Consider the following 56,482-nt stretch of genomic DNA (forward strand, 5'->3'; position numbering starts at 1 on the left):
TAACTTCAGGAGATACTCGTGGCCCTTCAGATCGTGATCCTCGCCGCAGGGATGGGCTCCCGCCTGGGCCGCTCTCTCCCCAAGCCGCTCACCGAGCTGAACGACGGCCGCAGCATCATGCAGCAGCAGCACGACAACATCCGCGCGGCGTTCGGCGACGATGCCCGGATCACCACCGTGGTCGGCTACCGCGCCGAGACGATCGTCGACGCTTTCCCGGATGTCGACTACGTCTACAACGCCCGCTATGACGAGACGAACACGTCGCAGAGCCTGCTGCGCGCGCTCAAGGCGTCGGGGCGCGGGGGCGTCCTGTGGATGAACGGCGACGTCGTCTTCGACCCGCGTGTCCTCGGCCGTGCCGTCGCGCTCATCGAGCGCGACCAGTCGTTCGTGACGGTCAACACCGCGAAGGTCAGCGACGAGGAAGTGAAGTACACCGTCGGTGCCGACGGCTTCATCGCCGAGCTCTCCAAGACCGTCCGCGGCGGCATCGGCGAGGCGGTCGGCATCAACTACATCTCCTCGCGCGACAAGAAGGCGCTCATCGCGCAGCTCGGCCGCGTCGACGACCAGGACTACTTCGAGCGCGGTCTCGAGCTCGCCGTCGCCGAGAACGGCCTCCGGCTCGAGCCGATGGACATCTCCGACCTGTACGCCGTCGAGGTCGACTTCGCCGAGGACCTCGAGCGCGCGAACCTGTACGTCTGACGGCGCCGCCGCGCCGCAGGCGCGAGAGGATGGGTGCCATGGCCCGTAAGGTGCACCGCATCGACTCCCTTCCCGACGACGCTCCGCGCCGCGACGCGGGCGAGGCCGGCGCCGGGCAGCATCCGCTGAGCGTCCGGACACTCGACCGGCTCCTCGCAGTCCAGCGTCCGGTCGTCCTGGCGCACCTGCGGGGCATCCGCCACCGGCATCCCGAGGCGACGACCGCACAGGTCGTGCAGATGCTCGAGCGCCGCTATCTGACCGCCGTCACCACGGGCGGCGCAGCAGTCGGCGCGACGGCCGTGATCCCGGGCATCGGCACGGCGACGACCCTCGCGCTCAGCGGCGTGGAGACGGCGGGGTTCCTCGAGGCGACGGCGTTGTTCGCCCAGTCGCTCGCGGAACTGCACGGCATCCCCGTCGACAACCCCGACCGCGCGCGGGCGCTCGTGCTCGCGCTCATGCTCGGCCGTGAGGGCGCCGACCTGGTGGGGCAGTTCGCCAAGCAGGCGAGCGGAAAAGGCGGCCCCCGCAGTTCCTATTGGGGTGAACTCGTCACGTCCTCGCTCCCCCGTACCGCCGTCGGCCCGGTCCTCGACCGGCTGAAGCACGCGTTCGTGCGCCGATTCGCCGCCGCCGGCGGGGCGTCCGTCGTGGGCAAGGCACTCCCGTTCGGCATCGGTGCCGCGATCGGCGGAACCGGCAACCACATTCTCGGCCGCCGTGTGATCTCCGGCGCCCGCCGCGCGTTCGGGGTGGTTCCCGCGAGCTTCCCTGCGGCGCTCGAATCACGCGACGAAGATCAACCGATCGGACGAGGCGCCGGGCTCGTGGCGCGGCGGATCAGCGGCGTCTTCGCCGAGGGAGGCCGTCAGATCGGCACGCTCGCCTCTCGTCCGTTCCGGCGTGGCGAACGCAGCGGCGCGATCGCAGACGACCGCGGCACTGATGAACCCGCCGCCGTCGCCGAGCACGATCTCGACGGCGGGAAGGAATCATGACCGCTTTCCTGATGTCGATCCTCATCGTCGGGGCGCTGTTCAACGTCGTCACCTGGCCGACGTTCCTGCGGCGGGTAGCGCGCGATCCGCGCGCGACGGATGCCGCGGGCCGGCGCACCCGGTTCTTCACCGTGCACCTCGTTCTCGTCGTCATCGCCCTCGTGCTGGCGGCGCTGTTCGTGGTGGGCGCGGTGATGATCGGCGCCGCCGCGCTCTGAGCCTCGGGCGGGGCCGCGGGTCAGGCGTCGTCGAGCTCGGCCTCGTCGCGTTCGTCTGCGACCGTCACCGTGCGCGCGTCCCACTCCGCCCACCGCTGCATGAGCAGCTCGATGGCAGCGTGGAATCGTGCCGTCGCCGCGCCGGGCGATGTGTCGCCGAAGTAGTGGTGCGACCACACGCGGAGCTGCTGCGTGGCCTCCGGGTCGTCGGCGACGCGGTCGGCGATCTCGACGATCGACGCGGCGGAGTCCGCATCGAGCCACGCGGCGTCGGCGAGGTAGCCGCCCCTGTCGACGAGCGCCGCAGGGTCGACCGGACGGGTCACCAGCAGGGGCTTCGCCACCGCCAGCCGGTCGTAGATCATGGCCGAGATGTCGACGACGGCGAGGTCGGCGGCGGCCAGCTGCCAGCCCAGCTCCGGCCCGTCGTCATAGACGTGATGCGCGAGCGGGTCGGCGGCGTTGGCCGCGGCGATGGCGGCGACGATGCGTCGGTGCGCGTCGCCGTACGCCGCATCCACGACGCCGGAGCGAGGGTGCGGGCGATAGATCAGCCGATGCCGCGGTGAGGCGAGGACGGCCGAGACGAGCGATTCGCCGTGCGAGGCGATCGAGCCGTAGTGCGCGGCGGGCCGGTCGCCCTCCCACGTCGGGGCGTAGAGGATGACGCGGCGTCCGTCGTCGGGGTACGGCAGCGCACCCGAGAAGTGATCCGCTTGCGGCCGTCCGATCGCTATCGTGCGCGCGTCGAGGTCGTAGTCCCACAGGACGCGACCGAGCCGTTCGCGGGCCGCGTCACCGGCGATCAGGGCGTAGTCGTACGCCTTGAACTGGTTGGTGGTCATGTACATCTTGTCGGACTCGCCGTGGTTGATGAAGACGTGCCACCGGTGCCCGTACCGGAACATCTGGAAGTTGCGGGTGTTCTGGTTGACGTAGAGGACGATGCGGATGTCCTGGGCCGCGACCACCGATTCGAGCGCCCGGACGGTCGGAGCGAAGACGACGGGCAGCGCGCCGTCGGAGAGAAGCGCCTGCGCACCCGTCGCGCTGCGGCTGATGACGACGACCGGCCAGGTCTCGGCGAGGAGCTGCAGCGGCTTGTACCACTGCCGCATCTGGTACATGTTCACCTCGCCGTCGGCGAAGTAGACGGCGATGCGGAAGTGGTCGGTCGCCGGCTTCGGCAGTAGCGCGAGGGAGCGCCGCACGTCGACGTACGCCGCTCGGTTCGATACCGCCCGCCGCACGAGGGCTACGGCTTTGCGCGCGTCAGCGATGATTCCCACCCCTCCAGGGTACCGAGGGTGCGAGCCAGGACCGGGACGCGTGACATGATCGACGGATGCATGACGACGCGCACCGCTGGCGTCCCGCGCCTGTCCCGGCCCCGGACGCGGGCGTGTCCTTCGTCATGCCCGTCCTCAACGAGCGCGCCTACCTCGAACGTGCGGTGCGCAGCGTGCTCGCCCAAGAGCTCGACGCCCCGATCGAGGTCATCCTCGCCCTCGGCCCATCGTCCGACGGCACGGAGTCCGTCGCCCGCCGACTGGCCGACGAAGACGCGCGGATCCGCCTGGTGCGCAACCCCGCCGCCCATATCCCCGTCGGCCTGAACATCGCGATCCGCAGCTCCCGCTATCCGACGATCGTCCGGGTCGATGCCCACTCCGAGCTCGAGCCCGGCTACACCAGAGCGGCGCTGGAGACGCTCGCCCGGGTGCAGGCGGCGAACGTCGGCGGAGTCATGCGCGCCGAGGGGCGGAGCCCGTTCCAGCGAGCCGTCGCCCGGGCATACAACTCGCGCATCGGACTCGGCGGCGGCGCCTACCACGGCGGAACCGACGAAGGCCCGGCGGAATCGGCCTACCTGGGCGTGATGCGGCGCAGCGTGCTCGACGAGGTCGGGCTGTTCGACGAAGGCATCCGCCGCGGCGAGGACTGGGAGCTCAATCTCCGCATCCGACGCGCCGGGTACCGCGTATGGTTCGACCCCGACCTCCACGTCACCTACTGGCCTCGCGAGAGCTGGGCTCGCCTGGTGCGGCAGTTCCGGGCCACCGGCTCCTGGCGAGGAGAGCTCGTGCGGCGTTTCGGCCGGCGGAACGGCCTGCGCTTCTTCGCTCCCCCGCTGCTGGTCATCGCCGCCGCGGCGTCGCTCGTCGTGGGTGCGGTCCAGCTGTCGGGAGCGTTGTCGGGGCGCACCGGCATCCTGCTGTCCGTGTTGCACCTTCCGATCGCGGCCTACGCCGCGCTCGTCGCCGTCGTCGCGGCGGGGCGCGGTGGGGGCCGGAGTCTGCGCGACCGGCTGTGGACGCTCGCGGTCCTGCCGTCGATGCATCTCTCCTGGGGCGTCGGCTTCCTGCAGGGCGCCGCGCGCGGTGCCCGGGGCACTGTCGACACATCGCGCCTGGCGCGCAACACGCCGCTGCCCTGACTCCGCTTTGCCCGCTCTCGCTCGGTCCTGCTCAGTCGCGCGAGACGAGCCCCTGGTCGAGGATGCGCGCAACGACGCGTTCCGCAGCACTCCCGTCGTCGCGAGGGTTGAAACGCGCACGCCAGCGTGCGTAGCGCTCGGGGTCACCGGCCTCGTCCGCTGCGATTGCTCGGACCAGATCATCCTGCGTGCGCACGATCGGGCCTGGTGCCCACTCGGCGAGATCGAAGTAGAAGCCGCGCAGCTTGCCGCGGTAGTGCTCGAGGTCGGGCACGAAGAAGTAGATGGGACGGCCGGTGACCGAGTAGTCGAACATCACCGAGGAGTAATCGGTGATGAGGGCGTCCGAGGCGAGCTGCAGGGCGGCGAGATCGGGGTGCGACGTCACGTCGATGACGCGCGCGCCGCGCTCGTCGGTTCCCGGGGCGAGTGTGCGCGAGTGTCCGCGCACGAGCACGACCGCGCCCGTCGACGCGGCGAGGGCAGGCAGGTCGAGGAAATCGACGATCGTCTGTCGGTCATCCCGCCAGGTCGGCGCGTAGAGCAGGACCATCTCGTTCGCCTCGATGCCGAGTGCCGCGCGCGCGGCATCCCGGTCGCCGGAGTGGAGGTCGTCGGTGCGCGGATACCCTTCCACCCACACGGGCTTGCGACGGAAGGCGTAGGCGGCACGGAGCACGCGTGCGCTGTACGGGTTCTGTGCCAGCAGGATGTCCCAGCGCCGGCTCTCGCGGAACACCGCCAGCGCCCGGCGAGGGTCGAAGCCGGGTCGATGCAGGGCCAGTCGCTTCAGCGGTGTGCCGTGCCAGGTCTGCAGCACAGCCTGCCCCGGCTTGCGGACGAACGGTCGGCGCAGCCAGTCATTGACCACGAGCAGGCGTGCCACCGCGCGGGCTCGCCACCACTCGGGGCTGCCGTCGACGACGGCGATCGCCCCCTCGGGCACGGCGACCGAGAGGTCGACGACGCTCCAATAGCGGGTGACCCCTGGGGCTGCCCGCGCCAGCTCGCGGTCGATGGCACGCGGGTTGTCGCTCGCGCTCCGGCCGTAGAAGCTCTCGAAGAACACGGCGTTCTCGAGGGGGCCGCGGTGTGCGGCGTAGCGCTGTTCGAGAGCGCGGCGCCCCTCGCCCGAATCCAGTGCCGGGTCGACGGGAGGGGCGATCGCGAGCCGTGCTCCGTCCCAACTCGCGCGGAGCAGGGGCGTTCTCAGTTCCGCGCCCGCGCCGTCGGCCCGATCCTCGCCCTGTGCCGGGACGCCGTCGACGACGAGGGCGTAGCTGCCGGACGGCAGCGGGAGCTCGGGGCCTCCCCAGCGCGCGGCGTGCAGGGGAAGGCGCGCGGTCCAGCCGCCGTCGCCGGCGGTCACCTCGCCGCGCGCTCCGGCGCGCGGACCGACGATCTCGATCCGGGCGGGAACATCCCCGGTACCGGTCACCGTCATCACCGGCAGCTCCTCGCCGCCGAAACCGATGCGCATCACGACCGCTCCCCCGCTGATTCCGGCACCGCCGCGACGATGGCTTCGTGCACGCGCCGCGCGTTCCGTCCGTCTCGCCACGCATGCATCCGGCGGCTCAGTCGGTCCGCACGGGACCGCCGACGGTCCGCCTCGGATTCATCCCCCAGCACAGCGTCCAGCTGTGCGCACAAGACCGCCCACGACCGTGCCGCGTCGTCGCCGGCGACCTCGGCATAGGTCCCGTAGAAGCCGCGGGTGCGCGCGTAACGCTCGACGTCCGGCGCGAGGAAGAGCGTCGGCAGGGGCACGAGCCCCGCGTCGTATGCGAGAGACGAGTAGTCGGTGACGAGCACGTCCACGGCGGCCAGCAACGGCGTGACATCAGGAACGAGGTCGCTTCCCAGCATGCGCACGCGACGCGTCGCCGCGGGAGGTGTGTAGTCCCCGCCACCCAACGGGTGCGATCGCACGAGGAGAACGGCGTCATGGGTCTCCAAGACGCTCAGGATCCCCTGCCAGTCCGCCGAGTCGGGCGTCGCCGGGTCGGGCTCGCCGTCGCGCCACGTCGGCGCGTAGAGGACGACACGCGCGTCCGACAGCCCCGGGAGGACGTCATCGAGCAGCCGCCGAGCCTCGCGCCGCGCGGCGGGCGGGTCGGGCGGCGAGAGGACGTCCACACGGGGCTCGCCCAGGACGGGAACACGCGCGTCGTCGAGTCCGAAGGCGCTCTCCAGCCGGCCGCGGACACGATGGGATGCTGCGGGCAGCAGGTCGATCTGCGCCTGCGCCCGCCGGTACGCCAGCGCGAGGAGCCACCGGATGCCGGGAACGGCGGCCAGCCGCCCGGGTTCCGTCGTCACCGGAGAATCCAGGCCGATCCGCTTGAGCGGGATGCCGTGCCAGAGCTGCACGAGGAACGCACCGCCGACGCCGTATCGGTTGACATCGCCGAGGCCGTGGGTGACGACTACGACACCCGCGCGGGCAGTGCGCCAGAAACCGGCGAACGAGTCGCGCTGCACGGTCGGGATGCCTCGTCGTCTCGCCTCCTCTTCCTGGCGCGGCGAAGACACCACCCAGACGGCCCGACGGCGGGGCGCGGCCTGCCAGAGAGCGAGCGCTCCGTCCGCGATCCCCACGGCGCACCCGAAGACCCACGCGGATCGGTCCCGCGGGATGACGAAGGTGGCGAGGCGTCCCGCGAGATACACGGGGATGCGCAGGACCTTGCGTACGTTGCCCGCGCCGAACGAGAAGGACGCCACCCCGCGAGCCTATCGCGGGGTGGCGTCCGGGCCGGTACGGCGTTTACTGCTGCAACTGGCCGAGGGTGACGGTCGCCGTCTGCTCGCGGCCGTCGCGGACGTACGTCAGCTTCGCCTCGCTGCCGGCGGCCAGCGCCCGCACCTGAGCGGTCAGGTCGACCTGGTCGGTGATGGCGATGCCGTTGAACTGCGTGACGATGTCGCCGTTGCGCAGACCCGCGGATGCCGCGGCGCCCCCGGCGGTGACCTCGTTGATGAGGGCGCCGGCACGGGTCGCTCCCGGGGCGGAGGCGGCATCACCGACGGTCGCGCCGAGCAGGCCGTGGGTGGCCGAGCCGTTGTCGATGATCTCGTTGGCGACGCGCTCGGCGACCGTCGAGGGGATCGCGAATCCGACGCCGATGGAGCCGGCCTCCGTGGATGCACCGCCGGCGCTCGCGATGGCGACGTTGATGCCGATCAGGCGGCCCTTGCCATCGACGAGGGCGCCACCGGAGTTGCCCGGGTTGATGGCGGCGTCCGTCTGGATGACCGAGATCGCGATCGAGGACTTCGGCTGCGAGGGGGTCTGCTGCCCCTGGCCGAAGTCGAACTCGAACGGCGTCCGACCGCCGGGAGTCTCCTCCTGCTGCGTCCCGCCCTCGGACTCGGGCGCTGCGGACGACGCGATCTGGATGGAGCGGTTCAGCGCGCTGACGATACCCGTCGTCACCGTGTTCGACAGCCCCAGGGGGGCACCCACGGCGACCGTCTGGTCGCCGACGTTGAGCTTGCTCGAGTCGGCGAACTCGATCGGGGTCAGCCCGGAGGCATCGGTCAGCTTGATGACCGCGAGGTCGTAGGTCGGGTCGGTTCCCACGATGGTGGCGGCGTACACCCGGCCGTCCGACGTGGTGACCGACAGCTTCGGGTCTCCCGTGGCACCGTCGAGGGTGACGACGTGGGTGTTCGTGAGCACGTAGCCGTCGTCGCTCAGGATGACGCCGGAACCGGTGCCGCCGGAGGTGCCCGCCGAGGCGGAGATGGTCACGACGCTCGGCAGCACCTTGGTCGCGATGGCCGTGGTGGCGTTGACCGAGTCGGGGTTGTTGACGGTGATCGACGACGGGCCCGAGCTCTGCGACGCGGGCGCGGACACGAAGGACGAGCCCACCGCCGCGGCTCCTCCGACCCCGGCCGCTCCGCCGACGAGCGCGGCGGCCACGAGGATGGCCGCGATCTTGCCGCCGCCGACCCTGGTGCGGTCATGCGGTTCGGGGGCGGTGGCGGTGGCGGGCTGACCGAAAGCCGCACCGGCGTGCGGCGCGGGCTGGCCGTAGGGCTGTGTCGGCTGCGTGTGGAACGTCGACCCGCTGTCTGCCGGGGCACCGGGCAGGGGCGGGCGGGGCGGGATGGTCGCATCTGTGCGCGGCGCCGCTGCCGCATCAGGTGCCGACACGGGCGATGTACGGGCGTGGTCGGCAGGCTGCTCGGCGTCGCTTCGCGCGTCGGGAGTGCGGTCGTCGGGGAAGTTCTGGTCGCTCATCGAGGTTGCTCCTTTGTCCAAGCAAGAACAGGTTGCCGCGCGATGCTGTGGTTTGCCTATGCCGAGGTTGGGACACGCCTATGCGTGTAGCGTGAACCGGATGCACGAGGTTCCCGGCGCCTGGCGCCGCGCCGCACGCGGCGCCGGCCTGCTCACCGATGAAGGCTCCCCCGTTCCCACCATCTTCGCGGAGATGACAGCGCTCGCGGCTCGGACGGGCGCGATCAACCTGGGCCAGGGCTTCCCCGACGAGGACGGTCCCATGGAGGTGCTCGAAGCCGCTCGGGCGGCTATCTCCGACGGACGCAACCAATACCCGCCCGGTCGCGGCGAGCCGGAGCTGCTGGCTGCCATCGCCGATCACCAGTCGCACTGGTACGGCATCGAGCTCGACGCCGACACGCAGGTGCTGGTGACCGCCGGTGCTACCGAGGCGCTCGCCGCCACGGTGCTCGCACTGGTCGACGGCCCGGACGACGAGATCGTCGTCTTCGAGCCTTACTACGACGCGTACGCGGCCCTGGTCGCCCTATCCGGTGCCCGGCTCGTGGGCGTGCCGCTGCGGTGGCCCGACTTCCAACCCGATCTCGACGAGCTCGCGGCAGCCGTCACCGATCGCACCCGCCTCATCCTGGTGAACGATCCGCATAATCCGACGGGTACGGTCTTCTCGCCCGAGACGATCGAGGAGATCGTGCGCCTGGCGCATCGCCACGACGCCGTGATCGTCACCGACGAGGTGTACGAGCATCTGACCTTCGACGCGCCGCACGTTCCGATCGCGACCGTGCCCGGTGCCGCAGAGCGGACACTGTCGATCTCGTCCGCGGGCAAGACGTTCTCGGTGACCGGCTGGAAGGTCGGGTGGGTCACGGGTCCCGCCGACCTCGTCCGCGCCGTTCTCGCCGTCAAGCAGTGGCTCACGTATGTCAACGCCGGCCCGTTCCAGCCTGCCGTCGCCGCCGGACTGCGGCTTCCCGACGCCGTCTTCTCGGGCATCGCCGACCGCCTGCGCGCGGGTCGCGACCTCCTGGGCGCCGGTCTGCGCGAGGCCGGCTTCGCGGTGTCGACCCCCGCGGGTTCGTACTTCACCGTCGCGGACACCGCACCCCTCGGGGCATCCGACGCCGATGCGTTCTGCCGGGAGCTGCCGGACAGTGCGGGGGTCGTGGCGATCCCGTTGACGGCTTTCGCCTCGCCGGCGCACCGGGGCGAGTACGCGACGCTGGTGCGGTTCGCTGCCTGCAAGCGCCCGGACGTCCTTGCCGAGGCGTCAGCTCGACTCGCGCGGGCCTTCTGAGCGCGGGACGACCTCGAAGCGACGCAGCCGGAGCGCGGGGTTGACGCGTCGCACGCGCTCGACCGCATGGACGTCGACGTGCGCGACGGCGACGTCGCTCGATGTTCCCACCGCGGCGATCTCCACGCCCTGCGGATCGAACACGCCGGAGTTGCCGACCCCCAGCGGCGGCGGATGGTCCGCTGCCGCGACGAAGAGGGTGTTCTCGATCGCGCGAGCCCGCAGAAGCGTGTTCCACTGCAGTTCCTTGAGCGGACCGCGCACCCACTGCGCCGGAACGAGGACGACGTGCGCGCCGGTGTCGGCCAGGACGCGGCCGATCTCGGGGAACCGCAGGTCGTAACAGGTCATCAGAGCGAAGCGCACACCGTCGATCTCGAAGGTCTCCGGGGGCGCGATCTCACCGGCCTCGACCCAGTCGGACTCGCGTTGCCCGAAGGCGTCGTAGAGGTGCAGTTTGCGATACGACGCGACGAGCCCGTCGGGGCCGACGGCCACGACCGTGTTGCGCACGCGTTCGGCGTCCGACGCCCGCTCCAGAAGGCCTGCGACGATGTGCACGCCGTGGAGACGTGCGAGCTTGTGCAGCCCCTCGACGAACGGGCCCTGGAGGTCCTGGGCGTTCTCGCGGAGCGTCTGGTCGAACGGGTCGACGAAATAGCTCGAGTACTCCGGGAAGAGCACGACCCGGGCTCCGCGCGACCGAGCCCGTTCGACGAACCCGGCGATCGCGCGGAGGTTGTCGTCGACATCGGCGGCGGGTGCGAACTGGGCGACGGCGAGAGCTGTCATCGGTCCTCCGAACGGCGGTGGCGGTAGATGAGCGGCGAGACCACCCACAGCGCGGCGATGAGGAACGCCAGCGCGCCCCCCACTATCCAGGATGCCGCAGTACTGACGACGACGTCGAAGACGAAGACGACCACGCCCACCAGCAGGACCGACACCGTCACCAGCGCGAACAGCAGAGCCGTGTGGCCGAAGGCGACCACGGCAGGCTTGGCCCGGCGTCGGAACAGGCCGCGGTGAAGTGCGACCGGGGAGAGGGCGACGATCGCGCTGAGGGCCGCCAGCACGATGAGGGTCAGATAGAACACCCGCTGCGGTCCATTCAGGTCGCGGAACGCGGGTTGGAAGGCGAGGGCCAGGAGGAACCCCGTCAATATCTGGGTGCCCGTCTGCAGCACGCGCAGCTCCTGCAGCAGTTCGTTCCAGTTGCGGTCGGCACGCTCATCCGCCGACTCGGCACGACCGTCGTCTGCGACGTCATCGCCTCGGTCGGCGACCGGGGTCGCGGGGCTCATGTCGGTATCCTCCTCGCCCCGGGTCGCGGACGCCAATACCCGGATGCCGTTTGCGATGCGACACGCCCGAGTGCGCTTCGGATGGCGCCCCGATTGGACGACCCGCGGAGCCCGTGCTAGTGTTATCTCTTGTGCCGCGGGGTGGAGCAGCTCGGTAGCTCGCTGGGCTCATAACCCAGAGGTCGCAGGTTCAAATCCTGTCCCCGCAACAGAAAACACGAAGGCCCCGTCGAAAGACGGGGCCTTCGTCGTGTGCGCTCCTCGCGCGGCGCAAGCCCGCCGAACGCGGAACATCAGCCCGAGCGGAGCTCGGCGGCACCGGAATCAGTCGGCCAGCATCGCCTCGCTCATGCCGTCGAGGAATCGCGTGACCGCCCCGAGCTCTTCGGTGCTGAAGGGCCCCATCGCCTCCCGCATGCGCAGCAGCCGGGCAGCGAAGTGGCGACCGAAGTCCCGACGTGACGACTCCGTGAGCGTGATGATCAGCGCGCGCCGGTCGTTCGGATGCGGCGCGCGCTCGATGAACCCTTCCTTCGCCAGGCGGTCGAGCATCTTCGTCGTGGACGCGCTCGATATGCCGAGATGACGAGCGAGGTCGTGCGGCTTCACCAGCTCGCCGCGCTGCTCCCGGATGCTGAGCATGCGCAGCGCCGAGAGGTCGGTGGCGTTCATATCCATGTCGGAGCGCAACCCCGTGTGCATGCGATCCATGGCGTCGCTGAAGGCTCTGACGGCCTCCAGAGCCGATCGCTCTACACGATTTCTCGCGACCTCGGCATTCGGGTCAGCCATGTGGACACCACCTCTCGAGCCTGGTTATCATCGGCTCAAACGCTAGTTAAGCTAGCAAAAACGCCTTGCAAACGGCATATCCAGGACGGTGAACGTGATCTCCTTGCCCGATGACAGCCGAGCCGCTGTCGATCGCGCGCTCGACGAGGTCCTCACCCGGCTCACGGAGCGGGCCATCCCCCGGGGCTCGTCGGCGCTCGCCCTCATCCGCGCCGCGGCCGCGGCGACAGCCGGCGGCAAGCGGTTCCGCCCGGCGCTGGTCGTCGCGGCGTTCGACGCGTTCAGCGGCGACCGCGGGAGCGCGCCCGGGCTCTGGGATGTCGCGGCAGCGTTCGAACTGCTCCACAGCGCGTTCGTCATCCACGACGATCTGATCGACCGCGACATCGAGCGTCGCGGTGTTCCCAACGTCGGCGGGACCTTCCGGTCGCACGCGCGGTCACTGGGCGTCAGCGCTGACGACGCCGAGCGGGTAGGCGATGCAGCGGCCGTCCTCGCCGGCGACATCCTTCTCTACGAGGCGGCGCGTCTCGTCGCCACCGCCGACGTCGCGTCGGCTCAGCGGGTACCCCTGTTCGACCTGCTCGACGACGCCGTGCTCGTGTCAGCGATCGGCGAGCTCGCCGATGTGGAGCAGGCGGTCGTGCCCACCGAGCCCGAGACCGCACAGCTGCTCAGCACGGCGCACGACAAGACCGCGGTCTACTCGTTCTGCGCTCCCCTCGCTGCGGGCGCCGTGCTTGCCGATGCCGACGACGGCGATCGCGCCGTGCTGATGTCGGTCGGAGCAGACCTGGGCCTGGCTTTCCAGCTGGTGGACGACCTGATCGGCACCTTCGGCGACGAAGCTCAGGCCGGCCGCGGCGCGGGCGCGGACCTTCGCGAGGCCAAGCGGACACCGCTGATCTCGTTCGCGCGCGAGTCGGCGTCGTGGCCTCAGGTGTCGTCGGCGCTCGCGATGGCGCCGACCGGACCCATCGCGGTGCAGGCGGCACAGCGCGAGCTCGACGCGAGCGGTGCCCGAGAGCAACTCGTGACGCTCATCGGCCAGACGCTCGCCTCGGTACGGCGTCGGGCGACCGAGCTGCCGCCCGCCCCGCGCGCCCTCATCGAGCAGCTTGCAGACGGCATCGAAGGACGGATCCCGTGAACCCCGACCACTCGGCCATCGCGCTGTACGACCGCACGGCGCGCGACGCGGCCGCCGTGGTCATCTCGGCCTATTCGACCTCGTTCGGCCTCGCAGCCCGCCTGCTGGGGCCGCGCGTGCGCCCGCACGTCCGCAACATCTACGCCCTCGTCCGTATCGCCGACGAGATCGTCGACGGCTCCGCCGAACAGGCAGGCATGCCCCTATCGGCTCAACGCCGCGTCCTCGACGCCCTCGAGACGGAGACGCTGGTCGCCGTCGATGAAGGGTTCAGCGCGAACCTCATCGTCCACGCATTCGCGTCGACGGCCCGGGAGTGCGGGATCGGCGCCGATCTCGTCCGCCCGTTCTTCGCGTCCATGCGCACCGATCTCGAGGTGACGTCCCACGACGCGGGCTCGCACGACTCCTACGTCTACGGCTCGGCGGAGGTCGTCGGGCTGATGTGCCTCCAGACCTTCGTCAACGCCGGCGGTTCGCACCCGCGTCCCGCCGACCCCGCCCTCGTCGACGGCGCACGCCGCCTCGGCGCAGCCTTTCAGGACGTGAACTTCTTGCGCGATCTCCCCCACGACGTCGGATCCCTCGGACGCGACTACCTCGGCGTCGACGGCGCCGGCGGCACCTCGTCACGCGTCGACGTCCTCGACCGCATCGACGCCGACCTCGACGCGGCGGGCGCCATCATCCCCCTCCTGCCGGCCGACTGTCGCCGAGCGGTGACCGCGGCCCATGATCTCTTCACCGCGCTTTCGCGTCGCCTGAGGCGTGCCGGTGACACCGACCAGCGGGTGCGCGTACCCAACACCGTCAAGCTCGGGCTCGCGGCCCGCGCGACGGTGGGCGCCGCTCCCCTGCGGGCCGGCGCATGAGCCGGGCACGTGCCGGCGAGGCGGCCCCGGGATCGCGCGCCGTCGTGATCGGCGGCGGCATCGCCGGGCTCTCCACGGCCGCCCTGCTGGCCCACGAGGGATACGCCGTGACCGTCGTCGAGGCGCGAGACGAGACGGGAGGGCGCGCGGGCTCGTGGGAGCGCGACGGCTTCCGGTTCGACACCGGCCCGAGCTGGTACCTCATGCCCGAGGTCTTCGACCACTTCTTCGCGCTCCTCGGGACGAGCGCTGCGGCCGAACTCGACCTGGTGCCTCTCGTGCCGGCATACCGCGTGTACGCCGAGCCGGAGGGCGATGGCGCCGGCGAGCACATCGACGTCGTGTCGGGACGTGCCGAGGCGACCGCACTGTTCGAGAGCCGCGAGCCGGGGGCGGGCGCTCGGCTCGACGAGTACCTCGATTCCGCCGCCGACGCCTACGACCTGGCCGTGTCGAAATTCCTGTACGACACCTACGCCACGTCGGAGGGACTCCGCGACCCCGACATCCTCAAGCGGGTGCCGATGCTCGCGCCGCTGCTCACCCGATCGCTCAACCGCCTCGTCGAGAGCCGATTCGACGACCCGATGCTCCGCCAGGTGCTGGGTTACCCGGCGGTCTTCCTCGGCTCGTCACCGTATGACGTGCCGAGCCTGTACCACCTGATGAGCCACCTCGATCTCGATGACGCGGTGCTCTACCCGCGCGGCGGCTTCACCGAGATCATCGCGGCGATCGAACGTCTCGCCCGCGAGCGCGGCGTGGACGTGCGCACGGGTACCCCGGTGGCCCAGATCCTCACCGCCGACGATGGGTCGGCGACTGGCGTCCGTCTCGCCGATACGACGGAGATCCCGGCCGACATCGTCGTCTCGACCGCCGACCTGCACCACACCGAGACCGTGCTGCTGCCGCCCGACCGGCAGTCCTACCCGGAGCGCTGGTGGCGCAAGCGCACCCCGAGCTTCGGTGCGCTCCTGATCCTCCTCGGGGTCGAGGGCGAGATCCCGGAGCTGTCGCACCATACGCTGCTGTTCACACGCGGCTGGCGCGAGAACTTCGACGCGATCTCGGGCCGTGACACCCACATCCCCGATCCCGCGTCGCTGTACGTGTGCCGGCCGAGCGCGACGGACGACACAGTCGCACCCGACGGCTCGGAGAATCTGTTCGTCCTCGTCCCGATCCCCGCAGACCCGGAGCTCGGGCACGGGGGCGTGGACGGCGGCGGCGATCCCGCGATCGAGGCCGCTGCCGACCGCGCGATCGCCCAGATCGCGCAGTGGACGGGCGCGACCGACCTCGCGTCGCGAGTGACGGTCCGACGCACGATCGCTCCCGCCGACTTCGCCCGCGATCTCGGGGCGTGGCGCGGCAACTCCCTGGGTCTCGCGCACACGCTCGGGCAGAGTGCGCTCTTCCGTCCAGGCAACGCCTCGAAGAAAGTGCCCGGTCTGTACTACGCCGGCAGTTCCGTGCTGCCGGGGATCGGACTGCCGATGTGCCTCATCTCGGCGGAGCTGGTGGTCAAGCGCCTCCGCGGCGACACGACCGCCGGACCGCTTCCCGAGCCCGCGACGCCCGCCGGTTGAGCGGTGCCGGGGTCGTACCTGATCGCCCTGCTCGTGTCGCTCTGCGGCGTCGGGCTGCTCGACCGGCGGTTCCGGCTCGCGTTCTGGCGAGACCGACGACGGACGGTGATCGCCGCGTTGCTGGGGACGGTGTTCTTCCTGCTGTGGGATGCCGTGGGCATCGCCACGGGCGTCTTCGTGAAGGGCACCAGTGCCGCGCTGCTCGGCATCGACCTCGCCCCGCATCTTCCGCTCGAGGAGCCGGTGTTCCTGCTGTTCCTCAGCTACCTCGCTCTCGTCGCCTACGGCGGAGCGCGGCGGTGGCGGGAGCGGACGGGCCGCGAGAGACGCCGAACGGATGCCGCGCCGTGACCTATCCCCTCATCGTCATCCCGTTCGTCGTCGCGACCGTCGTCGTGACCGCGCTATCGGCCCGGCGGCCGCGCTTCCGCGCGCGCATGGTCTGGTCCACAGCCGCCGCCGTCGTGCTCATCCTGCTGACGGCCGTCTTCGATAACGTGATGATCGCCGCCGGCTTGTTCACCTACCCGGAGGAGCACCTCAGCGGCATCCGGATCGGTCTCGCACCGCTCGAGGACTTCGCATACCCGCTGTGCGCAGCCTTCCTGGTGCCGGCCGTCGCGACCCTCTTGGAGAAGCCGAACCGATGACCGCCACCGCGCTCGCACGTCAGCTCCTCGTCGCCTCACGTCCCGTGAGCTGGATCAACACGGCCTATCCGTTCGCCGCGGCCTACCTCCTCACGACTCGCCAGATCGACGCGACGCTCGTCATCGGCACGCTCTTCTTCCTCGTTCCGTACAACCTTGCGATGTACGGCATCAACGACGTCTTCGACTACGAGTCCGACCTGCGGAACCCGCGCAAGGGCGGGGCGCACGGCGCGATCCTCGATCGCAGCGTGCACCGGGCGACGCTGTGGACAGCAGGTTTGTCGTGCCTGCCCTTCGTCGCCTACCTCGTCGCTGTGGGCTCGCCGCTGTCGTGGCTCGTCCTGGCTGCGAGCCTCTTCTTCGTCGTCTTCTACAGCGCTCCGCCGCTGCGACTGAAGGAGAGGCCGTTCGCCGACTCGATCACCAGCAGCATCCACTTCTTCTCCCCGGCGGCGTACGGGCTCGTGCTGTCGGGCGCCACCTGGACCTGGCAGCTCGCCGTCATCCTGCTGGCCTTCGCCGCATGGGGCATCGCCTCGCACGCCTTCGGCGCGGTCCAGGACGTCGGCGCCGACCGCGAGGCGGGCATCGCCTCCATCGCGACCGTGCGCGGAGCCCGGTGGACCGTGCGGTTCGCCCTGGCCTGCTACGCCCTGGCCGGCGCGCTCATGCTCGCGACGACGTGGCCGGGGCCGCTCGCGGCGCTCGTCGCCGTCCCATACCTCATCACGCTGTGGCCGTTCCGGAACATCACCGACGAGACGTGCGAGCGTGCGACCGCGGGCTGGGACCGTTTCCTCTGGCTCAACCAGCTCGGCGGCTTCCTCGTGACGCTGCTGCTCGTGTGGTGGTGGCTGATCACGACGTGATCGGCCACCACCCGTTGCGCATCGACGAGATCAGGCGGCGGAGTCGGTCGCGCTCGCGGTCTCGATGATGCGACTCGCGCGAATCGGGTGCCCCTGTGTGGTCAGGCAGCGCCCGGTCGCGAGATCCCACTTCCAGTCGTGCAGCGAGCAGGTGAGCACACCGTCCTCGATCTTGCCCGTCTTCGTGAGGTCTGCCCGCAGATGCGGGCAGCGCCGCTGCACCGTCCAGTCGCCCAGTTCGGCATCCTCGGTCTGATCCGACTGCTCGGCGTACCAGTTCTCGACGTACTCGATGCGATCGCGCGAAAGGCACTTGAGGAAGGTCGTCAGGAACTCGTTGAACTTGCCGCTGCGACCGACCTCGAACTGCATCGAGAGGAAGATCGAGTTCGACCAATCGATCTCATGGTCGCGGATGTTCGTCGAGACGAGGTCAGCGGGGATGGTGTACCAGTAGATGCACTCCTCCCCCGCGTACTCGCGCACCTTCGCCTTCGGGAAATCGACCACCATGTCCAGCTCGCCGATGCGGAAGCGAACCATGCCGCCGACCCCGTTGCGGATGGTCCGGGCGCGCCGCAGGAGCGGCTCCCACCACTGCTTGATCGCGGCCAGCATCTCCTCCGGCGGCAGGATCGGGGCGCGGCGCTCGACCTCGGCACGGACCTCCTCCTGGCGGCTGTCGCGCTGCTCGGCGAGGTAGCTCCACTTGTCCGAGAAGATGCGCTCGATCTCGGCATCCGTGTAGAGCGTCTGCGTCACCTCGAGGGCGCCGTCGTTCAGGTCGACCTGCGTCCCGGGAACGAACAGATATCCCTTCTGGTCGGGTCGCTCTTCGGCCATGTGCGCCAGGAACTGCGCCTGGTCGGTGAAGATCGAGTCGTTCTGCTCGCCCCAGCCGTTGTACCGGAAGAGCTCCTCGCGCAGGAACATCGGCGGCCCGGCCATGGGGAAGACGTGAGGCGCGTCGACCTTGTCGATGTAGTACATGGCGCGCTTGTTCTGCGCATCGCGCTTGAGCTGTGCGAAGTTCTGCTTGGCGTCCTGCGGCAGGTCGTAGACCATCGGCCACCAGATGGCCCCCGACACCTGCGTGAAGTAGGCGTCGGGCTTTCCGAACGACATCAGCTTCTCGAGGTCGAGCGGGTGCGAGTCGTTCTGGTTCAGCACCGACCCCGTGCCGTCGTCGACCGAGAGCGACGAGTCGCCGATCGGTCCGTCGCTCGGCGCCCGCAGCGGCGTGACCATGACCTTCAGGTCGCCGAACTCGAGAGGCACGCCCGCCTGCGTGTAGATGATGTTGTCGTACCCCAGCTCACGCAGATCCCGTTCGAGATCGTCGGTCGGGTAATCCGGCAGCAGTACGCGGATGTCGGTGGGAACGTGCGCGCGCAGCAGTGCCGGGTCGAAGTGATCGCGGTGCCGGTGCGAGATGTACAGGAAGTCGGCGCGGCCGAAGCGTTCCCAGTCGAGTCCCCGGTTGTCGGGGAACGGGAACCACGAGCCGAAGAAGCTCGGTCCGACGACCGGGTCGCAGAGGATGCTGCCCCCTGCCGTCTCGATGAACATTCCGGCGTGTCCCAGGCCTGTGATGCGCATGACGATGACCTCCTGTTGCGACTGGTCGAGTCTACGTGAGGCCCCGGCGGAGGCCGGCCGCGGGGAACCGTGTCATTGCCGGGACGGATGCCGCCGGATCAGGCGAGCAGGTGCCGGATGTCGTCCGCGGTCAGCGCGTTCGAGAAGGCACCGTCCGCGTCGAGGACAGCGCTGATGAGGCGCGCTTTGCGTCGCTGGAGCTCGACGACCTTCTCCTCGATCGTGCCTGCGGCGATGAGGCGGTACACGCTCACAGGTCGTTCCTGCCCGATGCGGTGGGTTCGGTCGATCGCCTGCTGCTCCGCCGCCGGGTTCCACCAGGGATCGAGGAGGAAGACGTAGTCGGCCTCGGTGAGCGTGAGACCGACACCGCCGGCCTTGAGGCTGATGAGGAAGACCGGGTCGTCACCCTTCCGGAACGCGTCGACGACCGCCGCCCGCCGGGTGGTGGAGCCGTCGAGACGGACGACCCCGATGCCGTGCGCGCGCAGATCGGCCTCGACGATGTCGAGGAAGGACGTGAACTGGCTGAATACGAGAGCGCGGTGCCCCTCCGCGATGAGCTCGTCGAGACGGCCGCGCAACGCGTCGAGTTTGCTGGGAACGAGCCCCGGGCCGCCCGCATCCACGAGCGCGGGAGCGAGCGCGAGCATCCGCAGGAGCGTCAGCGAGCGGAAGACGATGAATCGCTGACTGTCGAGATCGTCGAGCAGCCCCAGCACCTTGCGTCGCTCCCGCTGGAGCACGCGCTCGTAGACCGCACGGTGTCCGCTGGACAGCTCCACACGCACGTCCTGCTCCTGCCGCGGCGGAAGGTCGGCCGCCACGACGTCCTTGGTGCGCCGCAGCAGGAAGGGCTGGACACGCCGGCGCAGGCGCGCGAGCCGTCGCTCTCGCGCGGCACCGCCCTCGGCGTTCTCCTCGACGCGTGCGCGCTCGATCGGTGTGACGTACTCCTCGCGGAAGCGCCGGGCGGAGGGGAACAATCCCGGACTCGTCAGCGAGAGGATCGCCCAGAGGTCGGTCAGGCTGTTCTCCAGCGGCGTCCCGGTGGCCGCGAGGACGACGTCGGCGCGCAGGCCGAGCGCGGCGCGATGCACGCGCGTCCGAGGATTCTTGACGTACTGCGCCTCGTCGAGGACGACCGTCGACCACTCCTGCTCGGCATACGCGCGCGCGTCGAGACGCAGGAGCGCGTACGAGGTCACGACGACGTCCACCTCGGGCCGATCGAGCCGGACTCCCGCGCCGTCCACCACCGCGATGCGCAGCCCGGGCGCGTGACGGGCCGCTTCGTCGCGCCAGGCCGATACGACCGACGTCGGAGCCACGACGAGCGCTGAACGGCTCTCGCCGCGCTCACGCTCGCGCTGGAGCAGCGCCAGCAGCTGCAGGGTCTTCCCGAGACCCATGTCGTCGGCGAGGATGCCGCCCAGCCGAGCATCGCGGAGCGCCGCGAGCCACGCGAAGCCCTCGTGCTGATACGGCCGCAGGGTCGTCGCGATCCCCTCGGGGACCTCGGGGAGGGCGCGCCGCGGGCCCGCTGATACCGATTCGCGCAGACGATCGACCGCATCCCGCCAGCGCGACGCGGGCTCGGCTTCGTCGGCGAGATCCTCGAAGTCGGTCCACAGCTGCAGCTGATAGCGGTTGAGCCGGGCACCGCCGGTCTCCCACTCCACCAGGTCGCGCGAGTCCTCGATGAGCTCACGGAGGCGGTCGAGCGCCGGGTGCGAGAGCGAGAAGTAGGCGCCGTCCGAGAGCAGCATCTTCTTGCGGCGCTGGGCGAGCGCGATGAACAGCGGCCGGAACGGCACGCGGCGCCCCTCGACCTCGACGTGCACGCCGAGCTCGAACCAATCGGCATCCGCCGTCTCGACCGTTCGCACCCGGATGCGAGGATCGCCCGACAGCTCGCGGTAGGACCGCGTCACGCCCGAGATCTCGACCCGGACCCCGTCCACGGCCTGCAGCGCGGGCAGGAGCTCGTTCGCGAACTCGGCCGCGTCGACGCCGGTCCGGGTTCCGCTGGGCGAGAACGGTCGCTCGGTAGCGCTCGCCCACGCTGCCTCCAGCGAGGTGCGAAGCTCGGGGTCGACCGATGACGAACCAGCGGCGCTCTCCCACGGCACCTGACCGACTCCGGGCACCTGCCACGCCATCGCATACGCCAGCTCGTCGCGCGGGCGCTGGTTCACCGTGACGACGATCGTCGTCCGCTCCGGTGCCGGCAGCCGCACACCGTGGCCCCCGATGACGGCCGTCTCGCGGGCCAGCTGCGGATAGGCCTCGCGCAGGAAGTCGGCGCGCTCCGCTTCCGGCACGGTGACCGGTGCGCCCGCAGCCAGCAGCGAACGCACGCCCGGACCGACGCCGGCCGGCGCGAAGACGATCTGGAGCGAACCGCCTGCCTGGTCGATTCCGTAGACCCCGACGTGGCCGATGGGACGCGCGTGCGCGGCGGCGTCCCCTCCGTCGAAGCGCACGACGGGGCTGAGGCGCAGGCCGCCGTCGACGCCGTCGACGCGCACCTCCACCGACGCCGCATCGCCGAGTCGTACGTCCTGGTCTGGCCGGGTCGACACGATCGGGATCCCGAGAGCGGACGCCGCGCGAAGATGCGGCCAGAGCAGCTCGGAGTCGGCGCCGTCGAGGGTCAGCCACTCCGAATCGCCGTAGCCGCCCAGCAGCCGGGCGTCGTGCGCGATGCCGTACAGCGTCGAGAACCAGCGGGCGCGCGCCGGATCGACCCGCCAGGCGCCGCGGCGAAGCGACTCCCAGGTCTCGTCGCCCTGCACCCATCGCCCGCTCGTCGCGCTCCGCGAGAGCGGGCGCGCCGCCAGTCGGAGTTCGCCGTCGGACGTGGCGACGCTGCGTGCGGTGGCCGGGAGCACCCGCCGCGGGCCCCAGTGCGCCGTGCCCGCGCTCTCTCGCTGTCGCAGCTGCACGCCGAGGGCGACCGGGTTCTCCCCCGTCGTCGCGGGCGCGAGGACGGTACGCCACGACGGCGTCGTCCTCCCGATCACGGGTCAGGCCTCATAGGAGGATCCTCGCGCGTGCCTCCGACGTCGGTCAGCCCAGGCGCGCGACCCGGCCGAGCACGCCGTGCACGAAGGCACTCGACCCGTCGGTCGAGAACTCCTTCGCGAGCTCGACGGCCTCGTCGATCGCAACGGCCGCGGGGACGGCGTCGTTGTACACGATCTCCCAGACCCCGAGCCGCAGGATGGCCCGGTCGACCGCAGGCATCCGCGCGAGCGACCAGTCCTTCGCGAAGGTGGTGATCTGCTCGTCGATGTCGTCGCGGTTGTCGATGATCCCGTCGATGATCTCGCGCGCGTACAGCCACGACGCCTCGCGTGCGGGCTCGAGCGCCGCGCGCTTGGCCTCGGCGGCGAGGGTCACCCCGAGGTCGTCGCCGCGGATGTCGGACTGATAGAGGATGTCGAGGGCGCGCTTGCGCGCCTTGGAGCGAGCGCTCATCGGACGAAGGCCGGCGTCAGTTCACGCGGCCGAGGTAGTCACCCGTGCGGGTGTCGACCTTGACCTTCGTGCCCTGCTCGACGAACAGCGGGACCTGGATCTCGTAGCCGGTCTCGACCGTCGCCGACTTCGTGCCGGCCGACGAGCGGTCGCCCTGGAGGCCGGGCTCGGTGTACGTGATCTCGAGGACGACCGAGGCGGGGAGCTCGATGTAGAGCGGGTTGCCGTTGTTGAGCGCGATCTGCACCTGCTGGTTCTCGAGCAGGTAGTTCTTGGCGTCGCCGACGGTGACGGCGGGGACGGTGATCTGGTCGTAGTCGTCGACGTCCATGAAGACGAAGTTGTCGCCGTCGTTGTAGAGGTAGGTGAAGTCGCGGCGGTCGACGTTCTCGATCTCGATCTTCGCGCCCGCGTTGTAGGTGCGGTCGACGGTCTTGCCCGACACGACGTTCTTCAGCTTGGTGCGCACGAAGGCGCCACCCTTGCCGGGCTTGACGTGCTGGAACTCGATGACGTTCCAGAGCTGACCGTCGATGCTGAGGACGACGCCGTTCTTGATGTCTGCGGTCGATGCCATGAGTGTGGAGTTCCGTTCGTGTGGTCGGGCGGCCGACGGGCCGAGGATCGATTCTACGCGAGGATGTCGAGCAGCTGTCGCGTCGCGCGCGCGTAACCGCCGACGCCCTCACCGATGACGTGCACCGAGGCGACGTCGGCGACGTAGGAGTGGTGGCGGAAGCTCTCGCGGTCGTAGACGTTGGAGATGTGGACTTCGGCCACCGGCAGGGAGACTCCCGCGAGGGCGTCTCGGAGGACGACGGAGGTGTGCGTCAGTCCGCCGGGGTTGATCACGATGCCGGCGCAGTCCGCGCGGGCCGCGTGGATGGCGTCGATGAGGACGCCTTCGTGATTGCTCTGCACGCAGCGCACGTCGACGCCGCGTTCCGCCGCCGTCGCGATGACGAGCGCCTCGACGTCGGCGAGGGTCTCGCGTCCGTAGATCTCGGGCTCGCGGGTGCCGAGAAGGTTGAGGTTCGGCCCGTTGACCAGCAGCAGGCGGCGGGGGGTGTTCACGCGCCCACCCTATCGACGACGTCCGGGCTCAGGCGCCGACCTCCTGGTAAGCGGCGAAGAGCAGCGACTCGTCGGGCGCCTGCAGCACGGTCGGCTTCGCGATGTCGTCGAGCACGATGAACCGCAGCATCGAACCCCGCGTCTTCTTGTCGCGCTGCATCGTCGCGAGCAGCTGACGCCAGGCACCCGCCCGGTACGACGTCGGCAGCCCGAGGGTCTCGAGGATGTCGCGGTGACGCTGGGCCGCGGCATCCGGAAGCCGCCCCGCCAGCCGCGACAGCTCGGCCGCGAACATCATCCCCACGGAGATCGCGGCCCCGTGACGCCACTGGTAGCGCTCCGCGTGCTCGATGGCATGCCCGAGCGTGTGCCCGTAGTTGAGGACTTCGCGCAGCCCCGCTTCGCGCAGGTCCTCCCCCACGACTTTCGCCTTCATGTCGATCGCGAGCTCGATGCTGCGCCGGAACGCGTCGCTGTGAGGGTCGACGGCCGACTCGGGATCCGCCTCGATCAGGTCGAGGATCTCGGGGTGCCAGATGAAACCGGCCTTGACGACCTCCGCGAAGCCGGCGACGCGCTCGTTGCGCGAGAGCCCGTCGAGCAGGTCGAGGTCGCAGACCACGGCGACGGGGGGCCAGAAGGCACCCACGAGGTTCTTGCCCTCCGCGGTGTTGATCCCCGTCTTCCCGCCGACGGCCGCGTCGACCATGCCGAGCACCGTCGTGGGCACCTGGACGACCGCGATGCCGCGCAGCCACGTCGCGGCCACGAAGCCGGCGAGGTCGGTCACCGCCCCGCCGCCGAATCCGACGACGGCATCCGTCCGCGTGAAGTCCGCCTGGCCCATGACCTGCCAGCAGAAGGCGGCGACCTCGACGCGCTTGCCCTGCTCGGCGTCGGGGATCTCCGCCAGCAGCACCTGACGGTCGCCGCCGAGGGTCTCGCGGAGGCGCTCGGCCTGCGCCGACAGGGTCGGGGGGTGCACGATGAGGACCTTGCGCGCGGCCTCGGGCAACACCGAGCCGACGAGCGGGAGGATGCCGCGCCCGATGGTGACGTCGTAGGGCGCGGCGCCCCCGACGGTGATGACGGTGGTGTCTGTCATGACGTCCCCTCCTGCGCCCACGCCGCGATGGCGTCGACGATGTCCTGAATCCGGCCGGTGGATGTGTCGAAGCGTGCGTCGGCGAGCTGCTCGTAGAGTTCGCGCCGGCCCTCGGCGACCTCCCGCCAGCGCTTCACCGGGTCTTCGCCCTGGAGCAGCGGGCGCGTGGTGCCGGCCAGGCGGGAGGCGATCGTCTGCTCCGAGACGGTGAGCAGCACGACGCGGTGCGAAGCGACGTCGCTCCGTGTGTCGGGGTGCAGCACCGCTCCGCCGCCGAGGGCGACGACGCCACCACGCGCGAGCGCCTCGGCGACCGCGAGACGCTCCAGCTCGCGGAAGCGCTCTTCGCCGTGCTCCGCGAACAGCCGCTCGATAGGGCCGTGGTCGCGGACGACGAGAGCGTCGCTGTCGGTGAACGTCGTGCCGAGGACGCGCGCCAGCTTCTTGCCGATGCTCGACTTGCCCGCGCCCATCGGCCCGATCAGGACGATCGCCGGGGCGGTCATCCGATCGCGTCGTCGCTCAGCGCCGCCGAGCGCAGCGTCTCGGGGATCGCCGCGAGGTACCCCTCGAGATTGCGGCGGGTCTCCGCGACGTTGTCGCCCCCGAACTTCTCGAGCACGGACTCGGCGAGCACGATCGCCACCATGGCCTCGGCGACGACGCCCGCCGCCGGCACGGCGCACACGTCGGACCGCTGGTGGTGGGCCGTGGCCGCATCGCCCGAGGCGACGTCGACGGTGCGCAGCGCCTTCGGCACGGTCGCGATCGGCTTCATGCCCGCACGGACGCGGAGGACGGTGCCCGTCGACATCCCGCCCTCGGTGCCGCCTGCCTTGTCACTGGAACGCGCGATGCCCGCGTCGGTCGCGAACAGCTCGTCGTGCGCCGCCGAGCCACGACGACGCGTGGTCTCGAAGCCGTCGCCGACCTCGACGCCCTTGATCGCCTGGATGCCCATGAGCGCCTGCGCGAGCTTCGCGTCGAGACGGCGGTCCCACTGCACGTGCGAGCCGAGCCCCGGCGGCAGCCCGTAGGCGAGGACCTCGACGATCCCGCCCAGCGTGTCGCCGTCCTTCTTCGCAGCGTCGACCTCGGCGACCATCGCGGCAGAGGTCTCGGCGTGGAAGCAACGCAGCGGGTCCGTGTCCAGCGCGTCGACGTCGTCGGGCGTCGGCAGCGCCGAGCCGTCGGGAACCCGCACGGGACCGATCGAGAGCGTGTGGCTGACGAGCCGGATGCCGAGCTCGTTTAGGAACGACCGGGCCACCGCCCCCAGAGCCACGCGCGCGGCCGTCTCGCGCGCGCTCGCACGCTCGAGGATCGGGCGGGCTTCGTCGAACCCGTACTTCTGCATCCCGACGAGGTCGGCGTGGCCGGGGCGGGGGCGCGTCAGGGCGGCGCCCCGTCCGCGTGAGCGTTCCGTGAGCTCGATCGGCTCGGGGCTCATCACCTCGACCCACTTCGGCCACTCGGTGTTGCCGATGCGCAGGGCGATCGGGCTGCCGAGGCTGAAGCCGTGTCGGACGCCCGTCGAGATGGTGAGTTCGTCCTCCTCGAACTTCATGCGCGAGCCACGGCCATAGCCGAGCTTGCGCCGAGCGAGGTCGGCCTGGATCGCGGCGCGCGAGACGGGCACGCCGGCGGGGAGGCCCTCCATGAGGGCGACGAGTTCGGGGCCGTGCGATTCGCCGGCCGTGAGCACGCGGAGCATTCGTCTATCCTCCCATGAGCGACCGGCGCATGACGGCGACGACGTCCTCCTCGCCGGTCAGCGGGTCGTCGGGCGAGCCCGAGGCGAAGATGCGGATCTGGAGCACCGCCTGATGGAGCAGCATGGTCGCGCCCGGATGGGCCGGCTGTCCCGCCGCGAGCCAGGCGTGTCCGAGTGCGGTGGGCCACGTGCCGTAAACGACGTCGTAGAGCGTTCCGCCGGTCGCGGCGAGCCGCTCGGCGTCGGGGTCGGAGACCGGAGCATCGCCCGGCAGGGTCGATACGGTCAGCTCGACCTCCCCCGCGGGAGCATCGAGCGGCGACACGGTCGTCGGAATGCCCCGGCTCGCCGCGAGCGCGAGCAACGGGTCGGCCGCGGCGGGGCGTCGTGCCGCGATGTCGATCCGGCCGATGCCGATGCGCTCGAGGGCGAGGAGCGCCGACGTCGCCGTCGCGCCGGCACCGACGATGCGGGCACGGGGCGCAGCGGCGGACCCGATCTCCGTCAGTGCGGCCGCCAACCCGCCCACGTCGGTGTTGAACGCCGCCCAGCCGTCGCCGGAGCGGACGAGCGTGTTCGCCGCGCCGGTCGCGGTCGCCGCGGCATCCCGCGTCCGAGCCGCGTCGTGCGCGAGCGTCTTCAACGGCATCGTCAGCGACAGTCCCCGCCACTCCGGCCCGAGCGCCGCCAGCTCCCGAGCGAACGACGACTCGTCGACGCGCCGCCGCCCGTACCGCCATGGCAGACCGAGCCGGTCGTACGCCGCGGTGTGGAGAGCCGGCGACAGGCTGTGACCGATCGGCGAGCCCCACACCTCGAAGCGGCGCGGCTCTCCCGCAGACGGCTCAGCAGCCGCGGTTGTCATTCGCGTCGCACCATGCGTGCCACTGCTCGATGCCGGCCTGGTGCTCCTCGTAGGTCGCCGAGAAGATCGTCTCGCCGGTGTCCATGTTCCAGGTGACGAAGTAGAGCCACGGCCCGTCCGCGGGATGCATGGCGGCGTCGATCGCCTCGTCGCCGGGATTGGCGATCGGCCCGGCCGGCAGCCCGGCGCGGACGTAGGTGTTCCACGGGTTGTCGTCCTCTAGCGCCTCCGCCGACGAACTGACCGTGCCGTCGTGCATCTCGTTGTAGCCGTACTGCGCCGTCGAGTCCATCTGCAGGGGCATGCCGTCCGCAAGACGGTTGGCGATGACGCGCGAGACCTTGTAGAAGTCGTCAGACAGACGCGCCTCGCGCTGGATGATGGACGCCGTCGTGAGGATCTCCTCGCGGCGCTCCTGCGGCACTCCCGCAGCGTCGAGCGACTCGATCGTCCGGTCCACCATCGTCCGCACGATGTCGGTGGCCGACAGGCCCGGATCGAACTGATAGGTCGCCGGGAAGAGCCAGCCCTCTAGCGAGGCGGCGGCGACACCGTAGGCAGAGGGGTCGTCGACCGCGGCGGTGAAGTCCGCCGCCGGCATCCCCGTCCCCTGGGCGAGCACCTCGACGGTCTGGTCCAGCGTCAGCCCCTCCCGCAGCTGCGCCGCGTTCTGGCGCTTGCTGGTCGGGTCGAGGATGAGGGCGAGGGCCGCCTCCGAGGTCATCCGCTGCTGCAGCGCGTACACGCCGGGCTGGAAGGTCGGGTTCTGGGCGGTCGCGATGAGGTGGTCGTAGAACGCCGTCGGCGTCTTGGTGACGCCCTGGTCGAAGAGCGTCTGAGAGATCGTGGATCCGGTGTCACCGTCGACCACGGTGACCAGCACCTCGCCCGTCGCCTCGCCGGGCTCGAAGTCCTTCGGCTCTTCCCAGCCCATCACGGAGCGGATCTGCGTCTCGTAGGTGCTCCAGACCCACGCGGCGCCGGCACCGATACCTCCGATGATCGCGAGGATCACGATCAGCACGACCCACTTCGCGATGCGGCTCTTCTTCCGGTCGCGGTCGTGGCGGCTGGGAACAGCCCCCACCTCGTGCGTGCTCACTTCTCCCGTGAACAGGGCGTCGAGCGTGCCGACCGCAGGCGCAGCGGCCCTCGGCGCCTGCGCATACGACGGCTGCTCGCCCTGAGCCCGATCGCGGGACGCCGTCGCGTGCACCGATCCGCGGTGCTCGGCAGCGGAGGTCGGGACGTGCTCCGGGCGCGGAGCCTCCCCGGTGCGCGGGGATTGCTCGGGACGCGCTGGACCACCCGGCGAGGATGCCGGACTCTGGGCGGCCGCACGCGCGGCGCGTCGGCTCGTCGGGACGGCGTTGTCGTGCGGCGGGCGATCAGTCATGTCAGGGGTGCTCCTGCGAGGATGCGACGGAAGCGCCGGGCGGGTTACCGGTGCTCTTCTCGACGTCGAGTGCCTGCTGGAGGAGCACTACGGCGGCGACCTGGTCAACAATGCTACGAGACGATCGCTGCGATCGGCCCGAACCGCGCAATGCGCTGTGCGCGCTGACTGTGCTCAGCCGCTCGTCGACGAGACGGACGGGGTGCCCCGCAGCGGCCAGAGCCTCGGCGAATCCGCGAGCGTCGGCCGTCGAAGCCGTCTCCCGTCCGCTGAGGGCGACCGGCAGGCCGACGACGAGCTCCACCGCGTCGTACTCCGCCGCGAGCGCGCTGATGCGCGCCACGTCGCCCTCACCGCGCGGCACCGTCTCGACCGGTACCGCGAGCAGTCCGTCTCGGTCGCACCGTGCGACGCCGATGCGGGCGGTGCCCACGTCGACGCCGAGGCGCACGCCCGGGCGGAATCCGCTCACAGGCCGCTCGCCGCGTCGCGGACGGCGCGGAGGGCCGCGGGCAGCGCCGCGGCGTCCGTTCCGCCGCCCTGCGCCACATCGTCACGTCCGCCACCGCCGCCACCGAGAGCGGATGCCGCGGCCTTGGCGAGCACGCCGGCTTTGGCACCGGCAGCGCGTGCGACGTCATTGGTCGCGACGACCACCACCGGCCGCTCCCCCACGACCGCGCCGAGCGCGACGATCGCCGCCGCGTCGGCCCCGAGCCGATCGCGTACCTGCAGCGCGAGGGTGCGCACGTCGTCCGCCGACCCCGCTGACCCCAGCGACTCGGCGACGATCTGGAACGGCCCCGCGGCAGCGGCCGCCGACACGAGCTGCGGCAGCCGGTCGGCGAGGGCGCGGGCCTCGAACTGTGCGATCCGCTTCTCGGCGGCCTTCAGGCTCGCGGCCAGCTCGGCCACGCGCGCGGCGAGCTGGTCGCGCGGCGTCTTCAGCGAGCTCGTGAGCTGCGAGACGATGGCACGTTCGGCGGCGAGCTCGCGGAAGGCATCCTGGCCGACGAGGGCCTCGACGCGCCGGTTCGACGCACCCACCGACGACTCGCCGATGAGGTTGATGAGACCGACCTCGGCGCTCGACGACACATGCGTCCCCGCGCAGAGCTCGCGAGACCACGGGCCACCGATGTCGACCATGCGGACGGTCTCGCCGTACTTCTCGCCGAACAGCGCCATCGCGCCCGCGGCCTTCGCCTCGTCGAGCGACATGATCCGGGTCGTGACCTCGAGGTTGTCGCGGACGGCGTTGTTGGCGATCTCCTCGATCTCGGTGCGCGTCTCGGGCGAGAGGGCCTGACCCCACGAGAAGTCGAAGCGCAGATAGCCGGCGCGGTTGAGCGAGCCGGCCTGTGTCGCGCTCTTGCCGAGCGTGTCACGCAGTGCCGCGTGCACGAGGTGCGTCGCGGAGTGGGCCTGCTGCGCAGCGCGGCGGTTCGCGGCATCCACCACCGTCGTGGCGGCTTCACCCACGGCCACTTCGCCGGTCGTGACCTCGACGGTGTGGCTGACGAGACCGGGCACCGGCTTCTGCACGTCGAGGACCTCGAGCTCGTAGCCCGGGCCCACGATGACGCCCTTGTCGGCGACCTGGCCGCCGGATTCGGCGTACAGGGCCGTCTCGGCCAGGATGACCTCCGCGATCTGGCCCTGACTCGCGCGGTCGACGGAGACACCGCCGACCAGGATGCCGAGCACCCGGCTGCCGGTCTCGAGCTCGGTGTAGCCCGTGAACACCGTCTCACCCTGAGCGCGGAAGTCGCGGTAGACGCTCGTGTCGGCGAGCTGTCCCTTGCGGGACCGCGCGTCGGCCTTGGCACGCTCGCGCTGCTCCTGCATGAGCGAGTCGAAGGCCCCCCGGTCGACGCTGAGACCCGCCTCCTCGACGATCTCGAGCGTCAGGTCGATGGGGAACCCGTAGGTGTCGTGCAGCAGGAACGCCTGTGCACCGCTCAGCTCGCCCGCGCCGGCCTGCTTGGCCTGTGCGACGGACTCGTCGAGCAGCTCGGACCCCGCGGCCAGCGTGCGCAGGAAGGTCGCCTCCTCGGCGAGGGCGTACTGCGAGAGCCGCGCGTAGTCGGTCTCGACGATCGGGTAGGCCTCTTTCATCGCGTCGCGGGACGCGGCGAAGAGCTCGGCGAAGCTCGGTCCCTCGACGCCCAGCAGGCGCATCGATCGGATGGCCCGACGCATCAGACGACGCAGGATGTAGCCCCGGCCGTCGTTCGACGGGGTGACGCCGTCGGAGAGCAGCATGAGCGACGACCGCACGTGATCCGCGATGACACGGAAGCGCACGTCGTCCTCGTGGTCGGCGCCGTACGTCTTGCCCGACAGCTCGACCGCCTTGTCGAGCACGGGACGCACCTGATCGGTCTCGTACATGTTGTCGACGCCCTGCTTGATGAAGGCGACCCGCTCGAGTCCCATGCCGGTGTCGATGTTCTTGTTCGGCAGCTCGCCGACGATCGTGAAGTCGTACTTCGAGCGCACGTCGGCGATCTCGTACTGCATGAACACGAGGTTCCAGATCTCGATGTACCGGTCGTCGTCGGTCGCCGGGCCGCCGTCGATGCCGTACGCGGGGCCGCGGTCGAAGAAGATCTCGGAGCACGGACCCGCGGGACCGGGCAGCCCGGTGCTCCAGTAGTTGGTGTCCTTGCCGAGACGCTGGATGCGCTCATCGGGCAGCGTCGAGTGCTTCAGCCACAGCTCACGGGCCTCGTCGTCCTCTTCGTAGACCGTGACCCAGAGATCCTTCGGATCGAACCCGAGGCCGCCCTCCGACTCGGGGCTGGTCAGCAGTTCCCACGCGAACGAGATGGCGCCCTCTTTGAAGTAGTCGCCGAAGGACCAGTTGCCGAGCATCTGGAAGAACGTGCCGTGACGAGGGGTCTTGCCGACCTCCTCGATGTCGTTGGTGCGGATGCACTTCTGCACGTCCGCGGCGCGCGGGTAGGGAGCAGGCACATCGCCCGAGAGGTACGGGATGAAGGGGACCATGCCCGCGACGGTGAACAGCAGCGCGGGGTCATCGGTGACGAGCGATGCGGAGGGCACGATCGTGTGCCCCTTCTTCTCGAAGTAGTCCAGGTAGCGCTGGGCGATCTCGGCGGTCTTCATCGGGTTCCTTCGGCAGGCAGGCATCGGCGTCGCGCCCCGGGGCGCGACGCCGCAATCGGGTCGGGTATCAGTCTGAGGAGTCGGCGGCGCTCTTGGCCTTGGCGACGGCGTCCCGCGCCGCGTCCGCGACGTCGGAGGCGGCGTCTGCGGCCGAGTCGAGGGCGTCGGATGCCGCGCCCTTCACGTCCGCCGCGAGACCCTCGATGCGGGCCTCCTGCTCGCGGTAGGCATCGCCGATCCGGTCGGCGAACTCGGAGATCCGCGCATCGACTTCGGCGAGCATCTCGTGACCGCGCGGATCCTTGTTGACCACGTGCGCGGCGACGAAACCGCCGGCGACGCCCAAAACGAACCACAGCGCGTTCTTCATGGCATCCATGTTAGGTGCAAAGCACGAAGGGCGCCGGGAGAACCCGACGCCCTTCGCGGCAGTGCTGAGACTCAGCGAGCCGTGCGACTCAGCGCGCGGCGTAGTACTCGACGACGAGCTGGACGTCACACGTGACGGGCACCTCGGCGCGCTTCGGGCGACGCACGAGGCGCGCCTGCAGCTTGTCGAGCTCGACCTCGAGGTAGCCCGGGACCGGGGGCAGGACGTCGGCGTGACCACCGGCGGCTGCAACCTGGAAGGGCTCGAGCGACTCGCTCTTCTCCTTGACGTGGATGAGCTGACCCGGCTTCACGCGGAACGACGGGCGGTCGACGAGCTGGCCGTCGACGAGGATGTGACGGTGCACGACCAGCTGGCGGGCCTGTGCGGTCGTGCGGGCGAAACCGGCACGAACGACGAGCGCGTCCAGACGCATCTCGAGCTGCTCGACCAGGTTCTCACCGGTCAGACCGTCCTTGCGGCGGGCCTCGTTGAACTGGATGCGCAGCTGCTTCTCGCGAATGCCGTACTGCTCGCGCAGACGCTGCTTCTCGCGCAGACGGACGGCGTAGTCGCTGTCGGCCTTGCGCTTGGTGCGGCCGTGCTCGCCCGGAGCGTAGGGACGCTTCTCGAGGTAGCGGGCGGCCTTCGGGGTCAGCGCGACGCCGAGGGCGCGCGACAGACGGACCTTGCGGCGGTCCTGAGACTTCGTGGTCACGAAGCTCTCCTTCCGATGACGTGGTCGCGACGTTCACGACTCACGGACGTATCTCCGCCTCCTCGCCCGTCTCGGACTGCACGCCGGGGCACGCCGAGAGGTCTTGATCAGAAGAGAGGGATGCCCGAAAACTGGGCTTCGAGCCGGTCGAGTCTATCAGACGGTGCCCGCGTCGACCGCGGTGACGAGATCGAGGATGCCGGCCGGATAGAACGGGGTCGCATCCCGTCGCAGGTCGTCGATGCGATACCAGCCGACCGTGGTGTCGCCGTCGAGCACGGGGAGACGCTCTCCGTGCGGCAGAGCCTCGAGCGAGGCGCTGCGGACGGCGAAGACATGAGCGATCTCGTGGCCGCTCTTGCGGCCGTCGTCGAAGATGTTCTCGCTCACCGTGAGCAGCCGCAGCTGCTCGACGTCGGCGGCCAGTTCCTCGCGCAGCTCCCGTCGCATGGCCGCAGCCGCGGTCTCGCCGTACTCGATGCCGCCGCCGGGAGCCCGGAGGAAGGGCCCTGACCCGGGTGCGCCGGGGTACTCCTCAGCCAGGACGTACCCGTCGGAGACGACGAGGGCCACGGAGATCGCCCGGATGCGGTGCGGCGAAGCCAGCTCGTCCGCGTAGGCGGTCACCGCACGCCCGTAGGCGGGCAGGTGCGGGGCGAGGGCGCGCAACGCGGTCCGGAGCGCGGGCGCGGGCTTCTGATCGCTGAACAGTGCGAGCGCCTCGAACGCCCGGGCGGCGTCGGCGAGCGCATCGGTGTCGGGAAAGCGATGCAGCAGTGCCAGAGCACCCGAGGGATCGCCGATGTTGCGAAGCGAGCTCGCCAACTGGATGACGCACGCCGAGCGCCGCTCACCGGTCAACCCCGCCTCGAGCGCCGCCCGATACAGCGGGATCGCCTCGGCCTCCTCGCCGAGGAAATCGTGCAGCGAGCCCCGCTCGTAGCTGCGGACCGCCTCGTCTGCGTCCGCCGCGAGCTCGTCGAGCTCGGCCCACAGAGCTGCGGTGCTCTTGCCTGCGGCAGCACCCCAGAACGCATCGAACGGATCGGCGCTGTGGGCGTCGGTGGCGCCGGCTGCTGTGCTGTGGGCGACGCTGTCACCGGCGACGAATGCAGCGAGGAGGTGACGTACGCGCGACTGCAGGTCGCGGAGCTCGGGGTCGACTTCGCGGCTCGCCGCGAATCGGACCAGCCCGCGCAGGGCCGGGCCGGCATCGCTGGTCTCCCCCGCCATCAGATGATCGACGAGATCGGATGCCGCCATGGTCCGCACCCGCCCGGTCTCGTGTTCGCCCCACGCGGGCTCGGCGACGCGGGTGCAGTCCGCCGCGATGATCACGTGCCGGCGGCGGCGGGCGTTCGCCGCCGCCCATTCGGCGCCGGCGTCGAAGACGGCCCCGGCGCGATACCCGGTCTCCTCCAGCAGCTCGCGCACGCCCGCGGCGACGGCGTCCTCACCGGGATCGATGAGGCCGCCGGGGAGTTCGCCCAGCACGCGCTGCGGGCCCACCCGATACTGATCGAACAGCACGACCGTGTCATCGGCCGTGACCGCGACCACCGTGACGGTGTCGCCGACCTCGACGACGTCCCAGTCGCTCTCGCTGCCGTCGGGCAGCCGGTAGCGGTCGCGACGCACGCGCACGTATCCGTCGAAGGCGGGCGAGGAGCCCAGCAGCGTCCACGGGGGCACAGGGTCGGCCACGGGTCAGTCCCCCAGGATCTTCCGCAGCTTCTCGACGCGCGCACCGATCTCGCGCTCGACGCCGCGATTGGTCGGCTCGTAGTACCGCTTGCCGCGAAGCTCGTCGGGAAGGTACTGCTGCGTGGCGACTCCGACCTCCAGGTCGTGGGGATAGACGTACCCCTTGCCGTGTCCGAGCCGCTTCGCACCCGCGTAGTGGGCGTCGCGCAGGTGCTTGGGCACGCGACCGAAGCCGCCGGCGCGGACGTCGGAGATCGCAGCGTTGATGGCGTTGTAGGCGGCGTTCGACTTGGCGGTCGTGGCGAGATACGCCGTCGCCTCGGCGAGCGGGATACGGCCTTCGGGCATCCCGATGAAGGCGACCGCGTCGGCGGCGGCGACGGCGATCGTCAGCGCCTGCGGGTCGGCCAAGCCGATGTCCTCGGAGGCCGAGATAACGAGACGCCGGGCGATGAAGCGCGGGTCCTCGCCCGCCTCGATCATCCGGGCGAGGTAGTGCATCGCGGCGTCGACATCCGACCCGCGTATCGACTTGATGAAGGCGCTGATGACGTCGTAGTGCTCATCGCCCTGCCGGTCGTAGCGCAGGAGCGCACGGTCGACCGCCTGCGCGACGTGGTCCGCCGTGATCACCGGCGCGTCGTCGTCATCGCCGGGCTCGGCCATCGTGGCCGCGGCCTCGAGCGAGGTCAGCGCGCGCCGGGCATCGCCCGAGGCCAGCCGGATGAGGGCGGTCCGCGCGTCGTCGGCGAGGACGATCGAGCCGGCGAGTCCGCGGGCATCGGTGACGGCGCGGTCGATGAGCCCGCCGAGGTCGTCATCGCTGAGCGGCTGGAGAGTGAGCAGCAGTGAACGCGACAGCAGCGGCGCGACGACGGAGAACGACGGGTTCTCGGTCGTCGCCGCGATGAGCAGCACCCAGCCGTTCTCGACGCCCGGGAGAAGAGCGTCCTGCTGCGCCTTGGTGAAGCGGTGGATCTCGTCGAGGAACAGGATCGTCGAGATGCCGTAGAGGTCGCGCTGCGTCATCGCCTCCTGCATGACCTCGCGGACATCCTTGACCCCGGCGGTCACGGCCGAGAGCTCGACGAACCGGCGCCCCGACGAGCGCGCGATCGCCTGAGCGAGCGTCGTCTTGCCCGTCCCCGGCGGCCCCCAGAGGATGACGGAGACCGCTCCCGCTCGGTTGCCGTCGGGCGAGGCGAGGGCGACCAGGGGCGAGCCGGGCCGCAGCAGATGCCCTTGGCCGGCGACCTCGTCGAGCGAGGTGGGTCGCATCCGCACGGCGAGCGGCGTCTGCCCGGAGAAGAGCGCGCTCGAATCGGTCATCCCCTCAGGCTAGTCGCGCGCGGGGACACCGGGATTTTGTCGCGGTACCGACGCGCGCCGTAGGCTTGAGCGGCCCGGAACGGGGCACGGAGGAGGCAACGTGGCAGGTCGCGGCAAGAACCGGGACGATCGCGCGGCGCAGGAACGCGCCCGCCTGTACGCTGCGCGGCGCGAGTACCACGAGGGTCTGGCGGGGCGCCGGACCCGCGACAACATCGTCGCCGCCGTCGCCGGCGGCGTCCTGATCCTCGCCGCGATCGGTGCTCAGGTCGCGTATTTCACCGCCGGCCCCGGAGCCCCGGCACCCGCCGAGACCCCGGCCCCGACTCCGACCGTGACGATGCCGGGATCGCCGACGCCGACACCGTCGGATTCCACTCCGGCAACGATCCCGACTCCCTGACCCCCTCCGTACTAGGCTGTCCCCCGACCTGACCCCCATGCGGCGCGAGCCGCGACGAGGTGCCTTCCGTGACTTCCACCCCTGACTCCACGATCACCCCCGCCGACGACGCCCCGTGGGGTCGCGTCGATGACGACGGCACCGTCTCGGTGCGCGAGGGGGATCAGTGGCGCGTCGTCGGCCAGTATCCCGACGGCACGCCGGAAGAGGCGCTCGCCTACTTCCAGCGCAAGTTCTCCGATCTCGCCGGCGAGGTGACGCTCATCGAGGTGCGTCACCGCCGTGGCGGAGCCTCCGCCGCCGATCTCCGCTCGACCGTCAGCACGCTCCGCTCGCGCATCGCGGGGGCAGCGGCCGTCGGCAACCTGGCCGCGCTCGAGGCGCGCCTGGTCGCCCTCGAGGGCGAGCTCGACGCGGCTTCCGAGTCGGAGGCCGCCGAAGCGAAGCAGGCTCTCGACGCCGCGATCACCGAGCGCACGGGGCTCGTCGAGGCGATCGAGGCGATCGCCGCACGCGACCCGAAGTCGATCCAGTGGAAGCAGACGTCCGCCGAGGTGAACGATCTCTTCGAGCGATGGCAGCGCCATCAGTCCGACGGCCCGCGCCTGCCCCGCGGCACCGGCCAGCAGCTGTGGAAGCGGTTCCGCGACGCCCGCTCGACCATCGACAAGCACCGCCGCGAGTTCTACGCGAGCCTCGACGAGACCCACAAGAGCGCACGCGACGCCAAGCAGCGGCTCATCGAGCGCGCCGAGGCCCTCGCCCCGCGCGGCGAGGACGGCATCGGCGCGTACCGCGACCTGCTGGAGCAGTGGAAGCAGTCGGGCCGCGCGGGCAAGAAGGCCGACGACGCGCTCTGGGCACGCTTCAAGGCCGCGGGCGACGCCCTCTACGGTGCCCGCGCCGAGCGGGAGCAGGCCGACGCCGAGGCATCCCAGGAGAAGATCGTCGCCAAGCGCGCGCTGCTCGACGAAGCCGCTGCCGTCAACGCCGAGAAGGACACGGCGGCCGCGCGGGCGCTGCTGACCGGCATCCAGCGCCGCTGGGACGAGATCGGTCGCATCTTCCCCCGCGACAAGGAGCGCGCCCTCGACGACGAGCTTCGCAAGGTCGAGCAGGCGGTGCGCGCACGCGAAGACGCCGACTGGAAGAACAACAACCCCGAGACCAAGGCACGCCAGGGCGACATGCTGTCGCAGCTCCACGACGCGATCGCCAAGCTCGAGGCCGAGGTCGCCGAGGCCGAGGCTTCGGGTGACAAGCGCGCCATCGCACAGGCGAAGGAAGCGCTCAGCGCACGCAAGGCCTGGCTCAGCGCTCTCGGAGGCTGACTCTCGTCTCCGGCTAAGGGCCTGTGGAGGTGACGCTCTCCACAGGCCCTTCGCTCGTTAGCGCCGCCGTTCCCACGTTGGCGCGAGACTGACGCAATGGTCTCACCGTACGTCTACGCCCCGGGCACCCGTCTCTCCCTCGCCGAACTGGGCGCCGCCCGACTGGACGGCGACGTCGTCGAGGTCGGCGAAGCCTTCATGCCCGCCGACGCCGTCGAAAGCCCTGAGATCCGGGCCGCGTCGCTCCGCCCCCTCGTCGCGCAGGGTCTCGCGCTCACACACGAGTCCGCCGCGTGGGTTCACGGCGCGCTGTCCGAACCTCCGCTGCGGCACAGCGTGCAGCGATGCACCGAGCGCCGCCGGAATCACGTGCTCGATCCTCGGCTCCGCTACCGCGACCTTCAGCTCCCCGCGAGCGAGACGGTTCATCTCGGCGGCATGCCGGTGTCGAACCGCGTTCGTACCCTGTGCGACCTCCTGCGCGCCGACGCAGCCGCAGGCGATGGACCGCGTGCGGGCGCCGTCGCGATGATCGGGAGGTTCCCCGACATCCTCGCCGACGCCCGGGTGGCGTTGGCGTGCAGCGGGCCGCTGCCGCACAAGCGCCGGGCGCTCGCGTGGTTGGAGAGCTGGCCGGTTAGGACGACGTGACGCGGTAGACGTCGTAGACCGCGTCGATGCGCCGCACCGCGTTCAGCACACGGTCGAGATGCACGGTGTCACCCATCTCGAACACGAACCTGCTGAGTGCGAGCCGATCATTGTTGGTCTGAACCGACGCCGAGAGGATGTTGACGTGGTGCTCGCTGAGCACGCGCGTCACGTCGCTGAGGAGCCCGGCGCGATCCAACGCCTCGACCTGGATCTGGACGAGGAAGAGACTCTTCGTCGTCGGCGCCCACGACACCTCGATGAGGCGCTCCGGATCGCGCATGAGCGACTCGACGTTCGTGCAGTCGGAGCGGTGCACAGACACGCCGCTTCCCCGCGTGACGAAGCCGACGATCTCATCGCCCGGAACGGGTGTGCAGCATTTGGCCAGCTTGACGAGGATGTCGGGCGCGCCGCGGACGAGGACTCCGGAGTCGCTGTCTCGCTTCTGCCGGGATCGTCCCACGGCCGGCAGCTGGATCGGCCCGGTGGAGGTGTCCTCCTCCGCTCGGACGAGCGCGGTGACCTTCTCGATCACCGACTGCGTCGAGACATGCCCCTCGCCCACCGCCGCGTACAGCGCCGTGACGTCCTCGTAGCGGAGCTGATGGGCGACCTCGCTGAAAGCGTCCTGCCCCATGAGGCGCTGGAGCGGCAGATTCTGACGCCGCATCGCCCGCGCGATCGCGTCCTTGCCCTGCTCGACGGCCTCCTCGCGCCGCTCCTTGGTGAACCAGCCGCGGATCTTGTTGCGCGCTCGTGTGCTCTTGACGAAGGTGAGCCAGTCCTGGCTCGGGCCGGCATCGGGGTTCTTCGAGGTGAAGACCTCGACGACGTCGCCGCTGGAGAGCGTCGACTCGAGCGGCACGAGACGCCCGTTGACCTTGGCGCCCATCGTGCGGTGGCCGATCTCGGTGTGCACGGCGTAGGCGAAGTCGACCGGGGTGGCACCCGCGGGCAGGCCGATGACCCGCCCCTTCGGAGTGAAGACGTAGACCTCTTTCGCACCGATCTCGAAACGCAGCGAGTCGAGGAACTCCCCCGGGTCGGCCGTCTCGGCCTGCCAGTCGGAGATGTGGGCGAGCCACGCCATGTCGTTGTCGACCGCTTTGGCGTCTGCCTTGCCGCCCGCCATCCGCTCCTTGTACTTCCAGTGCGCCGCGACACCGAACTCGGCCTGCTGGTGCATCTCGTGGGTGCGGATCTGGATCTCGACCGTGCGCCCACCCGGACCGATGACGGTCGTGTGGAGGGACTGGTAGAGATTGAACTTCGGCGTCGCGATGTAGTCCTTGAAACGCCCGGGAAGGGGCGTCCACCGCGCGTGGATCGAACCGAGCACCGCGTAGCAGTCGCGGACCGTCGTCACCAGAACGCGGATGCCGATCAGGTCGTAGATGTCGTCGAACTCGCGACCCCGGACGACCATCTTCTGGTACACCGAGTACAGCTGCTTCGGACGGCCCATCACGCGGCCGCGGATGCGCAGTTCACGGAGGTCGCTCTCGACCGCATCGATGACCGTCTGCAGATACTGCTCGCGCTGGGGTGTGCGCTGGGTGACCAGGCTGTCGATCTCGGCGTAGAGCTTCGGGTGCAGCACCGCGAACGACAGGTCTTCGAGCTCGCTCTTGATGGCCTGGATGCCGAGCCGGTGTGCGAGCGGGGCGTAGATCTCGAGCGTCTCCGTCGCCTTCTTCGCCGCTTTCTCGGGCGGAACGAAACCCCACGTCCGGGCATTGTGCAACCGGTCGGCGAGCTTGATCAGGAGCACGCGGATGTCGCGCGACATCGCGACGATCATCTTGCGGACCGTCTCGGCCTGCGCGGCGTCGCCGTACTTGACCTTGTCGAGCTTCGTCACGCCGTCGACGAGCATCGCGACCTCGTCGCCGAACTCGGCCGTCAGCTGGTCGAGACCGTACGAGGTGTCTTCGACGGTGTCGTGCAGGAGCGCGGCCGCGATGGCCCGGGGGCCGAGGCCGAGCTCCGCCAGGATCTGCGCGACGGCGAGCGGGTGCGTGATGTACGGCTCGCCGCTCTGGCGCTTCTGCTGCGCGTGGGCCCGCGAGGCGGTCTGGTAGGCGCGATCGATGATCGCGATGTCGCCTTTGGGGTGGTGCGCGCGCACCGTTCGAACGAGCTGCTCGAGCCCTTCGCGGGGCGCCGCTCGCGAGAAGATGCGCGGGACGAGGCGGCGGAGCGAACTCTGGGCAGGGGGCGGGGTGATCTCGGTCATGCCCTCACCTCCGCCATGCAGACATCGATTCTACGCGCCCTCGCGGCGCTCAGGCCTCGACCGAGGCTCGCTCGCGCGACTCGCGCACCCGAGCGTCGTTCGCCTTGATACCGGGCTCGCCCTCGCGCAGCAGCGCGAACAGCGGCACGGCGACGAACAGCGTCGAGTAGGCGGCGACCAGCGTGCCGACGAAGATCGACAGCGAGATGTCGGTGAGCGTCTGGGCACCGAGCCAAAGGGCGCCGATGAAGAGGATCGCTCCGGTCGGGAGGGCCGCGACGATCGTGGTGTTGATCGAGCGCACGAGCGTCTGGTTGGCCGCCAGGTTGACCGATTCGCCGAACGTCCGCCCCGACTTCTCGCCGTCCTCGAACGTGTTCTCGCGGACCTTGTCGAAGACGACCGTGGTGTCGTACAGCGAGTACGACAGGATCGTCAGGAAGCCGATCACGGCGGCGGGAGAGATCTCGAATCCGAAGAGCGAGTAGACGCCCACGGTGACCACGAGCACGTCGACGAGGCCGATGATCGCGGCGACGGACATCTTCCAGGTGCGGAAGTACAGCGCGAGGATCAGGAACGTCAGGGCGAGGAAGATCGCCAGGCCCCACAGCGACTGACGGGTGACGTCCTGACCCCAGCTCGGCCCGATGAACGACGAGCTCACCTCGGCGGCGGGGACGTCGTAGGCCTCGGCGAGGCGCGCGGTGACATCACGGGTCTCGGCATCCGACATCTGGTCGGTCTGCACGCGCACGGCGTCCTCGCCGATCGTGGTGACCTTCGTCGTCGCTCCGGGAACGACGTCCTGGACGGCGGCGGTCGCCAACAGCTGGTCGGTGTTCGAGACGTTCGTCACCGTGAACTGCGACCCGCCCGTGAACTCGATGGAGAACTGCGGGGGCTTCACGACGAGGACGAGGACCGAGCCGAGCACGAGGGCTGCGGCGATGATGAACCACAGCGTGCGACGGGCGACGAAGGGGAACGACAGCTTCCCCGTGTAGAGGTCGTTTCCGAACCGGTTGAAGAATCGCATCAGTGCTTGTCCCCCGTCGCGTCGCGCTTCTCGCCTGCGGCCTGCTCGGCGCGCTTGCGTTCCGCGATCGTCTGTCGCCGTTCGGCCTCGCCGCGCGACTTGGCGGCTCGGCGACCGGCCGCGGTCTTCGCGCCGGCAGCGACCGGAGCGCGGAACTGCGCACGCCCACGGTAGACCGCGCCGAGCGCATCGGGGTCGAGACCCGACAGCTTGTGACCCGACCCGAAGAACCGCGTGCGCACGAGCAGCTGCAGCACGGGGTGGGTGAAGAGGATGAAGATCAGGATGTCGATCGCGGTCGTCAGTCCCAGCGTGAACGCGAAGCCCTTCACCGTCGAGTCGGCGAGGATGTACAGCACCACGGCGGCGAGGATGTTGATCGACTTCGAGATGAAGATCGTCCGCTTCGCGCGGGACCAGCCGTCCTCGACGGCACCGGTGATCGACTTGCCGTCACGCAGCTCGTCTCTGATCCGCTCGAAGTACACGATGAACGAGTCGGCTGTGAAGCCGATCGTGACGATCAGGCCGGCCACACCCGCCAACGACAGGCGGAAGCCCATGCGCCACGCGAGAATCGTCAGTGCCGCGTAGGTGAGCACAGCCATGACGACCAGCGAGGCGATGATGACCGTTCCGAGTGCCCGGTAGACGACGAGTGAGTACACCGCGACCAGCGCGAGACCGATGAGACCCGCGATGAGTCCGATCTGCAGCTGCTGCGAACCGAGGGTCGCGGAGATCGTGTTCGTGCTCTGCACCTCGAAGCTCAGCGGCAGAGCGCCGAACTTGAGCTGGTCGGCGAGGATCTTCGAGCTGTCCTGGTCGAACGAGCCCGTGATCGACGGCTTGCCGGTGAGGATGACGGCGTCCATCGAGGGCGCCGAGAGCACGTCGCCGTCGAGGACGAAGGCGAACTGGTTGAGCGGCGACTGCTGCCCGTAGAGCCGCTGGCTGATCTTGCCGAATGTCTCGGTGCCCTGCTGGTCGAACGTGATGTTCACGGCCCAGCGACCGGCGCTCTGCTCGAGGCCGTTGGTGGCGTTGTCGATCGACGACCCGTCGAGCTCGACCGGCCCGAGGATGTACTTCGCCGTCCCCGTGCGATCGCACGTGATCAGCGGCTGATCGGCCGGCGCGTCGGCCGGGTCGTTCGCCGGATCTGTGCAGTCGTAGGCGAGGAACTGCGCCTGCAGCGCCTCGGTGATCCACGCGGGATCGCTGCCGTTGGAGGGCGTCGTCGATGGCGTGGCCGGCAGGTTGGGGTCGGGCGTGGGATACGGCGTCTCGTTGCCGTCGTCACCGACGAAGCTGGTTGCGGGAGTGCCGGTGTAGAGCACGGCGCGCAGCTGGAGCTGTGCCGAGGCGTCGATGCGCTCCCGCGTCTCGTCGTCGACCTCGCCCGGCAGCTGCACCACGATCTGGTTGCCGGCCTGCGTGGCGATGTCCGCCTCGACCAGTCCCGACGCGTCGACGCGCTGGCGGATGATGGAGGCAGCCTGCTGCATCTGCTCACTCGAGGGCACCGCCCCGTCGGACTGCGCCTGGAGGACGATCTGCGTCCCGCCCTGGAGATCCAGCGCGAGCTCGGGAGCCCACGAGCTCGCCTTGAACACATAGACGCCGAGGGCGTTGATGCCGAACAGGAGCGCCGTCAGGACCACGAGTCCGGTCAGCGCGCGCCAGGCACGGCGCACAGGTGTGGAAGTCGCCACGGGGAGGTCAGCTTTCGTCGAGCGAGCGCCGGGTCAGCGGCGGTTCAGGCGCGGGGCTTGTCGTCGCGGTCGGCCGCACCCTCGGAGGCGGCGTCGGCGCGATCGCGCGCGGCGTCGTCGCTGACCGAGGTGATGAGCCCCTGCTCGACGTCGGCGACGTACTCCTCGTGGTGCTCTTCGGCCTCGATGTACTCGTCCTCGGTGAGCGTGCCCTCGGCGGGGTCGACGACGCGGAGGATCGCCTGGCTGTGGACCTCGACCTCGACGCCGGGCGCGAGCTCGACGCGGGCCGACTTCGAGAGGTCTTCGCCGTCGTACTCGACGATCGTCCCGTAGAACCCGCCCTGCAGCAGCACCTTCGCGCCGGGGAGGAGCTGACGCGACTTCTCGGCCTGCTCCGCCTTCATCCGCTGGGCGCGACGACGCTGGCTCCAGAACATGAAGACGATGAGCAGCGCGAGGATGATCAGCAGCCCGTACTCGGCGAAGAACTGCACCGCCGGGTTCGCGGGAGGAGCGTCGGCCGGGGTGGTGGCGAAGAAGAGCATGGAGGTGGGAGCACCTTTCACGGGTAGGCACGCGAAGAATGCGCACCCTCGGGATTCGTCGGCGAGAAGCCTTCAGCGATTATAGGTCATCGATCTCCAGCGCCCCGTCGGCACGGGGAACGCCGAGATGGCGGTAGGCCGAGGGCATGGCCACGCGGCCACGCGGCGAGCGGCCCACGAAGCCGATGCGGACGAGGTACGGCTCGACGACCGACTCGATCGTCTCCGCTTCCTCCCCCACGGTCACCGCGAGGGTGTTCAGCCCGACCGGTCCCCCGCCGAAGCGGCGGACGAGGGCGTCCAGCACGGCGCGGTCCAGGCGATCGAGCCCGATGGCGTCGACGTCGTAGAGGTCGAGCGCGGCCGCGACATCCGCCTCCGTCGCGCCCGCCGCCGTGTTGCCGTGCACGACCACGAAATCTCGGACGCGGCGCAGCAGGCGGTTCGCGATACGAGGCGTGCCGCGGGAGCGGCGCGCGATCTCGGACCGCGCGATGGGCGGGACGTCGACGGCGAGGACGCTCGCCGACCGCTGGATGACTCGTTCGAGCTCTTCGGGCTCGTAGTACTCCATGTGGGCGGTGAAACCGAAACGGTCGCGAAGCGGATTCGGCAGCAGTCCCGACCGGGTGGTCGCACCCACGAGCGTGAAGGGGGCGAGTTCGAGCGGGATGCTGGTGGCACCGGCTCCCTTGCCGACCATGATGTCGATGCGGAAGTCCTCCATCGCGAGGTACAGCATCTCCTCGGCCGAGCGCGCCATTCGATGGATCTCGTCGATGAAGAGCACCTCGCCGGGCACGAGGCTCGACAAGAGGGCTGCGAGGTCGCCCGCGTGCTGGATGGCGGGACCGCTCGACATCCGCAGGGGACGGCCGCTCTCGTGGGCGACGATCATCGCGAGCGTCGTCTTGCCGAGCCCGGGAGGGCCCGACAGCAGGATGTGGTCGGCGGGTCGGTCCTGCATCGCGGCGGCCTGCAGCAGGAGCTCGAGCTGCCCGCGCACCTTCTGCTGCCCGACGAATTCGGCGAGCGACGTCGGCCGCAGGGCCCCCTCGACCGCGAGCTCGGTCTCGTCCGCGGCCAGCTCGTGCGCGTCAGACACCGGTCTGCTCCGGTCGCGCGGGGCCGAGCTGCGCCAGCGCGAGCTTCAGCAGGGCGGGCACGGTCGCCGGGGCGGCGGCATCCGCCGTCACCTGCGCGACGGCCTCCGCCGCGACGCGCTCGCTCCATCCGAGGGCGACCAGCGCAGCCACGACCTGACCGCTGAGCGTTCCGGCGCCGGCGGGAACGGATGCCGGCTGCCCGGAGGGCACCGCCTGGAGCTTGCCCGCGAGCTGCACCACGATGAGCTTCGCGGTCTTGGGTCCGATCCCGGAGACACGGCGGAAGGGAGCGTCGTCCTCGGCGGTGACGGCCTCGGCGATCTGCGCGACGCTGAGCGCCGACAGGACGCCGAGCGCGGACTTCGGGCCGACGCCGGTCACCCCGATGAGCAGGAGGAAGACCCCGAGCTGCTCGCGCGTCTCGAAACCGAAGAGCGAGAGGGCGTCTTCGCGGACGACGAGGTTCGTGTGCAGCACGATCTCATCACCGACATGGAACGAGCGCGGGATGTCGGGGGTCACGGCGACCGAGAACCCGACCCCGCCGACGTCGATGACGACGCTGTCGGACTCGAGGTGCAGCACGCGGCCGCGCAGGGAGGAGATCATGATCCGAGCCTAGGCGGCGCTTCGCAGGTATGTTCGAGCGACACGCGTGACGCCCGGCCGCACGGCCGCCTCAGCGGCGTGACAGCCGTTCCGCATCCGCCCAGGCCCGCTGGGCGGGAGTGAGCGCTGCGGCGCCGGTCCCGGTCCCGGTGCCACCGGGACCGCGGCGCCAGGCATGACAGATCGCGAGGGCCAGGGCGTCGGCGGCATCCGCCGGCTGCGGCAGGGAGTCCAGACGCAGCACGCGGGCGACCATCGTCTGCACCTGCAGCTTCTCGGCCGAGCCGTATCCGGTGATGGCCGCCTTCACCTCGGAGGGGGTGTGGGTCGCCGCATCGAGGCCGCTCTCGGCGGCGACGAGGAGGGCGATGCCGCTGGCTTGCGCGGTTCCCATCACGCTGGTGCGGTTGTGCTGCGCGAAGACGCGCTCGACCGCGACGACGTGCGGCCGATGCTCCGCGATGACGGCCCGGAGCCCCGCGGCGATCGTCGCGAGCCGGCGTTCGATGGGCAGATCGACGGCCGAGCGGACGACTCCGACGTGCACGAGGGCAGCGGATCGGTCGCGAGCGACGTCGACGACACCGACACCGCATCGGGTGAGGCCCGGGTCGACACCGAGAACGCGCAGAGAGGTCACTCCCCCACGCTACGTCCGTCGCGGCGACCCGGCGCGACGACAGCCCGCGAAACGCGCAGTTCCCGGCACCCCACGCAGAACGAGCTGCGGTGGATGCCGGGAACTGCGCGCGATGCCGGAGCTCTTACTCGTCGTCGTTCTCGAGCTCGGCCTGCACCTCGGGCGTCAGGTCGAAGTTCGTGTAGACGTTCTGCACGTCGTCGCTGTCTTCGAGGGCGTCGATGAGACGGAACACCTTGCGGGCGGTGTCGGCGTCGACCTCCACCTTGAGCGAGGGCACGAACTCGACGTCGGCGGAGTCGTACTCGATGCCGGCGTCCTGCAGGGCGCTGCGCACCGACACGAGGTCGGAGGCCTCGGTGATGACGCCGAAGCCGTCGCCGTGCGGCTCGACCTCTTCCGCTCCCGCCTCGAGCACCGCGAGCATGACGTCGTCCTCGGTCGTGCCCTCGGACGGCACGACGATGACGCCCTTGCGGCTGAAGTTGTACGCGACGCTGCCCGGGTCGGCCAGCGTTCCGCCGTTACGGCTGAGAGCGGTGCGAACCTCGGCGGCGGCACGGTTCTTGTTGTCGGTCAGACACTCGATGAGGAACGCGACGCCGTTGGGCCCGTAGCCCTCGTACATGATCGAGGAGTACTCGACGGCTTCGCCGCCGATCCCGGCGCCGCGCTTGATCGCGCGGTCGATGTTGTCTTTCGGGACCGAGGTCTTCTTGGCCTTCAGGACGGCGTCGAAGAGCGTGGGGTTGCCCTGCAGATCGGGACCGCCGAGCTTGGCAGCGACCTCGATGTTCTTGATGAGCTTGGCCCACGACTTGGCACGGCGCGCGTCGACGACGGCTTTCTTGTGCTTGGTCGTGGCCCATTTGGAGTGACCGGACATGCGCTCGATCTTACCGGGCGGATGCGCGCGCCTCGCGGACGCGCGCGAGGAACCTCTCGTGGAAGCGACGCTCGCCCGAGACCTCCGGGTGGAACGCGGTGGCGAGCAGTCGCCCCTGCTCGACCGCGACGACCCCGCCCTCCGGCAGGGTCGCGAGCGGCCGCACCCCCGGCCCGAGTTCGGTGACGAGAGGCGCTCGGATGAACGCCGCGCGCACCGGCGCGTCCCAGCCGGCGACGGCGAGCGCCGTCTCGAACGATTCGGTCTGACCGCCGAAGGCGTTCCGTCGCACGGTCACGTCGAGCCCGCCGAAGGTCTCCTGCCCGGCGATCGCCCCGTCGACGCGGTCGGCGAGCAGGATGAGCCCGGCGCACGTGCCGTAGACCGGCATGCCCGCCGTGATCGCGTCGCGGATGGGCTGCTGCATCCCGAACGCGCGTGCCAGCTTGTCGATGACGCTCGACTCGCCGCCCGGCAGGACGAGTCCCTCGATCGTCGCGAGGTCGTCCGGGCGGCGGACGAGGGATGCCGCCGCACCGAGCTTCTCGAGCACGCGCAGGTGTTCGCGGACGTCCCCCTGCAGGGCGAGGACTCCGACGCGCGGCGGCGTTCCCTCGCTCACCGGATCACCAGCCGCGGTCGGCGAGACGGTGCGGAGCAGGCAGATCGGAGACGTTGATGCCGACCATCGCCTCACCCAGGCCGCGCGAGGCCTCGGCGACGATGGCGGGGTCATCGTGGAAGGTCGTCGCCTTCACGATCGCCGCGGCACGGCGCGCGGGGTCGCCCGACTTGAAGATGCCCGATCCGACGAACACGCCGTCGGCGCCGAGCTGCATCATCATGGCGGCGTCGGCGGGGGTGGCGACACCGCCCGCGGTGAAGAGCACGACGGGCAGGGCGCCGCTGGCCGCGACCTCGGCGACGAGGTCGTACGGCGCCTGGAGCTCCTTCGCCGCGACGTACAGCTCGTCGGGGCTCTTCGCCTGCAGAGCACGGATCTCGGCGGTGATGGTGCGGATGTGGCGCGTCGCCTCCGAGACGTCGCCCGTGCCGGCCTCACCCTTGGACCGGATCATCGCGGCCCCCTCCGTGATGCGGCGCAGCGCCTCGCCGAGATTGGTCGCACCGCAGACGAACGGGACGGTGAATCCCCACTTGTCGATGTGATGCGTGTAGTCGGCCGGCGAGAGCACCTCGGACTCGTCGATGTAGTCGACGCCGAGCTCCTGCAGCACGCGCGCCTCGACGAAGTGTCCGATGCGGGCCTTGGCCATCACGGGGATCGACACCGATGCGATGATCTCGTCGATCAGGTCGGGGTCGCTCATGCGGGCGACGCCGCCCTGGGCCCGGATGTCGGCGGGGACACGCTCGAGCGCCATGACGGCCACCGCGCCGGCATCCTCGGCGATCCGCGCTTGATCGGCCGTGACGACGTCCATGATGACGCCGCCCTTCAGCATCTCGGCGAGCCCGCGCTTGACGCGCGAGGATCCGGTGACGGTCTGGTCGTTCGACACGATGGAGCTCCGATCTGGGCCGCCTGGTCGGGGATGTTGTTCGGCCTAGGCCAAAAATTAGCATGGCATCCGACATAAGATCGTCCCGATGACTTCCCGCGACACGATCTCCGGGCACACGGCGGGCGACATCGCCGACAGCGTCCGGATGCTGCTCGAGCGCGGCGCCCTGCGCGCTGACGACATCCTGCCGCCCGTGCGCGCACTGGCCGAGCAGCTCGGCGTCAACCGCAACACCGTCGTCGCCGCATACCGGCTGCTGGCGCAGGCCGGGGTCGTCGTGGCTCGCGGCCGCGGCGGAACGCGCATCGCCGAGGTCTCCCCCGTCGCCGCCGAGGGGGTCGCCGCCGACACGGTGCTGCGCGACGTCGGGTCGGGAAATCCCGATCCCGCCCTCATCCCCGACCCGAGCGACGTGCTCGCCCGGGTCGCCGGGCGCCCCGTCCTGTACGGCGAGCCGGTCATCGACGCCGGCCTCGCCGAGTGGGCCACACGCTGGTTCGCCGCGGACTCGGCGAGCGAGGCCGACATCCACCTCACCGTCACGGGCGGCGCCGTCGACGCCGTCGAACGACTCCTGGCGCAGGCGCTCACCCGCGATGATGCGGTCGCGCTCGAAGACCCCTGCTTCCTCGCCAGCATCCATACCGTCCGGCTCGCCGGCTACCGTGCGGTCCCCGTTCCCGTCGACAGCGAGGGCATGACGGTGGACGGTCTGCGTGCGGCCCTGGACGCCGGTGCCCGAGCCGTCGTCATCACCCCGCGAGCCCAGAACCCCACCGGCTCGAGCCTGTCGGCCGAGCGCGCCGCGGCGCTGCGCGAGGTGCTGGCCGATCACCCCTACGTCCTGGTGATCGAGGACGACCACTTCTCGCTCTTGTCGACCCAGCCCTATCGCTCGGTCATCGGCGAGAACCACGAGCGCTGGGCGCGCGTGCGCTCGGTGTCGAAGTTCCTCGGGCCCGACATGTGTCTCGCGGTCACGGCATCCGATCCCACGACGGCCGAACGTCTCGCGCTGCGCCTCGGCTCGGGCACCACGTGGGTCAGCCATCTGCTGCAGCGACTGGCCCACGCTCTCCTCTCCGACGGCACCGCCACGGCTGAGATCGCCGCCGCTCGAACCCACTACGCCGACCGCAACGCCGCCTTCGCCGCGGAGCTCACGCGCGCGGGCCTGCCCTGCGCACCCGGCGACGGGCTCAGTCTCTGGGTCGAGGTGCCCGGCACTGCTCGTTCCGTCGCCGACGCCCTGATGCGCCGCGGGTGGCTGGCGCGCACCGGCGACGAGTTCCGGCTGGCCGAGGACGCCCCGTCGCGGCACCTGCGCCTGACCGTGCACGATCTGAACGACGCCGACGCCGCGCAGCTCGCGCGGGACCTCGTCGCATCCGCCCTCCCCTCTCGAAAGGCATGACCCCATGAAGGTGCTCTCGATCCAGTCGGCCGTCGCATACGGACACGTCGGCAACTCCGCCGCGGTGTTCCCGCTGCAGCGCATCGGCGTGGAGGTGATGCCGGTCTACACGGTGAACTTCTCCAACCACACCGGCTACGGCGCCTGGGGCGGTCCGATGATCAGTCCCGACGATGTCCGCGCCGTCATCGCGGGCGTCGAGGATCGCGGCGCCTTCCCGCAGATCGACGTCATCCTGTCGGGGTACCAGGGCGGCGAAGGAATAGCCGACGTCATCCTCGACACCGTCGCGCGCGTCAAGGCGGCGAACCCGGATGCCGTCTACGCGTGCGACCCGGTCATGGGCAACGCGAAGTCGGGATGCTTCGTGGCACCGGCCATCCCCGTTCTGCTGCGCGAGCGCGTCGTGCCGGCCGCCGACATCATCACGCCGAACCAATTCGAGCTCGGCTTCCTGACCGAGACCGAGCCCACCGATCTCGACTCGACGCTCGCATCCGTCGACGCCGCCCGCGCGATGGGGCCGCGCACGGTGCTCGTGACGAGCGTCGAGCGCCCGGAACGCCCCGAGGGAACGATCGAGATGCTCGCCGCGGACGACGCCGGAGCGTGGATCGTCCGCACTCCCCACATCCCCATGAAGGCGAACGGATCGGGTGACGTGACGGCGGCCCTGTTCACAGCTCACTACCGCAGCACCGGCTCCGCAGCCGAGGCGCTGGCCCGTACGACCTCGAGCGTGTTCGACCTGCTCACGCGCACACACGAGTCGGGCGAGCGCGAGCTCCAGCTCGTGGAGAGCCAGGAGGCCTACGCGCACCCGCGGATGCAGTTCACGGTCGAGCGGGTGCGCTGACCGGCGCCGTTACTGTCCGCTGGACTCGGTCCACGCCTGCTCCCACTGCGGAGCGTCATCGGGGCAGAGGAACCGGGTGCCGAAGACCATGATGCTCACCGCACCCTCGCGGGACGCGTCGTCGATGGCGAGACTCTGGATGAGCGGGGACGACGCGACGTGCATCTGGTAGACGTTCTGATCGACCTGGTGACCGTTGAGGATCGAGGTCTCGCACGCGTCCAGAGCGAGGGCGAGCGTCACGGTCTCGGCCTGCTCCGACCACTGACCGCCGTTCGCCTCGACGTGCGCGCGCTGCTGCGCGACGAGCTCCTGCTGCTCGGGCGTCTTCGCGGTGAGCGTGGTCTGACCCACGGGCTGCTGCTGCGCCGCGATGAACGCGTCGCGCTCGGCCAGGGCATCGGCGGTCGCGGATCCGTCGCCACCGGCGTCGGGGGTCGCCGCTGCGCTCTCGTCCGGCACTGTCGTCGTCGTCGGAGTCGCCTCGGTCGGGTTCGCGTCTCCCGCGGGGGTGCACCCCGTCAAGGCGAGGGCCCCGACAACAGCCAGTGCGGCGAGAGTCGCGGTGCGGGGACGGGCGGTGATCGACATGGTGCCTCCTCAGTGAGCGCTCAGGCTATCGTCATCGCGCCACCCGGCACCCGGGCTTGCGTTCGAGGCCGAGCGTGAGGAAGTGTGCGCTCAGCTCGTCGGCCACGCGGCGGCGACGGCCTCGCGGACCTCGCCGAGCAGCTGCGGGAGCGCCTTCGTCTTCGCGATGATCGGGAAGAAGTTGGCATCGGTCGCCCACCGTGGCACGACGTGCTGGTGCAGGTGCCCGTCGACCCCGGCCCCCGCGACAGCGCCCTGATTCATTCCGAGGTTGAAACCGTCGCACCGCGACACCTCTCGGAGCACCCGCATGGCCGTCTGCGTCAGCGCGCCGATCTCGGCGACCTCCTCGGGCGTCGCGAGATCGTACGTCGGGATGTGCCGGTACGGGCAGACGAGCAGGTGACCGGAGTTGTACGGGAAGAGGTTCAGCAGCACGTAGGCCGTGCGGCCGCGCGCGACGATGAGCCCGTCGGCATCCGATTTGCCGGGCGCAGCGCAGAACGGGCACTCGTCACGCAGCGGTTCGGGGCCCGCCTGGATGTACGCCATCCGGTGAGGGGTCCACAGGCGCTGGAACTCGTCGGGCACCCCGGCCAGGTGCGCGGCGTGCTCGACCGGGCGCGGGGCGTCCGACGAGCCGGTCACGCGAGCTGCTCCGCCGTGTCGCTCAGGTGCTCCGCGGTGTCGACGAGTGTGCGGTTGGCGATGGCCGCGAGGATGCGCTCGACGGCCTCGTCCACGGGCACGCCGTTGGTCTGCGATCCGTCACGGAAGCGGAACGAGACCGTGCCTGCTGCGCGGTCCTGCTCGCCGGCGATGAGCTGGAGCGGCACCTTCTGCGTGGTGTGAGTGCGGATCTTCTTCTGCATGCGGTCGTCGGAGCGATCGAGCTCGGCGCGGACGCCGGCCTTGCGCAGCCGCGAGACGATCTCCTGCAGGTACGGCGCGTAATCGTCGGCGACCGGGATCGCCACGACCTGCACCGGCGCGAGCCAGACGGGGAAGGCACCCGCGTAGTGCTCGAGGAGGATCGCGAAGAACCGCTCGATCGACCCGAAGAGTGCGCGGTGGATCATGACGGGGCGATGCTTCTCGCCGTCGGGACCGGTGTACTCGAGCTCGAAGCGCTCGGGCTGGTTGAAGTCGAGCTGGATGGTCGACATCTGCCAGGTGCGGCCGATCGCGTCGCGCGCCTGCACCGAGATCTTCGGGCCGTAGAACGCCGCGCCGCCCGGATCCGGGACGAGCTCGAGGCCGGAGCCCTCGGCGACGCGGCGCAGGGTCTCGGTCGCCTGCTGCCAGAGGGCATCGTCGCCGATGAACTTCGGGTTGCCCTCCTCCTTCGTCGACAGCTCGAGATAGAAGTCGTTGAGTCCGTAGTCGCGCAGCGTCTGCAGCACGAACTCGAGGCTGCGGACGAGCTCGTCCTCGACCTGATCGGGGGTGACGTAGATGTGGGTGTCGTCCTGGGTCATCCCCCGCACGCGGGTGAGGCCCGAGAGGGTGCCGCTCTTCTCGTAGCGGTAGACCGAACCGAACTCGCTCAGGCGCAGCGGCAGCTCACGGTAGCTGCGCCCCCGCGAGCGGAAGATCAGGTTGTGGAACGGGCAGTTCATGGGCTTGAGGTAGTACTCCTGCCCCTGGCGGGTCACGTTGCCCTCGGCGTCGACGATCTCATCGAGCTTCATCGGCGGGTACATGCCGTCGGCGTACCACTGCAGGTGCCCGCTCGTCATGAACAGGTCGCCCTTGGTGATGTGCGGGGTGTTGACGACCTCGTAGTCGTTGGCGAGCAGCTGCTCGCGCATGTAGCGCTCGATCTCGTACCGGATGATGCCGCCCTTGGGGTGGAACACCGACAGACCGGGTCCGATCTCATCCGGGAACGAGAACAGGTCGAGCTCGACCCCGAGCTTCCGGTGATCGCGGCGAGCCGCCTCGGCCAGCCGCTCCTGGTAGGCGCGCAGCTCGTCCTTCGACGGCCATGCGGTGCCGTAGATGCGCTGCAGCTGGGGGTTCTTCTCGGAGCCGCGCCAGTAGGCGGCGGCGACGCGGGTGAGGTCCCAGCCGTTGCCGACCATCCGGGTGCCGGGCACGTGGGGTCCGCGGCACAGGTCCTTCCAGGCGGTCGAGCCGTCGCGGGTGACGTTGTCGTAGATCGTCAGTTCGCCGGCGCCGATCTCGGCCGAGGCCCCTTCGGCCGCGTCGGCGCCCGAGCCGGGACCACCGGCGAGGTCGACGAGCTCGAGCTTGAACGGCTCGTCGGCGAGCTCGGCGCGCGCCTCGTCGGCGGTGACGACCCGCCGGACGAACCGCTGGTTCTCGCGGACGATCCGCTCCATCTCCTTCTTGATCGACTTGAGGTCCTCCGGAGTGAAGGGCTCGTCGACGCCGAAGTCGTAGTAGAAGCCGTCCTCGATGGGCGGCCCGATGCCCAGGTTCGACTGCGGCCGGATGCGCTGCACGGCCTGGGCCAGCACGTGCGCGGTCGAGTGGCGGAGGATCGCGAGGCCGTCGGGGCTCGACACGGTGACCGGCTCGACGGCATCCGTCTCGCTGACCACGGTGGCGAGATCCTTCAGCTCTCCGTTCACGCGCAGGGCGACGACGGAGCGGTCGGGGAAGAGGGCGAAGCCGTCGGCGGGGTACGACACGTCCGACGGGGAAACGACGTCAGTCAAGGGAACATCTCCAGATGGGTGGCTCGGATCAAGGCTACTCAGCTTCGGACGCTCGCCGCGTCCCGCCCGCTCAGGCCGAGAGCGTTCGGCCGGCGGCGACGAAGCGGGTGAGCACGCGGGCTCCGATCCGGCGACGTTCCATGCGTCGATCCTAGTCGTGGGCGTCGATGGCTTCGGGGCGACGCACGAGGGCGCATGATGGATGCCGTGAAGCTCGCCATCGCCGGGGCCGCACTGCTGCTCGTGGCGGCGGGCGCGGTGGTCGGCGGCATCCTGCCTCCCGACGATCTCGCCGGCATCGCCGAGCGTGTCGCGCCGATCCTCGCCTTCGTCGTGGCCGTCACGATCGTGGCGGAGCTGGCGGCGAAGGCCGGCGTGTTCGACGTCGCTGCGGGGTGGCTCGCCCGCGCCTCACGGGGCCGGACGACGCTGTTGTGGCTCCTCGTCGTGGCGCTGGCCGTCGTTGCGACGGCTTTCCTGTCGCTCGATACGACCGCCGTGCTGCTCACGCCGGTCGTCGTCGCCGTCGCGCGCGCCAACGGGCTGCCGCCGCTCCCCTTCGCCTTCACGACGGTGTGGCTCGCGAACACCGCGTCACTCGTGCTGCCGGTGTCCAACCTGACGAACCTGTTGGCTCTCGGCCGGCTGCCCGAGGGCGGGCCCGTCGCGTTCCTCGCGCTCATGGGGCCTTCGGCGGCCGTCGCGATCGCGGTGACGGTGAGCCTGCTGTTCGCCATCCACCGGCGCTCGCTCGTCGGGCGGTTCGACCCGGCCCCGGTGCCGCGCGTCACCGACCGGATGCAGCTGGCCGTCGCATCCGTCGTCGTCGTCGCACTCATGCCGGCCCTCGTCAGCGGGCTGGAGCCGTGGATTCCGGCGACGATCGCCGCGGTTCTGCTCATCGGCCTCTTCGCATGGCGCTCGCCCCGCGGACTGTCGCTTCGGCTCATCCCCTGGCAGTTGCTCGTGTTCGCCGCGGGGCTGTTCACCGCGATGGCTGCGCTCGAGTCGCTCGGGTCGGCGGCGGTGGTCTCGGTGATCGCCGGCGAGGCCGGCGGCCCCTTCGAGCTGTGGCGCATGGCGGGCACCGCCCTGGTCGCGGCGAACACCGTCGACAACCTGCCCGCGTACCTGCTGCTCGAGTCGGCGGCGGGAACCCCGGAGCGTCTGGGCGCGCTGCTCGTCGGCGTCAATGCGGGACCGCTCATCACCCCCTGGGCGTCGCTCGCGACGCTGCTCTGGCACGAGCGGCTGCACGCCGTGGGCGTCGACGTCCCCTGGCGGCGTTTCGTCCTCTGGGGACTCGTCGCCGCGCCCCTCGTCGTCGGGCTGTCGGTCCTCCCGCTCGCTCTTCGCTGAGCCTCCCGCACCGGCGGCACCGGTCAGACGTGCTTGAGCGCCTCGCGCCTGCTCAGGCCGGCCACGCCCCGCTCATCGACGAACCATCGCACCCACGCGGCATCGGCGCGCGCCCGATCGCGCAGCGCCCATCCGATCGCCTTGCGGATGAAGAAGTCCGCATCGCCGAGGTTCGGGACGACGACATCCGTGAAGAGCTGCTCGTCGAACTCCGAGCGACGGGTCAGTTGCGACAGGATCGCGATCCTGCGTATCCAGAGGTTCTCGTCCCGAGCCCACGCGCGGACGACGGGCGCCATCTCGTCGGCGTGCTCGATGAGCAGCTCGCGCACGCGCCCGCTGAGCTCGTCGGTGATGTCCCACCACCGCCCGGTGCGCACCATGTGCTCGATGAGCGGCACCGTCGGCAGGGTTCCCGACAGCGGTGGCAGCGCGAGGAGCGCCATCGCCGCATAGCGCTCCTCGCGGTGGCGGGCCTCGTCCCAGAGCTGCAGCGAGGCAGCGCGCAGCACCGCGGCATCCTGCTCTCCGGCGCCGAGCGTACGGGTGACCCGGCGCACCTCGGGGAGGCGGATCCCGAGGAACGGTATCGCTGACTTCATGTACGCCTGCTGCGCGGCGGCTCGTTCCGGCTGCGCCGCAGCGCGGAGCGCGGCGCGGATGTCGTCGACGAGGGTCACGTCAGGGTGAGGTCGACCTGGATCTCACCGGCGAGGCGCTCGAGGTCCGCCACGATGTCGGCCGCGTCGAACTCGGCGGGCAGGCGCACGACCAGGGTCGCCTCGAAGAGCGTGCCACCGGCCATCGGAGCGTCGAGGGTACGGGTGGTCAGGGCGTCGATGCTCAGCGCATGAGCGCCGATCGCGTCGCTGACTTCGCGGACGATGCCGGGACGGTCGTTGCCCAGCACCGTGAATCGAAGTACCTGGCCGCTCGCGACGACCGGCGGCAGCGGCTGGTGGGTCGTGATGCGCAGCAGACCGTCCAGCCGCTCGAGGGCGTCGACGAGGCCGGCCTCACGGTCAGCGGGAACGTCCACCAGCACGATGCCCGCGAAGGCCCCGGCAAGCTCCGCGAGTTCGCTGCGCTCCCAGTTGCCGCCGTGCGCGGCGACGGTGTCGGCGAGTGTGCGGACGAGTCCGACCCGATCGTCTCCGACGACCGTGAGCACGAGCTGAGTCATGGCGCCGAGCCTAACCGGCAGCGCTGACCAGCGTCCCGCGAAACGACAAAACCCCCGGTGAG

At 70.4% G+C, this 56,482-nt stretch carries 55 protein-coding genes and 1 tRNA gene; 18 read left to right on the plus strand and 38 right to left on the minus strand.

Annotated features, from left to right (window positions below; all coding sequences use genetic code 11):
• Positions 1-18 precede the first annotated feature (18 nt).
• From C3481_RS02665 to C3481_RS02675, 3 genes are read left to right on the plus strand one after another with little or no spacing between them, the layout of a single operon-like run.
• Entirely contained in the window at positions 19-711 is a 693-nt protein-coding gene (locus tag C3481_RS02665) for an NTP transferase domain-containing protein (RefSeq protein ID WP_083990674.1), read from the plus strand.
• A gap of 38 nt (positions 712-749) precedes the next feature.
• Complete coding sequence (locus tag C3481_RS02670; protein ID WP_242435624.1) at positions 750-1,712, plus strand: hypothetical protein; 963 nt, start codon at positions 750-752, stop codon at positions 1,710-1,712.
• The gene (locus tag C3481_RS02675) at positions 1,709-1,930 is read left to right on the plus strand and encodes an SCO4848 family membrane protein (protein WP_023951170.1); all 222 of its coding nucleotides are present in this window, start codon (positions 1,709-1,711) and stop codon (positions 1,928-1,930) included. Before C3481_RS02670 ends, C3481_RS02675 begins: the two co-directional genes overlap by 4 nt.
• 20 nt (positions 1,931-1,950) lie before the next feature.
• On the opposite strand, the gene C3481_RS02680 is transcribed toward C3481_RS02675, so the two are convergent.
• Positions 1,951-3,219 carry a CDP-glycerol glycerophosphotransferase family protein gene (locus C3481_RS02680; RefSeq protein WP_103840685.1) on the minus strand — a complete coding sequence of 423 codons (1,269 nt, stop codon included), beginning with the start codon at positions 3,217-3,219 and terminating at the stop codon, positions 1,951-1,953.
• Positions 3,220-3,275: 56 nt separating this feature from the next.
• Here C3481_RS02680 and C3481_RS02685 point away from each other — a divergent pair, with 56 nt between their 5' ends.
• Entirely contained in the window at positions 3,276-4,367 is a 1,092-nt protein-coding gene (locus C3481_RS02685) for a glycosyltransferase family 2 protein (RefSeq protein WP_064956706.1), read from the plus strand.
• 31 nt (positions 4,368-4,398) lie between these two features.
• On the opposite strand, the gene C3481_RS02690 is transcribed toward C3481_RS02685, so the two are convergent.
• From C3481_RS02690 to C3481_RS02700, 3 genes are read right to left on the minus strand one after another with little or no spacing between them, the layout of a single operon-like run.
• Positions 4,399-5,847 (minus strand): CDP-glycerol glycerophosphotransferase family protein, encoded by a 1,449-nt coding sequence (locus C3481_RS02690; RefSeq protein ID WP_103840687.1) that lies wholly within the window; start codon positions 5,845-5,847, stop codon positions 4,399-4,401.
• Positions 5,847-7,094, minus strand: a complete 1,248-nt coding sequence (locus tag C3481_RS02695; RefSeq protein WP_023951178.1) for a CDP-glycerol glycerophosphotransferase family protein — start codon at positions 7,092-7,094, stop codon at positions 5,847-5,849. Before C3481_RS02695 ends, C3481_RS02690 begins: the two co-directional genes overlap by 1 nt.
• A gap of 43 nt (positions 7,095-7,137) precedes the next feature.
• Positions 7,138-8,619: a S1C family serine protease gene (locus C3481_RS02700; protein WP_071918223.1), complete on the minus strand. Its 1,482-nt coding sequence runs from the start codon at positions 8,617-8,619 to the stop codon at positions 7,138-7,140.
• 100 nt (positions 8,620-8,719) lie between these two features.
• Here C3481_RS02700 and C3481_RS02705 point away from each other — a divergent pair, with 100 nt between their 5' ends.
• On the plus strand, positions 8,720-9,919 hold the full coding sequence (locus C3481_RS02705) for an aminotransferase class I/II-fold pyridoxal phosphate-dependent enzyme (protein ID WP_103840689.1): 1,200 nt from the start codon (positions 8,720-8,722) through the stop codon (positions 9,917-9,919).
• On the opposite strand, the gene C3481_RS02710 is transcribed toward C3481_RS02705, so the two are convergent.
• Both C3481_RS02710 and C3481_RS02715 read right to left on the minus strand, forming a co-directional pair.
• Positions 9,893-10,711, minus strand: a complete 819-nt coding sequence (locus C3481_RS02710; protein WP_088380298.1) for a carbon-nitrogen hydrolase family protein — start codon at positions 10,709-10,711, stop codon at positions 9,893-9,895. The genes C3481_RS02705 and C3481_RS02710 overlap by 27 nt on opposite strands.
• Positions 10,708-11,223, minus strand: coding sequence for a DUF6328 family protein (locus C3481_RS02715; protein WP_023951186.1), 516 nt, complete (start codon positions 11,221-11,223; stop codon positions 10,708-10,710). The genes C3481_RS02710 and C3481_RS02715 overlap by 4 nt, the downstream gene beginning before the upstream one ends.
• Positions 11,224-11,358: 135 nt before the next feature.
• Here C3481_RS02715 and C3481_RS02720 point away from each other — a divergent pair.
• Positions 11,359-11,432 (plus strand) — tRNA-Met (locus tag C3481_RS02720).
• Positions 11,433-11,547: 115 nt separating this feature from the next.
• Here the strand turns inward: C3481_RS02720 and C3481_RS02725 are convergent.
• The gene (locus tag C3481_RS02725) at positions 11,548-11,934 is read right to left on the minus strand and encodes a MarR family transcriptional regulator (protein WP_258039003.1); all 387 of its coding nucleotides are present in this window, start codon (positions 11,932-11,934) and stop codon (positions 11,548-11,550) included.
• Positions 11,935-12,109: 175 nt separating this feature from the next.
• On the opposite strand from C3481_RS02725, the gene C3481_RS02730 reads away from it, so the two are divergent.
• Genes C3481_RS02730 through C3481_RS02755 form a run of 6 tightly spaced genes read left to right on the plus strand, consistent with a single transcriptional unit; the run spans position 12,110 to position 17,151 of the window.
• On the plus strand, positions 12,110-13,165 hold the full coding sequence (locus C3481_RS02730) for a polyprenyl synthetase family protein (RefSeq protein WP_023951190.1): 1,056 nt from the start codon (positions 12,110-12,112) through the stop codon (positions 13,163-13,165).
• Positions 13,162-14,037, plus strand: a complete 876-nt coding sequence (locus tag C3481_RS02735; protein WP_023951192.1) for a squalene/phytoene synthase family protein — start codon at positions 13,162-13,164, stop codon at positions 14,035-14,037. Before C3481_RS02730 ends, C3481_RS02735 begins: the two co-directional genes overlap by 4 nt.
• Entirely contained in the window at positions 14,034-15,629 is a 1,596-nt protein-coding gene (gene crtI, locus C3481_RS02740) for a phytoene desaturase family protein (RefSeq protein ID WP_103840691.1), read from the plus strand. The genes C3481_RS02735 and crtI overlap by 4 nt, the downstream gene beginning before the upstream one ends.
• A 3-nt stretch (positions 15,630-15,632) precedes the next feature.
• The gene (locus C3481_RS02745; protein ID WP_064956711.1) at positions 15,633-15,980 is read left to right on the plus strand and encodes a lycopene cyclase domain-containing protein; all 348 of its coding nucleotides are present in this window, start codon (positions 15,633-15,635) and stop codon (positions 15,978-15,980) included.
• A complete protein-coding gene (locus tag C3481_RS02750) occupies positions 15,977-16,279 on the plus strand; it encodes a lycopene cyclase domain-containing protein (protein ID WP_023951198.1) in 303 nt (100 codons plus the stop codon). Before C3481_RS02745 ends, C3481_RS02750 begins: the two co-directional genes overlap by 4 nt.
• Positions 16,276-17,151 (plus strand): prenyltransferase, encoded by an 876-nt coding sequence (locus C3481_RS02755; protein WP_023951200.1) that lies wholly within the window; start codon positions 16,276-16,278, stop codon positions 17,149-17,151. Before C3481_RS02750 ends, C3481_RS02755 begins: the two co-directional genes overlap by 4 nt.
• 30 nt (positions 17,152-17,181) lie before the next feature.
• On the opposite strand, the gene C3481_RS02760 is transcribed toward C3481_RS02755, so the two are convergent.
• The 16 genes from C3481_RS02760 to C3481_RS02835 all read right to left on the minus strand — a co-directional run bounded on the left by C3481_RS02760 (position 17,182) and on the right by C3481_RS02835 (position 35,640).
• On the minus strand, positions 17,182-18,750 hold the full coding sequence (locus tag C3481_RS02760; protein ID WP_064956712.1) for an MBL fold metallo-hydrolase: 1,569 nt from the start codon (positions 18,748-18,750) through the stop codon (positions 17,182-17,184).
• A 98-nt stretch (positions 18,751-18,848) separates the two neighbouring features.
• Positions 18,849-21,776: a DEAD/DEAH box helicase gene (locus C3481_RS02765; protein WP_258039004.1), complete on the minus strand. Its 2,928-nt coding sequence runs from the start codon at positions 21,774-21,776 to the stop codon at positions 18,849-18,851.
• 46 nt (positions 21,777-21,822) lie between these two features.
• Positions 21,823-22,233: a transcription antitermination factor NusB gene (nusB, locus tag C3481_RS02770; RefSeq protein ID WP_023951206.1), complete on the minus strand. Its 411-nt coding sequence runs from the start codon at positions 22,231-22,233 to the stop codon at positions 21,823-21,825.
• Between the two features lie 16 nt (positions 22,234-22,249).
• Positions 22,250-22,810, minus strand: a complete 561-nt coding sequence (efp, locus tag C3481_RS02775) for an elongation factor P (RefSeq protein ID WP_023951208.1) — start codon at positions 22,808-22,810, stop codon at positions 22,250-22,252.
• 53 nt (positions 22,811-22,863) lie between these two features.
• Positions 22,864-23,307 carry a type II 3-dehydroquinate dehydratase gene (gene aroQ, locus C3481_RS02780; protein WP_023951210.1) on the minus strand — a complete coding sequence of 148 codons (444 nt, stop codon included), beginning with the start codon at positions 23,305-23,307 and terminating at the stop codon, positions 22,864-22,866.
• Positions 23,308-23,335: 28 nt separating this feature from the next.
• Positions 23,336-24,412 (minus strand): 3-dehydroquinate synthase, encoded by a 1,077-nt coding sequence (aroB, locus tag C3481_RS02785; RefSeq protein WP_064956715.1) that lies wholly within the window; start codon positions 24,410-24,412, stop codon positions 23,336-23,338.
• Positions 24,409-24,918 carry a shikimate kinase gene (locus C3481_RS02790; protein WP_064956716.1) on the minus strand — a complete coding sequence of 170 codons (510 nt, stop codon included), beginning with the start codon at positions 24,916-24,918 and terminating at the stop codon, positions 24,409-24,411. Before C3481_RS02790 ends, aroB begins: the two co-directional genes overlap by 4 nt.
• A complete protein-coding gene (gene aroC, locus C3481_RS02795) occupies positions 24,915-26,126 on the minus strand; it encodes a chorismate synthase (protein ID WP_103840693.1) in 1,212 nt (403 codons plus the stop codon). The genes C3481_RS02790 and aroC overlap by 4 nt, the downstream gene beginning before the upstream one ends.
• Before the next feature lie 4 nt (positions 26,127-26,130).
• A complete protein-coding gene (locus C3481_RS02800) occupies positions 26,131-26,991 on the minus strand; it encodes a shikimate dehydrogenase (protein ID WP_103840695.1) in 861 nt (286 codons plus the stop codon).
• Positions 26,972-28,387 (minus strand): endolytic transglycosylase MltG, encoded by a 1,416-nt coding sequence (mltG, locus tag C3481_RS02805; RefSeq protein WP_103840697.1) that lies wholly within the window; start codon positions 28,385-28,387, stop codon positions 26,972-26,974. Before mltG ends, C3481_RS02800 begins: the two co-directional genes overlap by 20 nt.
• A 1-nt stretch (position 28,388) precedes the next feature.
• Positions 28,389-28,859 carry a Holliday junction resolvase RuvX gene (gene ruvX / locus C3481_RS02810; RefSeq protein ID WP_023951222.1) on the minus strand — a complete coding sequence of 157 codons (471 nt, stop codon included), beginning with the start codon at positions 28,857-28,859 and terminating at the stop codon, positions 28,389-28,391.
• The gene (gene alaS / locus C3481_RS02815) at positions 28,856-31,519 is read right to left on the minus strand and encodes an alanine--tRNA ligase (protein ID WP_103840699.1); all 2,664 of its coding nucleotides are present in this window, start codon (positions 31,517-31,519) and stop codon (positions 28,856-28,858) included. Before alaS ends, ruvX begins: the two co-directional genes overlap by 4 nt.
• A 67-nt stretch (positions 31,520-31,586) precedes the next feature.
• A complete protein-coding gene (locus tag C3481_RS02820; protein ID WP_036304601.1) occupies positions 31,587-31,889 on the minus strand; it encodes a hypothetical protein in 303 nt (100 codons plus the stop codon).
• An 88-nt stretch (positions 31,890-31,977) separates the two neighbouring features.
• Entirely contained in the window at positions 31,978-32,607 is a 630-nt protein-coding gene (rpsD, locus tag C3481_RS02825; RefSeq protein WP_023951228.1) for a 30S ribosomal protein S4, read from the minus strand.
• A 156-nt stretch (positions 32,608-32,763) separates the two neighbouring features.
• The gene (locus tag C3481_RS02830) at positions 32,764-34,311 is read right to left on the minus strand and encodes a tetratricopeptide repeat protein (protein WP_023951230.1); all 1,548 of its coding nucleotides are present in this window, start codon (positions 34,309-34,311) and stop codon (positions 32,764-32,766) included.
• Between the two features lie 3 nt (positions 34,312-34,314).
• Positions 34,315-35,640, minus strand: a complete 1,326-nt coding sequence (locus C3481_RS02835; protein ID WP_023951232.1) for a replication-associated recombination protein A — start codon at positions 35,638-35,640, stop codon at positions 34,315-34,317.
• Between the two features lie 100 nt (positions 35,641-35,740).
• Here C3481_RS02835 and C3481_RS02840 point away from each other — a divergent pair, with 100 nt between their 5' ends.
• The 3 genes from C3481_RS02840 (at position 35,741) to C3481_RS02850 (ending at position 38,025) form a co-directional block, all read left to right on the plus strand.
• Complete coding sequence (locus tag C3481_RS02840) at positions 35,741-36,043, plus strand: dioxygenase (RefSeq protein ID WP_103840702.1); 303 nt, start codon at positions 35,741-35,743, stop codon at positions 36,041-36,043.
• A 68-nt stretch (positions 36,044-36,111) separates the two neighbouring features.
• Entirely contained in the window at positions 36,112-37,374 is a 1,263-nt protein-coding gene (locus C3481_RS02845) for a DUF349 domain-containing protein (protein ID WP_103840704.1), read from the plus strand.
• Positions 37,375-37,470: 96 nt separating this feature from the next.
• The gene (locus C3481_RS02850; RefSeq protein WP_103840706.1) at positions 37,471-38,025 is read left to right on the plus strand and encodes an SAM-dependent methyltransferase; all 555 of its coding nucleotides are present in this window, start codon (positions 37,471-37,473) and stop codon (positions 38,023-38,025) included.
• Here the strand turns inward: C3481_RS02850 and C3481_RS02855 are convergent.
• From C3481_RS02855 to pdxS, 10 genes are all read right to left on the minus strand, one after another.
• On the minus strand, positions 38,012-40,264 hold the full coding sequence (locus C3481_RS02855; protein ID WP_023951241.1) for a bifunctional (p)ppGpp synthetase/guanosine-3',5'-bis(diphosphate) 3'-pyrophosphohydrolase: 2,253 nt from the start codon (positions 40,262-40,264) through the stop codon (positions 38,012-38,014). The two genes, C3481_RS02850 and C3481_RS02855, sit on opposite strands and share 14 nt — an antisense overlap.
• 49 nt (positions 40,265-40,313) lie before the next feature.
• On the minus strand, positions 40,314-41,303 hold the full coding sequence (gene secF / locus C3481_RS02860; protein ID WP_023951243.1) for a protein translocase subunit SecF: 990 nt from the start codon (positions 41,301-41,303) through the stop codon (positions 40,314-40,316).
• The gene (gene secD, locus C3481_RS02865; protein WP_103840708.1) at positions 41,303-43,018 is read right to left on the minus strand and encodes a protein translocase subunit SecD; all 1,716 of its coding nucleotides are present in this window, start codon (positions 43,016-43,018) and stop codon (positions 41,303-41,305) included. The genes secF and secD overlap by 1 nt, the downstream gene beginning before the upstream one ends.
• Before the next feature lie 44 nt (positions 43,019-43,062).
• A complete protein-coding gene (gene yajC, locus C3481_RS02870) occupies positions 43,063-43,566 on the minus strand; it encodes a preprotein translocase subunit YajC (protein WP_023951247.1) in 504 nt (167 codons plus the stop codon).
• A 79-nt stretch (positions 43,567-43,645) separates the two neighbouring features.
• The gene (ruvB, locus tag C3481_RS02875; protein WP_064956721.1) at positions 43,646-44,671 is read right to left on the minus strand and encodes a Holliday junction branch migration DNA helicase RuvB; all 1,026 of its coding nucleotides are present in this window, start codon (positions 44,669-44,671) and stop codon (positions 43,646-43,648) included.
• Positions 44,664-45,281: a Holliday junction branch migration protein RuvA gene (gene ruvA, locus C3481_RS02880; protein ID WP_103840710.1), complete on the minus strand. Its 618-nt coding sequence runs from the start codon at positions 45,279-45,281 to the stop codon at positions 44,664-44,666. Before ruvA ends, ruvB begins: the two co-directional genes overlap by 8 nt.
• A gap of 70 nt (positions 45,282-45,351) precedes the next feature.
• Positions 45,352-45,921 (minus strand): crossover junction endodeoxyribonuclease RuvC, encoded by a 570-nt coding sequence (ruvC, locus tag C3481_RS02885; RefSeq protein WP_023951254.1) that lies wholly within the window; start codon positions 45,919-45,921, stop codon positions 45,352-45,354.
• Positions 45,922-46,045: 124 nt separating this feature from the next.
• Entirely contained in the window at positions 46,046-46,807 is a 762-nt protein-coding gene (locus C3481_RS02890; RefSeq protein ID WP_023951256.1) for a YebC/PmpR family DNA-binding transcriptional regulator, read from the minus strand.
• Between the two features lie 10 nt (positions 46,808-46,817).
• Entirely contained in the window at positions 46,818-47,429 is a 612-nt protein-coding gene (gene pdxT / locus C3481_RS02895) for a pyridoxal 5'-phosphate synthase glutaminase subunit PdxT (protein WP_242435626.1), read from the minus strand.
• A gap of 4 nt (positions 47,430-47,433) precedes the next feature.
• The gene (gene pdxS / locus C3481_RS02900; protein ID WP_023951261.1) at positions 47,434-48,330 is read right to left on the minus strand and encodes a pyridoxal 5'-phosphate synthase lyase subunit PdxS; all 897 of its coding nucleotides are present in this window, start codon (positions 48,328-48,330) and stop codon (positions 47,434-47,436) included.
• Between the two features lie 88 nt (positions 48,331-48,418).
• On the opposite strand from pdxS, the gene C3481_RS02905 reads away from it, so the two are divergent.
• Together C3481_RS02905 and pdxY are read left to right on the plus strand one after the other, a co-directional pair.
• Entirely contained in the window at positions 48,419-49,747 is a 1,329-nt protein-coding gene (locus C3481_RS02905; RefSeq protein ID WP_103840712.1) for an aminotransferase class I/II-fold pyridoxal phosphate-dependent enzyme, read from the plus strand.
• Between the two features lie 4 nt (positions 49,748-49,751).
• Positions 49,752-50,603, plus strand: coding sequence for a pyridoxal kinase PdxY (gene pdxY, locus C3481_RS02910; RefSeq protein ID WP_103840714.1), 852 nt, complete (start codon positions 49,752-49,754; stop codon positions 50,601-50,603).
• A gap of 9 nt (positions 50,604-50,612) precedes the next feature.
• On the opposite strand, the gene C3481_RS02915 is transcribed toward pdxY, so the two are convergent.
• From C3481_RS02915 to thrS, 3 genes are all read right to left on the minus strand, one after another.
• Positions 50,613-51,194 (minus strand): hypothetical protein, encoded by a 582-nt coding sequence (locus C3481_RS02915; protein WP_088380313.1) that lies wholly within the window; start codon positions 51,192-51,194, stop codon positions 50,613-50,615.
• A 90-nt stretch (positions 51,195-51,284) separates the two neighbouring features.
• The gene (locus C3481_RS02920; protein ID WP_181021869.1) at positions 51,285-51,842 is read right to left on the minus strand and encodes an HIT domain-containing protein; all 558 of its coding nucleotides are present in this window, start codon (positions 51,840-51,842) and stop codon (positions 51,285-51,287) included.
• Complete coding sequence (gene thrS / locus C3481_RS02925; protein ID WP_103840716.1) at positions 51,839-53,878, minus strand: threonine--tRNA ligase; 2,040 nt, start codon at positions 53,876-53,878, stop codon at positions 51,839-51,841. The genes C3481_RS02920 and thrS overlap by 4 nt, the downstream gene beginning before the upstream one ends.
• Positions 53,879-54,073: 195 nt before the next feature.
• Between thrS and C3481_RS02930 the strand changes: the two genes are divergently transcribed.
• Complete coding sequence (locus tag C3481_RS02930) at positions 54,074-55,237, plus strand: SLC13 family permease (RefSeq protein WP_103840718.1); 1,164 nt, start codon at positions 54,074-54,076, stop codon at positions 55,235-55,237.
• A gap of 23 nt (positions 55,238-55,260) precedes the next feature.
• On the opposite strand, the gene C3481_RS02935 is transcribed toward C3481_RS02930, so the two are convergent.
• Both C3481_RS02935 and C3481_RS02940 read right to left on the minus strand, forming a co-directional pair.
• Positions 55,261-55,917 (minus strand): DNA alkylation repair protein, encoded by a 657-nt coding sequence (locus C3481_RS02935; RefSeq protein ID WP_103840720.1) that lies wholly within the window; start codon positions 55,915-55,917, stop codon positions 55,261-55,263.
• On the minus strand, positions 55,914-56,420 hold the full coding sequence (locus C3481_RS02940) for a glycine cleavage system protein R (protein WP_023951278.1): 507 nt from the start codon (positions 56,418-56,420) through the stop codon (positions 55,914-55,916). Before C3481_RS02940 ends, C3481_RS02935 begins: the two co-directional genes overlap by 4 nt.
• Positions 56,421-56,482: the final 62 nt, after the last annotated feature.

Source organism: Microbacterium sp. Ru50, from assembly GCF_002920555.1.
GTDB classification, from domain to species: Bacteria; Actinomycetota; Actinomycetes; order Actinomycetales; family Microbacteriaceae; genus Microbacterium; species Microbacterium arborescens.

Excerpts from the sequence above, each read along its gene's own strand:
- C3481_RS02670 (WP_242435624.1), top strand. The coding sequence starts at position 750 with ATGGCCCGTAAGGTGCACCGCATCGACTCCCTTCCCGACGACGCTCCG.
- C3481_RS02675 (WP_023951170.1), top strand. The coding sequence starts at position 1,709 with ATGACCGCTTTCCTGATGTCGATCCTCATCGTCGGGGCGCTGTTCAAC.
- C3481_RS02685 (WP_064956706.1), top strand. The coding sequence starts at position 3,276 with ATGCATGACGACGCGCACCGCTGGCGTCCCGCGCCTGTCCCGGCCCCG.
- C3481_RS02690 (WP_103840687.1), bottom strand. The coding sequence starts at position 5,847 with ATGCGCATCGGTTTCGGCGGCGAGGAGCTGCCGGTGATGACGGTGACC.
- C3481_RS02700 (WP_071918223.1), bottom strand. The coding sequence starts at position 8,619 with ATGAGCGACCAGAACTTCCCCGACGACCGCACTCCCGACGCGCGAAGC.
- C3481_RS02705 (WP_103840689.1), top strand. The coding sequence starts at position 8,720 with ATGCACGAGGTTCCCGGCGCCTGGCGCCGCGCCGCACGCGGCGCCGGC.
- C3481_RS02710 (WP_088380298.1), bottom strand. The coding sequence starts at position 10,711 with ATGACAGCTCTCGCCGTCGCCCAGTTCGCACCCGCCGCCGATGTCGAC.
- C3481_RS02715 (WP_023951186.1), bottom strand. The coding sequence starts at position 11,223 with ATGAGCCCCGCGACCCCGGTCGCCGACCGAGGCGATGACGTCGCAGAC.
- C3481_RS02725 (WP_258039003.1), bottom strand. The coding sequence starts at position 11,934 with ATGGATCGCATGCACACGGGGTTGCGCTCCGACATGGATATGAACGCC.
- crtI (WP_103840691.1), top strand. The coding sequence starts at position 14,034 with ATGAGCCGGGCACGTGCCGGCGAGGCGGCCCCGGGATCGCGCGCCGTC.
- C3481_RS02755 (WP_023951200.1), top strand. The coding sequence starts at position 16,276 with ATGACCGCCACCGCGCTCGCACGTCAGCTCCTCGTCGCCTCACGTCCC.
- C3481_RS02760 (WP_064956712.1), bottom strand. The coding sequence starts at position 18,750 with ATGCGCATCACAGGCCTGGGACACGCCGGAATGTTCATCGAGACGGCA.
- nusB (WP_023951206.1), bottom strand. The coding sequence starts at position 22,233 with ATGAGCGCTCGCTCCAAGGCGCGCAAGCGCGCCCTCGACATCCTCTAT.
- efp (WP_023951208.1), bottom strand. The coding sequence starts at position 22,810 with ATGGCATCGACCGCAGACATCAAGAACGGCGTCGTCCTCAGCATCGAC.
- aroB (WP_064956715.1), bottom strand. The coding sequence starts at position 24,412 with ATGACAGACACCACCGTCATCACCGTCGGGGGCGCCGCGCCCTACGAC.
- C3481_RS02790 (WP_064956716.1), bottom strand. The coding sequence starts at position 24,918 with ATGACCGCCCCGGCGATCGTCCTGATCGGGCCGATGGGCGCGGGCAAG.
- aroC (WP_103840693.1), bottom strand. The coding sequence starts at position 26,126 with ATGCTCCGCGTGCTCACGGCCGGCGAATCGCACGGCCCCGAACTCGTC.
- C3481_RS02800 (WP_103840695.1), bottom strand. The coding sequence starts at position 26,991 with ATGACAACCGCGGCTGCTGAGCCGTCTGCGGGAGAGCCGCGCCGCTTC.
- mltG (WP_103840697.1), bottom strand. The coding sequence starts at position 28,387 with ATGACTGATCGCCCGCCGCACGACAACGCCGTCCCGACGAGCCGACGC.
- alaS (WP_103840699.1), bottom strand. The coding sequence starts at position 31,519 with ATGAAGACCGCCGAGATCGCCCAGCGCTACCTGGACTACTTCGAGAAG.
- C3481_RS02820 (WP_036304601.1), bottom strand. The coding sequence starts at position 31,889 with ATGAAGAACGCGCTGTGGTTCGTTTTGGGCGTCGCCGGCGGTTTCGTC.
- C3481_RS02835 (WP_023951232.1), bottom strand. The coding sequence starts at position 35,640 with ATGACCGATTCGAGCGCGCTCTTCTCCGGGCAGACGCCGCTCGCCGTG.
- C3481_RS02850 (WP_103840706.1), top strand. The coding sequence starts at position 37,471 with ATGGTCTCACCGTACGTCTACGCCCCGGGCACCCGTCTCTCCCTCGCC.
- C3481_RS02855 (WP_023951241.1), bottom strand. The coding sequence starts at position 40,264 with ATGACCGAGATCACCCCGCCCCCTGCCCAGAGTTCGCTCCGCCGCCTC.
- secF (WP_023951243.1), bottom strand. The coding sequence starts at position 41,303 with ATGCGATTCTTCAACCGGTTCGGAAACGACCTCTACACGGGGAAGCTG.
- yajC (WP_023951247.1), bottom strand. The coding sequence starts at position 43,566 with ATGCTCTTCTTCGCCACCACCCCGGCCGACGCTCCTCCCGCGAACCCG.
- ruvA (WP_103840710.1), bottom strand. The coding sequence starts at position 45,281 with ATGATCTCCTCCCTGCGCGGCCGCGTGCTGCACCTCGAGTCCGACAGC.
- C3481_RS02890 (WP_023951256.1), bottom strand. The coding sequence starts at position 46,807 with ATGTCCGGTCACTCCAAATGGGCCACGACCAAGCACAAGAAAGCCGTC.
- C3481_RS02905 (WP_103840712.1), top strand. The coding sequence starts at position 48,419 with ATGACTTCCCGCGACACGATCTCCGGGCACACGGCGGGCGACATCGCC.
- pdxY (WP_103840714.1), top strand. The coding sequence starts at position 49,752 with ATGAAGGTGCTCTCGATCCAGTCGGCCGTCGCATACGGACACGTCGGC.
- C3481_RS02915 (WP_088380313.1), bottom strand. The coding sequence starts at position 51,194 with ATGTCGATCACCGCCCGTCCCCGCACCGCGACTCTCGCCGCACTGGCT.
- C3481_RS02930 (WP_103840718.1), top strand. The coding sequence starts at position 54,074 with ATGATGGATGCCGTGAAGCTCGCCATCGCCGGGGCCGCACTGCTGCTC.
- C3481_RS02940 (WP_023951278.1), bottom strand. The coding sequence starts at position 56,420 with ATGACTCAGCTCGTGCTCACGGTCGTCGGAGACGATCGGGTCGGACTC.